At 45.4% G+C, this 47632-nt stretch carries 38 protein-coding genes and 1 pseudogene; 32 read left to right on the top strand and 7 right to left on the bottom strand.

Annotated features, from left to right (window positions below; translation table 11 throughout):
- The first annotated feature begins 318 nt into the window (after positions 1 to 318).
- The 23 genes from AB6E85_RS21065 to ureG all read left to right on the top strand — a co-directional run bounded on the left by AB6E85_RS21065 (position 319) and on the right by ureG (position 23814).
- Positions 319 to 1461: a bifunctional tRNA (adenosine(37)-C2)-methyltransferase TrmG/ribosomal RNA large subunit methyltransferase RlmN gene (locus AB6E85_RS21065; RefSeq protein ID WP_248369796.1), complete on the top strand. Its 1143-nt coding sequence runs from the start codon at positions 319 to 321 to the stop codon at positions 1459 to 1461.
- Between the two features lie 440 nt (positions 1462 to 1901).
- Positions 1902 to 2858 (top strand): cytoskeleton protein RodZ, encoded by a 957-nt coding sequence (gene rodZ, locus AB6E85_RS21060; protein WP_248369794.1) that lies wholly within the window; start codon positions 1902 to 1904, stop codon positions 2856 to 2858.
- 7 nt (positions 2859 to 2865) lie between these two features.
- A complete protein-coding gene (gene ispG / locus AB6E85_RS21055) occupies positions 2866 to 3987 on the top strand; it encodes a flavodoxin-dependent (E)-4-hydroxy-3-methylbut-2-enyl-diphosphate synthase (RefSeq protein ID WP_050619863.1) in 1122 nt (373 codons plus the stop codon).
- 70 nt (positions 3988 to 4057) lie between these two features.
- A complete protein-coding gene (hisS, locus tag AB6E85_RS21050) occupies positions 4058 to 5326 on the top strand; it encodes a histidine--tRNA ligase (RefSeq protein ID WP_017062514.1) in 1269 nt (422 codons plus the stop codon).
- 79 nt (positions 5327 to 5405) lie between these two features.
- Positions 5406 to 6020: a YfgM family protein gene (locus AB6E85_RS21045; protein WP_019822120.1), complete on the top strand. Its 615-nt coding sequence runs from the start codon at positions 5406 to 5408 to the stop codon at positions 6018 to 6020.
- 10 nt (positions 6021 to 6030) lie between these two features.
- A complete protein-coding gene (gene bamB, locus AB6E85_RS21040; RefSeq protein WP_048608131.1) occupies positions 6031 to 7191 on the top strand; it encodes an outer membrane protein assembly factor BamB in 1161 nt (386 codons plus the stop codon).
- A gap of 158 nt (positions 7192 to 7349) precedes the next feature.
- The gene (der, locus tag AB6E85_RS21035) at positions 7350 to 8831 is read left to right on the top strand and encodes a ribosome biogenesis GTPase Der (RefSeq protein ID WP_017062511.1); all 1482 of its coding nucleotides are present in this window, start codon (positions 7350 to 7352) and stop codon (positions 8829 to 8831) included.
- Positions 8832 to 8962: 131 nt separating this feature from the next.
- Positions 8963 to 9865 (top strand): alanyl-tRNA editing protein, encoded by a 903-nt coding sequence (locus tag AB6E85_RS21030; RefSeq protein ID WP_372144095.1) that lies wholly within the window; start codon positions 8963 to 8965, stop codon positions 9863 to 9865.
- A gap of 289 nt (positions 9866 to 10154) precedes the next feature.
- Positions 10155 to 11156: a diguanylate cyclase gene (locus AB6E85_RS21025; RefSeq protein WP_372144093.1), complete on the top strand. Its 1002-nt coding sequence runs from the start codon at positions 10155 to 10157 to the stop codon at positions 11154 to 11156.
- A 36-nt stretch (positions 11157 to 11192) separates the two neighbouring features.
- Entirely contained in the window at positions 11193 to 11420 is a 228-nt protein-coding gene (locus AB6E85_RS21020; RefSeq protein WP_017056199.1) for a zinc ribbon domain-containing protein, read from the top strand.
- Between the two features lie 560 nt (positions 11421 to 11980).
- A complete protein-coding gene (gene urtA / locus AB6E85_RS21015) occupies positions 11981 to 13267 on the top strand; it encodes an urea ABC transporter substrate-binding protein (RefSeq protein ID WP_004735113.1) in 1287 nt (428 codons plus the stop codon).
- 133 nt (positions 13268 to 13400) lie between these two features.
- On the top strand, positions 13401 to 15029 hold the full coding sequence (gene urtB / locus AB6E85_RS21010; RefSeq protein ID WP_372144091.1) for an urea ABC transporter permease subunit UrtB: 1629 nt from the start codon (positions 13401 to 13403) through the stop codon (positions 15027 to 15029).
- 10 nt (positions 15030 to 15039) lie between these two features.
- Positions 15040 to 16212 (top strand): urea ABC transporter permease subunit UrtC, encoded by a 1173-nt coding sequence (gene urtC / locus AB6E85_RS21005; protein ID WP_052879462.1) that lies wholly within the window; start codon positions 15040 to 15042, stop codon positions 16210 to 16212.
- Positions 16209 to 17051 carry an urea ABC transporter ATP-binding protein UrtD gene (urtD, locus tag AB6E85_RS21000; RefSeq protein ID WP_052879463.1) on the top strand — a complete coding sequence of 281 codons (843 nt, stop codon included), beginning with the start codon at positions 16209 to 16211 and terminating at the stop codon, positions 17049 to 17051. The genes urtC and urtD overlap by 4 nt, the downstream gene beginning before the upstream one ends.
- A gap of 1 nt (position 17052) precedes the next feature.
- Positions 17053 to 17748: an urea ABC transporter ATP-binding subunit UrtE gene (gene urtE, locus AB6E85_RS20995; protein WP_372144088.1), complete on the top strand. Its 696-nt coding sequence runs from the start codon at positions 17053 to 17055 to the stop codon at positions 17746 to 17748.
- A complete protein-coding gene (locus AB6E85_RS20990; RefSeq protein WP_372144086.1) occupies positions 17745 to 18692 on the top strand; it encodes an urease accessory protein UreD in 948 nt (315 codons plus the stop codon). Before urtE ends, AB6E85_RS20990 begins: the two co-directional genes overlap by 4 nt.
- Positions 18693 to 18824: 132 nt before the next feature.
- Positions 18825 to 19127 (top strand): urease subunit gamma, encoded by a 303-nt coding sequence (gene ureA, locus AB6E85_RS20985; RefSeq protein ID WP_004735119.1) that lies wholly within the window; start codon positions 18825 to 18827, stop codon positions 19125 to 19127.
- Positions 19128 to 19138: 11 nt separating this feature from the next.
- Positions 19139 to 19474, top strand: coding sequence for an urease subunit beta (locus AB6E85_RS20980; protein ID WP_017087875.1), 336 nt, complete (start codon positions 19139 to 19141; stop codon positions 19472 to 19474).
- Between the two features lie 39 nt (positions 19475 to 19513).
- Entirely contained in the window at positions 19514 to 21217 is a 1704-nt protein-coding gene (gene ureC, locus AB6E85_RS20975) for an urease subunit alpha (protein WP_372144084.1), read from the top strand.
- Positions 21218 to 21294: 77 nt separating this feature from the next.
- A complete protein-coding gene (gene ureE, locus AB6E85_RS20970) occupies positions 21295 to 21747 on the top strand; it encodes an urease accessory protein UreE (RefSeq protein WP_048614367.1) in 453 nt (150 codons plus the stop codon).
- 62 nt (positions 21748 to 21809) lie between these two features.
- Positions 21810 to 22406 carry a HupE/UreJ family protein gene (locus AB6E85_RS20965; protein ID WP_372144082.1) on the top strand — a complete coding sequence of 199 codons (597 nt, stop codon included), beginning with the start codon at positions 21810 to 21812 and terminating at the stop codon, positions 22404 to 22406.
- A gap of 42 nt (positions 22407 to 22448) precedes the next feature.
- Entirely contained in the window at positions 22449 to 23129 is a 681-nt protein-coding gene (locus AB6E85_RS20960; protein WP_372144080.1) for an urease accessory protein UreF, read from the top strand.
- A 46-nt stretch (positions 23130 to 23175) separates the two neighbouring features.
- On the top strand, positions 23176 to 23814 hold the full coding sequence (ureG, locus tag AB6E85_RS20955; RefSeq protein WP_048614361.1) for an urease accessory protein UreG: 639 nt from the start codon (positions 23176 to 23178) through the stop codon (positions 23812 to 23814).
- Positions 23815 to 23908: 94 nt separating this feature from the next.
- Here ureG and xseA read toward each other — a convergent pair whose 3' ends face one another.
- Positions 23909 to 25255: an exodeoxyribonuclease VII large subunit gene (gene xseA, locus AB6E85_RS20950; RefSeq protein ID WP_372144078.1), complete on the bottom strand. Its 1347-nt coding sequence runs from the start codon at positions 25253 to 25255 to the stop codon at positions 23909 to 23911.
- Between the two features lie 269 nt (positions 25256 to 25524).
- On the opposite strand from xseA, the gene guaB reads away from it, so the two are divergent.
- The 5 genes from guaB (at position 25525) to AB6E85_RS20925 (ending at position 34197) form a co-directional block, all read left to right on the top strand.
- The gene (gene guaB / locus AB6E85_RS20945; protein WP_017062496.1) at positions 25525 to 26988 is read left to right on the top strand and encodes an IMP dehydrogenase; all 1464 of its coding nucleotides are present in this window, start codon (positions 25525 to 25527) and stop codon (positions 26986 to 26988) included.
- A gap of 365 nt (positions 26989 to 27353) precedes the next feature.
- Positions 27354 to 28907 carry a glutamine-hydrolyzing GMP synthase gene (gene guaA, locus AB6E85_RS20940; RefSeq protein WP_048608103.1) on the top strand — a complete coding sequence of 518 codons (1554 nt, stop codon included), beginning with the start codon at positions 27354 to 27356 and terminating at the stop codon, positions 28905 to 28907.
- Between the two features lie 325 nt (positions 28908 to 29232).
- Entirely contained in the window at positions 29233 to 30942 is a 1710-nt protein-coding gene (locus AB6E85_RS20935) for a chitinase (RefSeq protein ID WP_372144076.1), read from the top strand.
- A 274-nt stretch (positions 30943 to 31216) separates the two neighbouring features.
- A complete protein-coding gene (locus AB6E85_RS20930; RefSeq protein WP_372144074.1) occupies positions 31217 to 32767 on the top strand; it encodes a Na+/H+ antiporter NhaC family protein in 1551 nt (516 codons plus the stop codon).
- A gap of 836 nt (positions 32768 to 33603) precedes the next feature.
- Positions 33604 to 34197, top strand: coding sequence for an acetate uptake transporter (locus AB6E85_RS20925; RefSeq protein WP_010440610.1), 594 nt, complete (start codon positions 33604 to 33606; stop codon positions 34195 to 34197).
- Positions 34198 to 34342: 145 nt separating this feature from the next.
- On the opposite strand, the gene AB6E85_RS20920 is transcribed toward AB6E85_RS20925, so the two are convergent.
- The 4 genes from AB6E85_RS20920 to AB6E85_RS20905 form a co-directional block, all read right to left on the bottom strand.
- On the bottom strand, positions 34343 to 35890 hold the full coding sequence (locus tag AB6E85_RS20920; protein ID WP_248641121.1) for a sodium:alanine symporter family protein: 1548 nt from the start codon (positions 35888 to 35890) through the stop codon (positions 34343 to 34345).
- Between the two features lie 455 nt (positions 35891 to 36345).
- Positions 36346 to 37701, bottom strand: coding sequence for an MBL fold metallo-hydrolase (locus AB6E85_RS20915; protein WP_372144072.1), 1356 nt, complete (start codon positions 37699 to 37701; stop codon positions 36346 to 36348).
- Positions 37702 to 37848: 147 nt separating this feature from the next.
- The gene (locus AB6E85_RS20910) at positions 37849 to 38616 is read right to left on the bottom strand and encodes a 1-acylglycerol-3-phosphate O-acyltransferase (RefSeq protein ID WP_372144070.1); all 768 of its coding nucleotides are present in this window, start codon (positions 38614 to 38616) and stop codon (positions 37849 to 37851) included.
- A gap of 196 nt (positions 38617 to 38812) precedes the next feature.
- On the bottom strand, positions 38813 to 39751 hold the full coding sequence (locus AB6E85_RS20905) for a hypothetical protein (RefSeq protein ID WP_372144068.1): 939 nt from the start codon (positions 39749 to 39751) through the stop codon (positions 38813 to 38815).
- Positions 39752 to 40017: 266 nt separating this feature from the next.
- On the opposite strand from AB6E85_RS20905, the gene AB6E85_RS20900 reads away from it, so the two are divergent.
- The 4 genes and pseudogenes from AB6E85_RS20900 (at position 40018) to AB6E85_RS20885 (ending at position 45610) form a co-directional block, all read left to right on the top strand.
- Positions 40018 to 41730 (top strand): class I SAM-dependent methyltransferase, encoded by a 1713-nt coding sequence (locus tag AB6E85_RS20900; protein WP_372144066.1) that lies wholly within the window; start codon positions 40018 to 40020, stop codon positions 41728 to 41730.
- A gap of 58 nt (positions 41731 to 41788) precedes the next feature.
- Positions 41789 to 42516 (top strand): annotated as a pseudogene (locus AB6E85_RS20895) (DUF429 domain-containing protein).
- A 98-nt stretch (positions 42517 to 42614) separates the two neighbouring features.
- Entirely contained in the window at positions 42615 to 43424 is an 810-nt protein-coding gene (locus AB6E85_RS20890; RefSeq protein ID WP_372144064.1) for a M15 family metallopeptidase, read from the top strand.
- A gap of 305 nt (positions 43425 to 43729) precedes the next feature.
- Positions 43730 to 45610 carry an ATP-dependent zinc protease gene (locus AB6E85_RS20885; protein WP_372144062.1) on the top strand — a complete coding sequence of 627 codons (1881 nt, stop codon included), beginning with the start codon at positions 43730 to 43732 and terminating at the stop codon, positions 45608 to 45610.
- Positions 45611 to 45740: 130 nt separating this feature from the next.
- On the opposite strand, the gene AB6E85_RS20880 is transcribed toward AB6E85_RS20885, so the two are convergent.
- Both AB6E85_RS20880 and hipB read right to left on the bottom strand, forming a co-directional pair.
- Positions 45741 to 47057 (bottom strand): type II toxin-antitoxin system HipA family toxin, encoded by a 1317-nt coding sequence (locus AB6E85_RS20880; RefSeq protein WP_372144060.1) that lies wholly within the window; start codon positions 47055 to 47057, stop codon positions 45741 to 45743.
- Positions 47057 to 47305, bottom strand: a complete 249-nt coding sequence (hipB, locus tag AB6E85_RS20875) for a type II toxin-antitoxin system antitoxin HipB (protein WP_017110259.1) — start codon at positions 47303 to 47305, stop codon at positions 47057 to 47059. The genes AB6E85_RS20880 and hipB overlap by 1 nt, the downstream gene beginning before the upstream one ends.
- Between the last annotated feature and the right edge of the window lie 327 nt (positions 47306 to 47632).

Below are 47632 nucleotides of genomic sequence, written 5' to 3'. Positions count from 1 at the left end.
TTCGTTCCTCAGTTCTGGAATGACGGGCTTTGAGGAGTTGATGACCTGACGGCGATGAATAGCGGGGCTACAATTTCGAGCTAAGTATTACTGATCTGTTGGAGATTATTTACGTCATTCCCGAAAGCGACGGAGGAGTGGAATCGGGAATCTTTTGTTTAAATTGGGTAATCTTAGGCCGACAAATACAGTTGCTCAAATTTTAATCGCTTAAGTTTGAATGTCTTAATAAACGCAGGGTTTTACAATGCTTGTTGAAGTTGCGTAAAGCCTGTACAATTCGCGCCCTTAATTATTGTTCCGTCATTGAGAGGCATCATGACCACAGCTAAAGTCAATCTACTCGATTTTGATCGTAAAGGTCTTCGTAAATTTTTCACAGAAGAACTGAATGAGAAAGCGTTTCGAGCAGAGCAAGTGATGAAGTGGATTTATCACTTCGGTGTCGATGACTTCGAACAAATGAACAACATCAACAAAAAGTTACGTGAGAAACTTCAACGTCGCTGTGAGATTATTGCACCTGTTGTTTCTGAAGCTCAACACTCTTCAGATGGCACAATTAAATGGGCGATGAGCGTTGGCGACCAAGACGTTGAAACGGTATACATCCCAGATGGTGACCGTGCGACGCTATGTGTCTCTTCACAGGTTGGTTGTGCTCTTGAATGTAAGTTCTGCTCTACAGCTCAACAAGGCTTTAACCGTAACCTAAAAGTTTCAGAGATTGTTGGCCAAATCTGGCGTGCATCTCGCGAAATCGGCCTAGAAAAAGAAACCGGTCGTCGTCCAATTACTAACGTTGTAATGATGGGTATGGGCGAGCCTCTATTGAACATGAAGAACCTAATGCCATCATTAGAAATCATGCTTGATGATCTAGGTTTCGCACTGTCTAAGCGTCGTGTAACTGTATCAACTTCTGGTGTTGTTTCTGGCCTTGACCAAATGACAGACAACATCGATGTCGCATTGGCTATTTCTCTACATGCGCCAAACGATGCACTACGTAGCCAAATCATGCCGATCAACGACCGTTGGGATATCCAAGACTTCCTAGCATCTGTTCGTCGTTACATTGCATCTTCAAATGCTAACCGCGGTAAAGTAACGGTTGAGTACGTGCTATTGGATCATGTGAATGATGATATGGACCACGCCCGTGAACTTGCAGAGCTAATGAAAGAGACGCCTTGTAAGATCAACTTAATTCCATTCAACCCTTACCCGGGTTCGCCTTATAAGAAGCCAAGCAACTCTCGTATTGATCGCTTCCAAAAAACGCTGATGGAATACAACTACACAGTAACCGTTCGTAAGACTCGTGGTGATGATATTGATGCCGCGTGTGGTCAGTTAGTCGGTGATGTGATTGATAGAACCAAACGTACCAAAATGATCAAAGCAGCCTCTGAAGCGAACTTGATTGCCGGTGGTGTGATTGAAGTAAAAGCGGTATAAAACGCGATTAGAACCTAAACAAGCCAGAAGTCTTACTTCTGGCTTGTTGCTTTTCTGGGGTACAGTTTTTGATTTTTTGGACTTCTTGCCCACGCTTTCTTACATTTTTCGTCAAATTTTGGACAAAACCATGAGCTGACGGTAAATTTTGTTTAAAGTGTTTTTGCCTTGTAATGGCATTAGCTTATGATTAACTAATCTTAAATTAATTTAAGTGCTCGCTTGCTACCGATCATCAATATGTCTATTTAGGTTGGCTACTTGATAAACTAGCTTCCTGAGAAGGTCATCCATAACAAATGAATGATGTTCGCCTTTAAGGGTTGATGATTTAGATAGCAGGAAAAATTCCACATAACGTGGGTTGTTAGATTGAGCTTAAACGACAATAAGAAAACGCTCTCCTCAACCTGCGATAATACTTTAGAAGTTCACTCTCTATGAACACAGAACAAGATACACAAGCGCAAGAAAACGTAGCTCCAGCTTTGGAAGCGGGAACGCTGCTTAAGAACAAACGAGAATCTCTTGGTTTAACGCAAAAGCAGATTTCTGATCGCTTGAAACTTCGCGTTACTCTGATCCAACAAATTGAAGAAAACCAATTCGAGTCAGATCAAGTGGCGACGTTTATGCGTGGCTATATTCGTTCATACGCGAAATACGTCAATCTTGACGAAAAAGTCGTATTGAGTGCGCTGCATCATGCCGGTGATGCTCAGCATCAAGAGCAAGAAATGCTGAGTTTTTCTCGTAAGACCAAAACCGAGAAGCACAACAGCCGTATTATGATCCTGACTTGGAGCATTTTTGCGGTCATTGCGGGTATCTCCTCACTTTGGTGGTGGCAGAACCAACAGCAAGACACCCTATCTCAATCTTTAGCGAATACTGAAAGCTCAGAAGAACTAGCGGTAGAAGAATCACTTGCCCCTGAATTCACCTCTTTAGAAGTGATTGAAGCTGAACAAAACGAAGCGGGTGCTTCTGTTGTTGAAGGTACTGAAGGCCTTGCTGCGATAAGCGATGCGGAAGATACTTCAGATGCTGTTACTCCAGCTGACGAAACTCCTGCACAACAAGCAACAGAGACAGAACCAACAGCTGAAGTTGCTGCTAATGCAGAAGCGGTTGAAGCAAGTACTGCTCCTGAAGCTGTGGCTAACGAGCTAGTGATGCAGTTCACTGCTGATTGCTGGATCCAAGTAAAAGATGCAACGGGTAAAACCTTGTCAACTGGCATAAAAAAAGCAGGTCAGTCGTTAAATCTTTCAGGAACTGCGCCATATAAAGTGATTCTAGGTGCGCCAGAAGGCGTATCAATGACATTTGCAAGTGAACCTGTCGACCTTTCTGGGTATACTTCAGGCAAAGTAGCTAGAATAACCTTACCTTAGAGTTAATATGCAACACGAATCTCCTATTATTCGTCGCAAATCAACCCGTATTTATGTGGGTGATGTGCCGATCGGTGATGGTGCACCAATTGCTGTGCAATCCATGACCAACACAAGAACAACAGATGTAGCCGCGACCGTTGCTCAAATTAGAGCTTTGGAAAAAGTTGGCGCTGATATCGTTCGCGTATCTGTACCGACTATGGATGCCGCTGAAGCCTTTAAGCTAATCAAGCAGCAGGTCTCTGTTCCTTTGGTTGCTGATATTCACTTCGACTACCGTATCGCACTTAAAGTGGCTGAATACGGCGTTGACTGTCTGCGTATCAACCCAGGTAACATCGGTAACGAAAGCCGTATCCGCTCAGTTGTTGATTGTGCACGTGATATGAATATTCCGATTCGTATTGGTGTTAACGGCGGTTCTCTTGAGAAAGAGATCCAAGAGAAATACACAGAACCTACAGCAGAAGCGCTTGTTGAATCAGCAATGCGTCACGTAGATATCCTAGACCGTCTGAACTTTGATCAATTCAAAGTCAGCGTTAAGGCGTCTGATGTGTTCCTTGCTGTCGGTTCTTACCGTTTGCTTGCTCAGCAGATTGATCAACCTCTTCACCTTGGCATTACCGAAGCGGGTGGTGCGCGTGCAGGCTCTGTGAAGTCCGCGGTAGGTTTAGGTATGCTTCTTTCTGAAGGTATCGGCGATACGCTGCGTATCTCGCTAGCGGCTGATCCTGTTGAAGAGATCAAAGTGGGCTTTGATATTCTTAAATCTTTGCGCATTCGTTCGCGTGGCATCAACTTCATTGCGTGCCCGAGCTGTTCTCGTCAAGAGTTCGATGTTATTAACACCGTTAATGCCCTTGAAGAACGCTTAGAAGACGTGATCACTCCAATGGATGTATCTATCATCGGTTGTGTGGTTAACGGCCCTGGTGAAGCTGAAGTGTCTCACTTAGGTTTAGCTGGTAGTGCACGTAAGAGTGCCTTCTACGAAGATGGTAAGCGTCAGAAAGAGCGCTTCGACAACGATGACCTTGTCGACAAACTTGAAGCTAAGATTCGTGCAAAAGCGTCAGTGCTTGATAAAGCAAATCGCATTGATGTAGAAAACTTAGAAGATTAATACAACGCGATGGGGTGTGATTGTCTATTCGCACTAACACCTGGTCGTGAGAAATTACGGAATAAATACTGTGGCTAAAAATATCCAAGCAATTCGAGGCATGAACGACTGCCTTCCAACTCAATCACCACTGTGGCAGAAAGTAGAAAGCGCAGTTAAAAACGTGGTGAGTGCATATGGTTACAACGAAGTACGTATGCCTATCGTTGAAGAAACAAACCTATTTAGCCGTGCAGTTGGTGAAGAGACAGACGTTGTTTCTAAAGAGATGTACACCTTTGACGACCGCAATGGCGATAGCCTAACGCTGCGTCCAGAAGGCACAGCAGGTTGTGTTCGTTCATGTATTCAAAATAGCCTTATCAACCGTGATGAACAGCGCCTATGGTACATGGGTCCTATGTTCCGTCACGAGCGCCCTCAAAAAGGTCGTTACCGTCAATTCCACCAATGTGGTGTTGAAGTGTTTGGCCTAGACGGTCCAGACGTTGATGCAGAACTTATCATGATGACAGCACGTCTATGGCGTGAGCTAGGCATCGATAAGCACGTTCGCCTAGAGCTGAACTCAATCGGTTCTCAAGAAGATCGCGTAAGCTACCGCACTGCGTTAGTGGCTTTCCTTGAGCAACACATTGATGTGCTTGACGAAGACTGCAAACGTCGCATGCACACTAACCCTCTACGTGTACTTGATACTAAGAACCCTGATGTTCAAGCTATCTTAGGTGACGCACCTCGACTATCTGAATATCTAGGTGAAGAATCGAAGCAACATTTTGCTGGTTTGTGTGAACTTCTTGACGCTGTTGGTATCGAATACCAAGTTAATGAGCGTCTAGTACGTGGCCTAGATTACTACAACCGTACCGTATTTGAATGGATCACAGACAGCCTTGGTGCTCAAGGTACAGTATGTGGCGGCGGTCGTTACGATGGTCTTGTTGAGCAACTAGGCGGCAAAGCAACCAATGCAGTTGGCTTCGCAATGGGTCTAGAGCGTCTGGTTCTGATGATGGAAACGCTAGAGCTAACAGAAGTTCGTCGTAGCGTTGATGTATACGTAGTTGCTGCTGGCGAAGGTACTATGATCGCGGGCATGCAGTTAGCGAATCAATTACGCGACACCGTTGAAGGCGTGCGTGTAATGAACCACTTCGGTGGTGGTAACTTCAAGAAGCAATTCAAACGTGCTGACAAAGTAGGTGCTGTTGTGGCGCTGGTACTTGGTGAGAACGAAGTTGCTGACAATACAGTTGTGCTAAAAGATCTGGTTGGCGGCGAGCAAGAAACCGTGTCTCAAACGGAAGTTGCAGAGAAAGTTGCTGCGCTAATCTAATTAGCCATTGAGCAAACGCTCATAATGAATACTAACGTCAGCACTATGCTGGCGTTTAAAGAATTAAAGAGGACAGGAAGTGGAACTTTACGATAGCGAAGAGCAACAAGTTGAAGCCATTAAAGATTGGTGGAAAGAGAACGGTAAAGCCGTAATCTTTGGTGCGGTTATTGGTTTAGGTGGTCTATTTGGCTGGCGCTATTACCAAGATTCAGTGGTTGAAGCGCGTGAAGCAGCTTCAGAAGGCTACACCTCTGTAATTTCAGCTCTTGATACTAAGGGCGTTGATGCTCAATCTGATATTCAAGCTTTCATCGACGCAAACAAAGACGCTGAGTACTCAGTACTTGCTGCTATGCAATTAGCAAAAGTACAAGTACAAGCGGGTGAGCTAGCAGCAGCACTTGAACAGCTAGAGTGGGCAAAATCGGCAACTAAGGACGCGGCACTTGCGCCACTACTTACTTACCGTGTTGCACGTATTAAAGCTGAGCAAGGTGAATTTGACGCAGCACTGACTGATCTTGCTGCTATGACAGATGAATCTTGGAAAGGCCGTGTTGCTGAACTGCGTGGTGATATCTCACTTCGTAAAGGCGACACTGACGCAGCATACAGTGCTTACACAGAAGCACAGCAAGCTGTTGACGCTAGCCAAACGCTTCAAATCAAACTTGACGACCTAGCTAAATAAGGCGCTTTGAATGAAGAAGATGTTTCCAAAAGCGGCGTTGTGTGCGATTGCTCTTGGCCTACTAGCTGGCTGTGCGGGTGAAGAAGACACCGTAATCATGGCTCCAGTACCAACGGTAAACAGCGAGTTCACTCCTAGTCAGGAGTGGTCTACGTCGGTTGGTGATGGTGTTGGTCACTACTTTTCAAAACTAACGCCAGAATTGGCTTACGACAAAGTGTTTGTTGCAAGCCGTGAAGGTATGGTTAAAGCGCTTGATCCTGATACAGGTAAAGCGCTGTGGAAAGTCGATCTTGAGAAAGACGTACTGGCTCGTTTATCAGGCGGCCTAACGGCGGCTTACGGTAAAGTATTTGTTGGTTCTGAAAATGGCGAAGTGATCGCACTGGAAGAATCGACCGGTGAAGAGCTGTGGCGTGTATCAGTGAATGGCGAGGTGCTTGCATCCCCAGCAACTGATAGCAACATGGTCATTGTTCATACCAGTCGCGGTATGTTGATCGCGTTAGATCAAGCAAGCGGCGAACAAAAATGGACCATCAGTACGGAAGTACCAAGCCTAACACTTCGTGGCGATAGCTCGCCTGTTGCGGTTTCTGGTGGTGTATTCTGGGGTACAGCAAATGGTCGTCTAGCTGCGGCTATCGTTGATCGTGGTCAGCTTATTTGGCAACAGCCAGTAGGCACGCCAAAAGGCGCAACGGAAATTGATCGTTTGGTTGATGTTGATGCATCTCCAATTGTTCTTGGTGGCACCCTATATACCGTAGGTATCAATGGTCAGCTGATTGCTATCGATCTTCGTTCTGGTAAGCCAGTTTGGAAACGTAACTACTCATCAGCGATTGATTTAGCAAGTGATGGTAGCCGTTTGTTCGTTGTTACCGACAAAGACCATGTGGTTGCGGTTGATGCGCGTAGTGGTACTGAACTTTGGAGCACTCCATTGTTAGAAAACCGCTTACTGACAGCACCTGCTATTATTAATGGTTATGTAGTCGTGGGTGACACTGAAGGTTATCTGCACTGGTTAGATCGTTCATCGGGTGAGTTTGTTGCTCAACAGCTTGTCGATGATAGCGGCTTTGCGGTTGCACCAATTGAACTGCCTGAAGGCTACTTAGTGACGACTCGCAATGGCGATGTAAAGAAACTAACGATTAGCCAATAAAAGCGTGATATAATTCACAGTCGGCTCCTGGTTGGTAACAGCCAGGAGCCGTTTTGTTGTTAAAAATTAATAAACCGTGTGGTTATAGGTAAGAGTTTAAACTTGCGAACAAGTGCTTACCTATAACTACATTTAGAGAAGAAATTGTAGAGGTTGTTATGGTACCTGTTGTTGCTCTAGTAGGGCGTCCGAACGTAGGTAAATCTACGTTATTTAACCGATTGACTCGAACTCGTGATGCATTGGTTGCGGATTTCCCTGGCTTAACGCGTGACCGTAAATACGGTCATGCTCATTTTAGCGAGCATGACTTTATTGTTATTGACACTGGCGGTATCGACGGTACTGAAGAAGGTGTTGAAACTAAAATGGCTGAACAGTCGCTAGCGGCGATTGATGAAGCTGATGTCGTTCTATTTATGGTAGATGGCCGTGCGGGTCTAACACCTTCAGACGTGGCGATTGCTAAGCACCTACGTCAACTAGAAAAGCCTTCAATGCTAGTAGTAAACAAGGTTGATGGTATCGACCCTGATGCTGCAAGTGCTGACTTCTGGCAACTAGGCGTAGAAGACATGTACCAAATCGCTGCGGCGCATGGTCGTGGTGTTACTGCACTTATTGACCTTGCTCTTAACCCATTCGCAGAAGCGCTAAAAGCTGAGAATGGCGAAGTAAGCGATTTAACTGAGTTTGAAGACGAAGAAGAAGAGCAGGTTGAATTTACAGAAGAAGAAGCTGAAGCAGAATTCAAGCGTCTTCAAGATCAACCGATCAAACTAGCGATCATTGGCCGTCCTAACGTAGGTAAATCAACGCTAACGAACCGTATTCTTGGTGAAGAGCGTGTGGTTGTTTACGATATGCCAGGTACGACTCGTGACTCTATCTACATCCCAATGCAGCGTGATGAGCGTGAATACGTTCTCATCGATACTGCGGGTGTTCGTCGTCGTAAAAACATCAACGAAACAGTAGAGAAGTTCTCAGTGGTTAAAACACTGAAAGCGATTGAAGATGCTAACGTTGTACTGCTGCTTATCGATGCTCGCGAAAACATCTCTGATCAAGATCTAAGCTTGCTAGGCTTTGCGTTGAACGCTGGTCGTTCAATTGTTATTGCCGTAAACAAGTGGGATGGCCTAGATAACGACGTTAAAGAACGCGTTAAGAAAGAGCTAGACCGTCGCTTAGGCTTCGTTGATTTCGCACGTATTCACTTTATCTCTGCACTTCACGGTACAGGTGTTGGTCACTTGTTTGAGTCTGTACAAGAAGCTTACAAGTCAGCGACGACTCGTGTTGGTACTTCTGTTCTAACTCGTATTATGAAGATGGCGACTGATGATCACCAACCGCCTATGGTTCGTGGCCGTCGTGTGAAACTGAAATACGCGCACGCTGGTGGCTACAACCCACCGATTATCGTTATCCACGGTAACCAAGTTCGTAACTTGCCAGATTCATACAAACGATTCTTGATGAACTACTACCGTCGTTCACTAGAAATTATGGGTACACCTATTCGCATTCAATTCCAGAACAGCGAGAACCCATTTGAAGCTAAGACTAACAAGCTGACAATTTCTCAAGAACGTAAACGTAAACGTATGATGAGTATGGTTAAAGGTCGTAAGTAAACCTTTCCAATAGATTTGATACCCGAGCCTGTCTCGGGTATTTTTTTAAGCAAAATTCACGTTAAACCATAACAATACGTTTTTATCATCATGGCTCAACGAATCAGACTAGATTCCAAAAGAAGAACGATATGACTACTAGCGATTTGATTACACCTGCGTCAGCAATCACACCAACCATCACTCAATTTTGTCATCAGGCTTGGCTGCTCAACGCAAAGGCGCTGCATGTTGAAAGTGACGGCAGCAAAACTTACCTGATCACCGACGTAACACCTTTCCACCCTGTGAGTCATATTTGGCCAGATCACCCTGCAGACCAAGGCTTTGTGAATGTTGGTGACGTGCAATATCCCGTTGAAGACTGTCTTGTTGGTGCAATAGAACAATCTACTGGCAAGCTTCATATCGCAGCAGATATCCCTGTTAAGCGTGATACAGAAGGGTGGGCGTTTGTGGTTGCCCACCAGCTACCTGCATCTGCTTCTATGATTAACGTTAACGACGAAGTCGTGTTGTCGGTTGATAAAGAGTACCAAGCCAGTTTGAGCCGTGGTCACAGTGCTGGCCACATCGCTTTCCTAGCTTTGAATAAAGTATTGGCTGAGAGCTACTGGCGTAAAGATGCGGATAGAAAAGATCCGCTTGGCAGTTACGACTTCAATAGCTACGCACAAGTGACGAGCTTTGTGACTCCAGAGCTGTGTACCGATAAGTATCGTTTAGGCAAAACCCTGAAGAAGCGCGGTTTGAACGTTGCAGACATGCTAGCAAATCTTGATGGCATTGAAGCTGATATCAACCAGATGATTTCGGACTGGCTTGCAGAGCCGACGCCAGTTGCGATGCGACTGGAAGGCGAGGCATTAACAGACTCTCGCTATTGGGAATGGCAGTTGGATGCAGACACTTTAGTGTCTATTCCGTGTGGTGGTACTCATATTGAGAACACCTCAGAGCTTAAGGCATTGTCCGTTAAGTTAACCCAGTTAGATGACCAGCATATTGAAATGCTGACGCATGTAATTCGATGATTTAGACTACAGATCGAAATGGCTTATGCTGTTTATTTTGTTTTTACATGTCACTTTTAATGTAAATGACTATTTAAAATTGAAATGCAGCACATGTAACTTATGCTTTCGGTATGTGGTGATATAAATATTCTTTTTGGGGTAGATCGCTGATCAAAATAGATAAAGCGAAAGATCAACCTATGATCTTCGATTGTGTGTCGTACTAATTTAGTGTGTTATTATTAACCAATAACAAGCTTGCATAAGAACAAGCTGTACCCGATTACACAATTGAAAGCCTTAGTGAATGGAACAACAATTTTTATTAGAAGGCCATCGAGCCGTCAATAGTTTGCTGCGCAAGCTTGCGCTTGGGATGGATCGCAAAGATTTAAATCACAAGATTATTCAGCTTACCGAGCAGCTTTTTGGGCAGCGCATGGCTTCAATTCTACTGCTCAACTCAGAGTCTAAAACGTTACACCTTGAATATGCCCCAAACCTGCCTGATTTTTACAATCAACAGATAGAAGGGGTAGGAATTGGTGCGGGGATAGGCTCTTGTGGCGAGGCAGCTGCGCTTAAGAAAGCAGTGATGGTCTCCAACATAAATGCACACCCAAACTGGGCACCTTTTCTGGCCCTCACCAATCAAGCGAATCTGCATGCCTGTTGGTCGGTCCCCATTATCTCGTCGCGCGGTAATGTGTTGGGTACCTTCGCTATTTATAGCCAGTACATCTCTGAACCACATGAATTTGAGCTCGAGACCTTAGAGCTACTGGCTTCCCTGTATTCGGTAGCACTAGAGAAGTTTGAGCTGGAGAACCAGCTAAACTTTTTCGCTAATCGAGATTCTTTAACCCATTGCTTGAATCGTCGTGCACTGTTCAATGAAGCCGAAAAAGTCTTGGCTAAGCGATGTTTTTCAGAAAAGGTGATGGCGTGTCTGTTTGTGGATGTCGATAAGTTCAAATCAATAAATGATACCTATGGCCACAGTTTCGGTGACGATGTGCTGTTGGCGGTTGCCGAAGTTCTTGATGAGGCAACCACAGCATGTGCCAAGATAGGGCGTTATGGTGGCGATGAGTTTGTGGTGTTCTCATGTTTTGATGATCAAGAAAGCGTTGTTAGCTTCTACCACAGCTTAGAGAAAGCACTGCAACAAGCGCTTTATATCAATGATGTGCAGTTCTCAGTGAGTGTTGGGTTGTCTTGTGAGAAAGATCCTCAAGGATTAGACCAGTTGATCGCACAAGCTGATAAGAACATGTATCAAATCAAGCAAGCCAAGTCTCAGCAGTAGTAGATTGTAAAAATAGTCGTAAATTAGGAAGTGCTAATGAGTGAAAATATCTGCCCTAAGTGCCAGTCTGAGCTAGCTTGGGATGGCAAGTATCACTGTGAAAGTTGTCAGGCTCACTTTACTAAAGTTGGGTTTTGCCCTGAGTGCAGCAGCCAACTTGAGAAGCTTCAAGCTTGTGGTGCGGCGAGCTATTTTTGCAACGGTGATTGCAACGAGTTGAAATCTAAATCGAGAGTAAAATTCGAATTTCAACCAGCGGAATAGCCTTAAACTGCATGGTTTGAACGACCATCGGTGACGTTATACCAGAGACTCAATACTAGGGCGTGTTGACCTTTCGCGGTTAAATTTTGTTCGAGATAAAAGCGTTTTAATCGCGGCGAGGGAGAAGTAGCCTAGTCATTCTAAGCAAATCTCCCTCAACAAAGAGTAAAACGCTTTTAGCCGAACCCTTCGGGCAGCGTTTGCTGGTCATTTCTACTACGTTATCGGCTTCTCATGTAGGCTAGCTACACATCAAAGCCTCTGCCTTGTATAAATACCCAGCAACTCGCTGCAAAAATCAGCTCGAAAGATCAACATGCCCTAAAGTGTTGGGTCTTTTTTATATCTGAAGAACAGGAATGTGTCATCTTGGTTCATTCCCACTGTCACTGCACCAGTATGAAACATAGTTACATGATTGCTATGCACTCTATTGGTGTGAATTTCTTTTAAATTCTATTAATACAATTACTTATAAATAATTTCGTTGGTTCATAAGTTTGGCACTCTTCTTGTAACTCTGTAATTGAATAACAAAAATACAATTATGGAGTAATATCATGAACAAGGTGTTCAATTTATCGCTAGCTGCACTGTGTACAACACTTTCATTTTCTTCTGCAACGGTGTTTGCTGCTGATGAGACCATCAAGGTCGGTGTTCTACACTCACTCTCTGGCACCATGGCGATCAGTGAGACAACGCTAAAAGATACCGTGCTAATGCTCATCGAAGAGCAGAACAAAAAGGGCGGTTTGCTTGGTAAGAAGCTAGAGCCTGTCGTGGTTGACCCTGCGTCAAACTGGCCGCTATTTGCTGAGAAAGCGCGTGAGCTTATCGAAAAAGAGAAAGTGGATGTGGTGTTCGGTGGTTGGACGTCGGTATCACGTAAATCCATGCTACCTGTCTTTGAAGAACTCAACAGCATCCTTTTCTACCCAGTACAGTATGAAGGTGAAGAGTCTTCTAAAAACGTTTTCTACACCGGTGCCGCGCCAAACCAACAAGCGATCCCAGCAGTGGATTACTTGATGGAAGAGCTTGAAGTTGAGCGTTGGGTACTTGCAGGTACCGATTACGTTTACCCACGTACTACCAATAAGATCTTAGAAGCCTACTTAAAAGATAAAGGTGTCGCAGAAGAAGACATCATGATCAACTACACGCCATTTGGTCACTCTGATTGGCAATCTATCGTTTCAGACATCAAAAAGTTCGGCGAAGCAGGCAAGAAAACCGCTGTGGTTTCTACTGTAAACGGCGATGCGAACGTACCTTTCTATAAAGAGCTAGGCGCTCAAGGCATTTCATCTGAAGACATCCCAGTTATTGCATTCTCTGTTGGTGAAGAAGAACTGTCAGGCATGGACACAGAACCATTGGTTGGTCATCTAGCGGCATGGAACTACTTCATGAGTGTTGATACTGAAGCTAATGAAGAGTTCGTTGAAACGTGGCAGTCGTTCATCAAGAGTGAAAAGCGTGTCACCAATGACCCAATGGAAGCGCACTATGTTGGCTTCAATATGTGGGCTCAAGCGGTCACTAATGCGGGCACAACCGATCCTGAATCTGTGCAAGATGCCTTGATTGGCGTGTCTGTACCTAACCTTTCTGGCGGCTACTCTACCATGCTGCCAAACCACCACATTACTAAACCAGTCCTGATCGGTGAAATCCAAGACGATGGTCAATTCGATATCGTTTGGGAAACCACAGGTCTCGTTGCGGGTGATGCTTGGTCGAGTTACTTACCTGAATCGGCAAAACTGTTCTCTAGCTGGTCGAAGCCATTCTCATGTGGTGCGTTTAACGTCGAAACCAAGAAGTGTTCTGGCGGTAACTAGATCCATGAATATGAGCCTTTTCTTTAGCGAACCTAGCTAAGGAAAGGCTCATTACTTTCAGGTAACAATAATTATCCACGTATCCATCAAGCAAAAATAACAATATCTAGCTCGATGGATTAAGGAAGCAGGGATGAAAAACGTATTGAACGTATTTAAGGCGCTGTTGCTCATGGCAGTCAGTGCTCAGTTGGCTTTTGCGGGAATAACGGATGAAGCTAGCTTTACCAAGGCGCTAGTTGGTAAGAAAACATCGGATAAAGAATTAGCTATTGATTGGGTGATTGAGACGCAAACGGATGATGTGTCGAAACCTATTCTGGATGGTTGGTTAAACGGAAACCTTTACTATTTTGGTGATAAACAGAGCGAGCAGTATAAACAACTCTACCTCATTCAAAGCATCAAAACAGCGACGTCAGCTCAGTCAGTATGGGATGATTCAACGCTGAATATCGAGAATGCGAGACAGTTTAAAAAGGTTCGCGTGAATAACAAACTTCGCGGGATCTTGCGCGGGGAAATTGCTTCTATTGGACTGAACAGCAGTAACCCTGATGTGCGTTATAAAGCTGTTTTGGATCTGTTAGGGACCAAAGACGCTGACATCATTGAACGCATAGCTGAACTCAGAGCCAACGAATCAGAGGGCAAAGTGGCAGAGCTGATGGACCTCTCATTGTCTATTTATAGCTCCCTTGATAGAAGCGCAACCATTGAAGATCGAGTCACTTCGATTGAGCGAGTTGGTGACTTCAAACACTCGGTCGTTCTGAAAACACTTAATCAACTACTGAACAGTGAGCAAGATCCAAGCATTACCGCTGCAGCAGAACGTGCGATGGATAGCTATCAACAAAGCCAAGCACTCTATTCGGGTGTAGAAACAGTATTCTTCGGTTTGAGCTTAGGCTCGGTATTGGTACTGGCAGGCATTGGCTTAGCGATTACCTTTGGTGTGATGGGCGTTATCAACATGGCTCATGGCGAGCTGATCATGATTGGCGCTTATACCACCTACGTATTGCAGTTGTTGATGCCGAATCATATTGGCCTAGCGCTGATACTTTCCATTCCAGCGGCATTCATTGTTTCTGGCTTAGTGGGCATTGCGATTGAGCGAAGTGTGATTCGTCATCTTTATGGTCGCCCATTGGAAACCTTACTCGCGACCTTTGGTATTAGCTTAATTTTGCAGCAGGCTGTTCGTTCTATTTTCTCTCCTTTGAACCGCTCAGTGAGCACGCCTGAATGGATGTCTGGAGCACTTCAATTGAACCCAATGTTGTCCCTGACCTACAACCGCCTTTACATCATTCTCTTCTGTGGTTTGGTGTTTATGGGCTTATTAATGGTTCTGAAAAAGACACCACTAGGTTTGCAGGTTCGTGCGGTTTCTCAAAACCGTGGCATGGCTCGTGCGATGGGTATTCGTTCAGAGCGAGTTGATGCGATGACCTTCGGTTTAGGCTCTGGCGTTGCGGGTGTTGCAGGCGTGGCACTGTCTCAACTGACCAACGTTGGCCCTAATATGGGACAGGCGTACATCATCGACTCATTCATGGTGGTGGTATTCGGCGGTGTTGGCAACCTATGGGGCACGCTAGTGGCAGGCTTAAGCCTTGGTCTGTTCAACAAGATTTTAGAACCATGGGCTGGTGCGGTTCTCGCCAAGATTCTGGTACTGGTTTTCATCATTCTATTTATTCAAAAACGCCCACGCGGACTCTTCCCGCAACGTGGTCGTGCGGCTGAAGGTTAAGGACAACATCATGCAGTCAAAATCATTTGTACTTTCGGCAATGCGTGGTGACAAAGGTGGCCAACTGACCATCCTTGCCATTCTTGCGGCCGTCATTCTTATCCCACTGGCTAACACCATGTTACCAAGTGGACACCCGCTCCATGTAGAGACTTTTACTATCTCACTAATGGGCAAATATCTGAGCTACGCAATGTTGGCGTTGGCACTCGATCTTGTGTGGGGCTACCTTGGAATACTGAGCCTCGGCCACGGCGCTTTCTTTGCGCTTGGCGGTTATGCTATGGGCATGTACTTAATGCGTCAGATTGGTGACCGTGGGGTTTATGGTGATCCAATCTTGCCTGACTTTATGGTGTTCCTTGATTGGTCGGCGTTGCCGTGGTTTTGGCAAGGTTTTGATCAGTTCTGGTTTGCTTGTCTGATGGTGGTGTTGGTGCCGGGCGCATTGGCTTACTTGTTCGGTTATTTAGCTTTCCGCTCTCGTGTGTCCGGGGTGTATCTTTCTATCATGACTCAGGCGTTAACTTACGCATTGATGCTGGCATTTTTCCGCAACGAAATGGGCTTTGGTGGCAACAACGGACTGACGGATTTCAAAGACATCATCGGTCTGAGTTTACAGAGTGATGCGGTCAAGATTGGTCTGTTTGTTGCGACTGGTATTGCGCTAATCCTCAGCTACATCGCGTGTCGCATGGTGGTGACCAGTCGATTAGGTCGTGTGGCATTAGCGATTCGTGATACGGAATCACGCACTCGCTTTATGGGCTATGACGTCGATGGCATCAAGCTGTGGGTCTTCGTGCTTTCAGCGGTTATCGCGGGTATTGCTGGGGCTTTATATGTTCCTCAAGTTGGCATCATTAATCCGGGAGAATTTGCTCCTCTTAACTCGATTGAGATTGTGGTTTGGGTTGCCTTAGGCGGTCGTGCCACTCTGTTTGGCGCCATTGTCGGGGCATTGATCATCAACTACGCCAAGAGCTGGTTTACGGTTGAATTCCCGGAGGTGTGGCTGTTTGCTCTGGGTGGACTATTCGTACTCTCAACCATGTACTTCCCACAAGGTGTGATTGGCTTTGTTAGTGAAAGGTGGCAGCAGCTGCGCAAGGCATCAAATGGGAAAAACCAAGATAAAGATAAGGATGATCAGCATAAGGCCAAGGAGGTGATCGCATGACCACATTTAATAGCGTAAAGGAATCGGTTCAGGCGTTCACTCGTCGAGACGAAGTCTTTGATTACCTCAAACCCGATATTCATCCTGCCATCGATACTCGACATAACGTGCTGTTGTATGTCGAAGGCGTCAACAAAAGCTTTGATGGTTTCCAAGCGATAAACGACCTCAACCTCTACATCAAAGAGGGAGAGCTACGCTGCATTATCGGTCCTAATGGCGCAGGTAAAACCACCATGATGGACATCATCACAGGGAAAACTAAGCCGGACACTGGCGAGGTGTGGTTGGGTTCGAACATCAACTTATTGAAGAAGAATGAAGCTGAAATTGCCAATGCAGGCGTTGGGCGTAAATTCCAAAAACCGACCGTGATTGAGTGTTTAACTGTGTGGCAGAACCTTGAATTAGCCATGGCCGGTGACCGTTCAGTGTGGGCAACTTTCACTGCTGTGATGTCTGGTGAACAGAAAGACAAACTGACCTCTGTGCTTGAGTTGATTCATTTAAAAGACGAAGCGGCGAATTTGGCAGGTAACCTGTCTCACGGTCAGAAACAGTGGTTAGAGATAGGCATGTTATTGATGCAAAACCCTAGGCTATTGCTGGTGGATGAACCCGTTGCAGGCATGACTCACCAAGAGATGGACCGTACCTCTGAGTTACTCAATTCTCTGGCAGGCAAGCACTCAGTGGTCGTGGTTGAACACGATATGGATTTCGTTCGTTCTATCGCAAGCCATGTCACCGTGCTTCATCAAGGTCATGTGTTGGCTGAAGGCACTATGGATCAAGTGCAGGCTCACCCTGAAGTTAAACAAGTTTATCTCGGAGAATAGGATGTTAGAGGTTAAATCAGTTAATCAATATTACGGTGAGAGCCACACGCTGTGGGATTTGGATATGCAGATCCCTGAAGGCAAGTGCACAGTGTTAATGGGACGAAACGGTGTCGGTAAAACGACGTTGCTGCAATGCATCATGGGGCTAGTTAAGGTCGAGAGCGGTGACATTTCGTTATCGGGCGAGTCGCTTTTGAAAACCGATGCTGAAGATCGTGCTCGCCAAGGCATCGGTTATGTGCCGCAAGGTCGTCAGATCTTTCCTATGCTCACGGTTCAAGAAAACCTAGAAGTAGGTTTGCCAGTTCGAGAAAAGGGCGACCGTAAGATCCCAGAGTTCATCTTCGATATATTCCCAGTGTTAAAAGAGATGCTGCATCGTCGCGGTGGTGATTTATCTGGTGGTCAGCAGCAGCAACTCGCGATTGGGCGTGCGCTGGTGGTTAATCCAAAACTGTTGATCTTGGATGAACCGACAGAAGGTATTCAGCCCAATATCGTGCAAGAGATTGGTGACATCATTCGTATGCTCAACGAGAAGATGGGACTCACAGTCCTGCTTGTTGAACAGAAGCTGCCATTTGCGAGAAAGGTCGGTGACCGATTTTGCATTCTCGACCGTGGTCGTCAGGTAGCAGAAGGTGAAATGAAAGGGCTCAATGAGTCTTTGATTAAGGAGTACCTAACCGTATGAGCTCTCTATATTCTTCGAGTGAAGCTATAAATACTTCTTTAGCGGGAGTGTTGTCTCTGAATGAGACCATCGAACAAGATATCCGAGACGGTTGGCAAGCGAGCTTAAACCTCACTTTTGTCGACCGCGGTGATAAAACCGTATTAAAGAATCGTCAGCAGTCTGGTCCGCTTGCGGTGCAGCGTCCCTTGTATCCTGATGGGGAAACGTGTCACACCTACTTACTTCATCCCCCCGGCGGAGTGGTAGGTGGTGACACACTTAATATTGAAGCGACCATCGAAAGCGGTGCGCATGCGTTGATCACTACACCCGGTGCGACCAAGTTTTATCGCTCAAACAACAAGTACGCCAAGCAGAAGCAGACCTTACGAGTGAAGAAAGATGCTCGCTTGGAATGGATGCCGCAAGAGAACATCTTTTTCCCGAATGCACACGTTCGTTTAGACACTGAAATTCGCCTAGAAAAGGGTGCACAATTTTGGGGTTGGGAGATGCACTGTTTTGGACGCCCTGCACAGAATGAGGGATTCGAGCATGGTCACCTCGTTGGGAAAACAGAAATCTATCTTGATAATCAAAGGCTTCTGACTGAAGGTTTTAATTTTCATGGTGGCGATAAGTTAATGATAAATATGGGGTTACTTGATTATTCAATGATGGGAACCTTTTATATCACCTCAAATGAGAAGCAAGATTTAGAGTTGGTACAGAGCTTGCTCTTATCTATTACACAGCAAGCTTCACAGCAATCAGTTACATCAAAACCGTCGAGTGAACCCACATTAATATTGGGTGCGACTCAGATAGAAGGATTGATTGTGGTGCGAGCCTTGGGTAATTGGAGTGAAGACATCCTCCAGGCCTTTGGTCAGATATGGCAAGCAACTCGCTCTCATTTATGTGGTACGACTCCTGATTTACCAAGGATTTGGGCGACTTAGCGATTAGCCCTATTTGTACCGGGGGCGCCTTCCGGCCCTCGGTACATTTTTTCAAGCTTGCTGTGATTGAATCCCACTTACTGCTCATGCGTTTTGAGCAATAAGAAAACAACACTAACAGCGGGCGGCTAAATGGAATTAACACCAAGAGAAAAAGATAAGCTACTTATCTTCTGCGCAGGAATGCTGGCACAGCAGCGCAAACAAAAAGGCTTAAAACTCAACTACCCAGAATCTATTGCGCTGATCAGCAGTGCCATTCTTGAAGGTGCCCGTGAGGGTAAAACCGTTTCAGAATTAATGGATTTTGGACGCACACTTCTTACTGTCGATGACGTTATGGAGGGGATCCCTTCCATGATCCCTGATGTACAAGTCGAAGCCACTTTTCCTGATGGCACCAAGCTGGTGACCGTTCATGAACCTATCGTGTAGGGAGAAGTAATATGGCTGGTTCCACAAAACAATACTCAGGATTCGTTCCCGGAAAAGTAGAAACCGCACCGGGTGACATCACTCTCAATGAAGGCCGTGACACAACGTCCGTTAAGGTTCAAAACATTGGCGATCGTCCTGTTCAAATTGGCTCTCATTACCACTTCTATGAAGCAAACCCATCACTGATCTTTAACCGAGAAGCTACTAAAGGCTTTCGACTCAATATTCCTGCTGGTACTGCAACCCGCTTTGAGCCGGGTCAGTCGCGCAGCGTCGAATTAGTGCGTTACGCCGGTAAGTTAGAGATCTATGGCTTCCAAGGAAAGGTGATGGGCAAGCTCTAAGCGCTCCCACGGAATAATGAAAATAACAAAGGATTGAACATGGCGACGATATCCAGACAGGCTTATGCCGAAATGTTTGGGCCAACAGTCGGTGACCGAGTGCGTCTTGCTGACACTGATTTATGGCTAGAAGTTGAAAAGGATTACACCGTATACGGCGACGAAGTGAAGTTTGGCGGCGGTAAAGTGATTCGTGATGGACAAGGGCAAAGCCAACGTCCAAGTGCCGAAACTCCAGATTTGGTGATCACTAATGCGATTGTGTTGGATTACTGGGGCATCGTAAAAGCCGATGTCGCCATCAAAGATGGTCGAGTTCAGGCATTGGGTAAAGCGGGCAACCCAGATGTTCAACCGGGCGTTGATATTGTGATTGGCCCGGGCACGGAGATTTTAGCCGGTGAAGGTTCAATTCTGACTGCTGGTGGCATTGATTCACACATCCACTTTATTTGCCCACAACAGATTGAAGAAGCACTGGCATCAGGTGTGACAACCATGATCGGTGGTGGCACGGGGCCAAATACGGGCACCAACGCGACCACATGTACGCCGGGGCCTTGGAACATGCACCGCATGCTGGAGTCACTCGATCAATTCCCGATGAACTTTGGTTTGTTAGGCAAAGGCAATGCAAGTCAGCCTGAAGCATTGCGTGAGCAAGTCGCTGCAGGCGCAGTGGGTTTGAAGTTGCACGAAGATTGGGGAACAACCCCCGCTTCCATCGATGCTTGTTTAAGTGTTGCTGACGAAATGGACGTACAAGTCGCGATTCATACCGATACCTTGAATGAGTCTGGCTTCGTTGAATCGACACTTGGCGCAATTGGCGACCGCGTGATTCATACCTACCACACTGAAGGTGCGGGCGGTGGTCATGCTCCCGACATTATCCGTGCGGCAGGCGAACCTAACGTTCTGCCTTCATCGACTAACCCAACACGACCTTACACGGTCAATACGGTCGATGAGCATTTAGACATGTTGATGGTGTGTCATCACCTTTCACCATCGATTGCCGAAGATGTCGCGTTTGCTGAATCTCGTATCCGCCGTGAAACCATTGCCGCAGAAGACATTCTTCATGACTTGGGCGCGTTCTCGATGATCGCCTCGGATTCTCAAGCTATGGGGCGTGTAGGCGAGGTAGTAACACGTACTTGGCAAACCGCGCATAAGATGAAAGTGCAGCGTGGTAGCCTAAAAGAAGATTCAGACTACAGCGATAACTTCCGTTTAAGACGTTATGTCGCTAAGTACACCATCAACCCTGCGATCACTCATGGTATATCTCATGAAATCGGTTCGATCGAAGCCGGGAAATTAGCTGACCTAGTTCTATGGAAGCCAGCCTTCTTTGGCGTGAAACCAAGCGTGATTTTGAAAGGCGGCATGATCGCCATGGCACCGATGGGTGACCCAAATGCTTCAATCCCAACACCTCAGCCAGTTCACTATCGCTCTATGTTTGGTAGCTACGGCAAGGCGTGTCAGAACACATCAATGTTGTTTGTTTCCAAGGAAGCTAAGGCGCAGAACATCGACAAACAGTTGGGTCTGCAGAGCTTGATTGGTGTTGTCAGCAACTGCCGAAATATCAGCAAAGCCGACATGAAACTCAATGATTGGATGCCGAAGATTGAGGTCGACTCTCAGACGTACCAAGTGCGCGCCGATGGTGAATTACTGACGTGTGAGCCTGCTGAAGAGCTGCCAATGGCACAGCGGTACTTTCTATTCTAAGCCTTTGACTAAAGAATCTTATTTTAGTGACCCTATTTTGAACGTTATAAATCTCACAAGGAGATTGAGGTAATAGCATGATTGAACTGACTCAACTGAATACTCAAATACAAAATGCACCGGACGGCTACTTAAGCCTGCCGATCGATAGCCGCATCAAAAGCCGCCTTAAGGTGATGCTAGATGACGGGCGCAATGCCGGCCTCTTTCTACCACGAGGTCATATCTTGCGTGGTGGCGAACAACTCTCAAGTGAATGCGGTTTAGTCGTAGAAGTGAAAGCGGCACCGGAAACCGTTTCGACTGTTTATTGTGAAGACCCACACTTGCTAACGCGAGTGGCGTATCACCTTGGCAACCGTCATGTTCCGCTGCAAGTGGAAGCGGGTTGGGTTCGTTACCAACACGACCATGTTTTGGATGAAATGGTTGAAGGCTTAGGCGCGAAAGTGACCACCGAGAAACAACCGTTTGAACCAGAAGGTGGCGCTTATGGCGGTCGCTCTGGTGGGCATCATCACCATCATTAATGACTCACTAAACGATTTATATAACAACAAATATTAATAACGATAAACGCAAGGAACTCGCGATGAACTTTAAAACAGCTGCTGGCTTATGCACTTTCACAATAGCTTCTCTAACAACATCAACATTGGCTTTCGCTCACCCAGGACATGGAGCGCACTCAGTTCATGAGTCTCACTCATTTATGTCTGGCTTAACTCACCCTGTGACAGGTATGGATCACTTGATCATGCTGATCGCTTTTGGCCTATTAATTGGCGCACTTTCATTTTCCACCAAGACAAAAGCCGCTCTGATTGGCGGTGGGTTGGCGTCTTTGGTGGTAGGACTCATCGCAGGCCAAGCCTTGGGCTTCTCTGTGATTGTTGAACCTGCAATCATCGCTTCTCTATTCGTTGTTAGCTTATGTTTATGGCACGTGTTTTCACCATCGACTAAGCGTGTGAACAGTGTATTAGCAGCTTCGATTGGCATGTTGTTTTTCCATGGTTATGCGCATGGCGTTGAAGCGGCAAGTAACCTAACTCAGTTTGCAGCAGGCATGAGCATCACTGCTTTGGCTCTGATGGTTATCGGTACATTGGTTGGCCGCGCGGTTTACTCTAAATGGATGTCGGTTGGTGTGGCTTCAGCAAGCGCATTATTACTGTTAGGCGCGTAAGCTCTCGAACTTATTTGATTCTAGAAGACTGAGGGCACGGTTATGACCACAACAGAAAATGTCGCCATCTATCGTCTGTTTCAATTGATCAGTCCGTCATTGCCAATTGGTGGGTTCACTTACTCGCAAGGCTTAGAGTTAGCGGTTGAAGCGGGGTGGGTGACCGATCGCAACAGTATGGAACAGTGGCTCAATACCATCGTCAGTTCCAGTGTCGCGACTTTGGAATTGCCCATCTTAGAGCGTCTTTACCACGCTCTAGAAAAGGGTGAACTCGATGAGATTGAGCACTGGTGTAACTACCTGTACTCAAGCCGTGAAACCAGTGAATTGCGGGCGGAAGAGAAGCAACGTGGGCAGGCATTGAATACTTTGTTGAAGCGCTTAGATATCGATATTTCACTGGTGGACTCTGTTGATAGTCACCCAAACCAATTGTTGGGTATGTGTATGGCAGCCCAGTATTGGGGCATTGATTTAGAAAGCCTCAAGCAAGGTTACTTATGGAGTTGGCTTGAAAATATCGTTACTGCAGGCGTGAAACTGGTGCCTTTAGGGCAAACCGACGGGCAGTTGGCATTGATTAATATCACCAACACCTTTCCTGAGGTGATCGAAAAGGCCCACGCGATAGAAGATTGGATGGTAGGCAGCTTTTCGCCATCAATGGCATTAGCAAGTTCACTGCACGAAACACAATACACACGACTATTTCGTTCGTAGCGGTCAGCTCGAACGGTGTAGTAAAAAGAATATAAGGAAGTAGACAATGGAAAGTTATAAGCAACCCCTTCGAATTGGTATTGGCGGCCCGGTAGGGTCTGGTAAAACAGCGTTGTTAGAGGTGCTATGTAAGGCGATTCGCGACAAGCTCAACATTGCCGTGGTAACCAACGACATCTACACCCAAGAAGACGCAAAGATACTCACGCGAGCAGAAGCGCTAGAACCGGATCGTATCATTGGTGTTGAAACGGGTGGCTGTCCGCACACGGCGATCCGTGAAGATGCGTCGATGAACTTAGCTGCGGTAGAAGAGCTCGCTAAGCTGCACAAAAACCTCGATGTGGTATTCGTCGAAAGCGGTGGCGACAACCTCAGTGCCACGTTCAGCCCTGAGTTAGCCGACCTGACCATCTACGTGATTGATGTAGCGGAGGGGGAGAAGATCCCACGTAAAGGCGGGCCGGGTATTACGCGTTCTGATCTGCTAGTCATCAACAAGATCGATTTAGCACCATATGTGGGCGCGTCACTTGAAGTGATGGAGCAAGACACTCAACGCATGCGACCAACCAAGCCATACGTGTTCACTAACCTAAAAGAGAGCCAAGGTTTAGATTTCATCATCAACTTTATTGTGACGGAAGGGATGCTCACCATGAAGGAGCCTTCTGCTACTGAGTAGAGTTTGAATTTCAAAACCATTAGATAGAACAAAGCCCTGTCGATTATCGATAGGGCTTTCTGGTTTTAAATGATTTTCAACGTTCTAGTCGAACCTAAAGCTCACTCTTAACGACTTTTGTTGTCACTTGCGATTCAATCACACCGTCTTCAACTTGGGTGGTGATCACTTCGCCCACCTCAACATCGTTAATCGATGACACAGTCTTGCTCGATGCGGAATGGGTAATGCTGTAACCACGCTTTAGCGTTGCCAGCGGGCTCACTGTTTCTAACTTCTCGGCAGCCATGGCTAGCTGGTGGCGAGTGGTCAGTAATGTTTTATCCATCGCATCCAATAGTTTTTGCTCTGAACGTTGTAGATGCAGTTTTTGTTCACCAAGGCGTTTCACTGGCGAGTTCAGCTGAAGCTGGTGCTGTTTGCGCTCAACACGCTGTGCATGCTGCTTTAGGTATTGAGTCATACCGCGACGCAAACGCATGTCTAGGTCATCAAGCTGCTGACTCTGCTTTTGCAGTTGGTAGCTCGGGTGTTGTTTCTCTAAGCGGTATTTCAACGTTTGAGTGGATTGTGCTTGTTTGATTAACACATGACGAATCGCACTGACTAAGCGAGCACGTTTAGAGGCATAAGCTTGCTCTTTATGACTGTTGTCACGGCTAACCAATTCTGCAGCTGCTGACGGCGTTGGAGCACGCATATCTGCGACGAAATCAGCGATAGTGACGTCAACTTCGTGGCCAACTGCGCTGATAATCGGGATCTGGCTTGCTGCAATTGTGCGAGCAACGATCTCGTTATTAAAGCACCATAAGTCTTCTAATGAACCGCCGCCACGACCCACGATCAACACATCACACTCATTGCGTTCGTTAGCTCGTCCTATCGCTTGAGCAATCTGAATTGCCGCCTCTTCGCCTTGAACCATGGTCGGGTAAACCACAACAGGCAATGAAGGATCGCGTCTTTTCAGTACATCAAGAATATCAAACAGCGCAGCGCCGGTTTTCGAGGTGATAACGCCAACGCGCTTTGGGTGTTCAGGAAGCGGTTGCTTACTCGATTGAGCAAAAAGGCCTTCAGCGGCAAGGTTCATCTTCAGCTTTTCAAACTCTTGCTGAAGCTTACCGTCACCTTCTGGCTGCATGCTTTCAATGATCAGTTGATAGTCACCGCGTGGCTCATAAAGAGACAGACGGGCTTTGACTAAAACTTGATTACCATTCTGGGGCTTAAAGGTGACACGGCGGTTATTGCCACGAAACATGGCGCACTTAACTTGAGCGCGAGAGTCTTTAAGCGTGAGGTACCAGTGACCAGATACAGGTGCAGAGAAGTTTGAGATTTCACCAACGAGCCAGACTATTCCCATTTCGTTTTCTAATAGGAGACGAACCTCTGAGTTGAGGCGAGAAACAGTAAAGATGTTTGGATTAGTCATAGAAGCACTATCTTTCCTTGAAGGAAGGTCTTTCTTGGAATCTCACAGGGCGTGAGTATGGAAGATAGCGGCAATATAATACATAGCAAGGGGGTAAATGCAAATTAAAAATACAAAAATGTGTAGCCAAGCGATTTCGTTGGCCGTATAATCCGTCCGCAATATCTAATCCAAATGCAGTTTGATTTTCCTTAATTGGCTGCCCTCATTAGGCGAAACGATGAGATTGGATTGTTTCTTTTTACTCCTATTATTGTGAGATATTGCAAATGCTAAGAATTGCCAAAGAAGCGCTGACATTCGACGACGTACTGCTAGTGCCAGCACACTCCACCGTTCTCCCTAATACAGCTGATCTTCGCACTCAGCTGACGAAGAATATTTCCCTAAACATCCCAATGATATCTGCATCGATGGATACTGTGACAGAAGCTCGCCTAGCGATTGCACTGGCACAAGAAGGCGGAATAGGCTTCATTCACAAGAACATGTCTATTGAACAGCAAGCTGAAATGGTTCGCCAGGTTAAAATTTACGAAGCAGGTGTGGTTTCTCACCCAGTAACTGTAAGCCCTGACGCGACAATCGCTGATGTTGTAGCCCTTACCCAAAAACACGGCTTTGCCGGTTTCCCTGTTGTTACTGAAACAAACGAACTTGTTGGTATTATTACCGGCCGTGACGTTCGCTTTGTTACTGACCTTTCTAAGAAAGTTGATGTAGTAATGACACCTAAAGCTCGCCTTGCTTCTGTTAAAGAAGGTGCAACTCGTGAAGAAGTTCAAGAGAAAATGCACGAAGCGCGTGTTGAAAAAGTTCTTGTTGTAAATGATGACTTCCAACTTACTGGAATGATCACTGCAAAAGATTTCCACAAAGCAGAACGTAAACCAAACGCTTGTAAAGATGAGCGCGGCAGCCTACGTGTAGGTGCAGCTGTTGGTGCTGGTGCTGGTAACGAAGAGCGCGTTGCTGCTCTGGTTGAAGCTGGCGTAGACGTTCTACTTATCGACTCTTCACACGGTCACTCTGAAGGCGTACTTAACCGTATCCGCGAAACTCGCGCTGCATACCCTGATCTACAAATCATCGGTGGTAACGTAGCAACTGGCGCTGGCGCTCGTGCTCTTATCGAAGCGGGTGTTAGTGCGGTTAAAGTAGGTATCGGCCCGGGTTCAATCTGTACAACTCGTATCGTTACTGGTGTTGGTGTTCCTCAAGTAACAGCAATCGCAGACGCAGCTGAAGTAGCTAACGAATACGGTATTCCAGTAATCGCAGATGGCGGTATCCGCTTCTCTGGCGATATCTGTAAAGCTATCGTTGCTGGCGCATCTTGTGTGATGGTTGGTTCAATGTTCGCGGGTACTGAAGAAGCTCCGGGTGAAGTTATTCTTTACAACGGTCGTTCTTACAAGTCTTACCGTGGTATGGGTTCTCTTGGCGCTATGTCTCAAGGTTCTTCTGACCGTTACTTCCAATCTGACAATGCTGCAGACAAGCTTGTTCCAGAAGGTATTGAAGGTCGTATCGCATACAAAGGTCGTCTAAAAGAGATCGTTCACCAACAGATGGGCGGTCTACGCTCAAGCATGGGCCTAACGGGTTCTGCAACTGTTGAAGACATGCGTACTAAAGCTGAGTTTGTTCGTATCTCTGGTGCGGGCATGAAAGAATCTCACGTACACGATGTTCAAATCACGAAAGAAGCACCTAACTACCGTTTAGGTTAATAATACGTCCAAACGTTTGAATAATGTGCTGATTTAGTCGGCACATTAATATACCAATCGTAGTAAATAACTGGTCATCCTAGCTTGTTAAAAACCTCGATAACTTCGTTAGAATTTTTGATTGTAGAATAACTACTTATCAGAAAATCCTGCCTCGTTCTCAAGCTTTTTTCCTGCGCTATTCCTGAACACTTACTTACTGTGATTGGTATTATATCTACCGCCTGTTTTGTTAAAAGTCCGATTTTCTCAAAACACGGGATTTAAGATATCTAACGAAAACGTTTGCTTTATTTCTTGAAGAGTTAATCAGAGGTGAGTAAACTCGCCTCCGTTTTATCACATAGCCAATAAGACTGCTTACAATGACTAAAAATATTCATGACCAACGTATTCTAATTCTGGACTTCGGTTCTCAATACACACAGCTAGTAGCTCGTCGTATTCGTGAGATCGGTGTTTACTGTGAACTTTGGAGCTGGGACGTAGAAGAAGCGGATATTCGTGAATTCAATCCAGACGGCATCATCCTATCTGGTGGCCCTGAAAGTGTAACGGAGGAGAACTCTCCACGTGCACCTCAGTACGTATTTGATTCAGGTGTTCCTGTCTTCGGTATCTGCTACGGCATGCAAACTATGGCTGAGCAACTTGGCGGTAAAGTAGCAACGTCTACTGAGCGTGAGTTCGGCTACGCAGCTGTACAAGTGACTGGCGAATCTGCACTTTTTGCAGACCTTGAGTCTACTCAAGATGTTTGGATGAGCCACGGTGACAAAGTGGTTGAGATCCCAGCTGATTTCACAAAGATCGCTGAAACAGACACTTGCCCATACGCTGCAATGGCAAACGAAGAGAAGAAGTACTACGGCGTACAATTCCACCCAGAAGTAACACACACTAAGAACGGCCTAAAAATGCTTGAGAACTTCGTTCTTAACGCATGTGGTTGTGAAGGTCTGTGGACTTCAGCTTCAATCATTGAAGATGCAGTTGCACGTATTAAAGAGCAAGTAGGTGACGATGAAGTTATCCTTGGTCTTTCTGGTGGTGTTGATTCATCTGTAGTTGCGATGCTTGCTCACCGCGCTATTGGCGACAAACTAACATGTGTATTTGTAGATAACGGCCTTCTTCGTTTAAACGAAGGTGAGCAGGTTATGGAGATGTTCGGCAACAAATTTGGCCTAAACATCATCAAAGTAGATGCTGAGCAACGTTTCCTTGACGCACTTGAAGGCGAAGCTGAACCAGAAGCTAAGCGTAAGATCATCGGTCACGTATTCGTAGATATCTTCGATGAAGAGTCTAAGAAACTGAAGAATGCTAAATGGCTTGCTCAGGGTACTATCTACCCAGATGTAATCGAGTCTGCAGCATCTAAGACAGGTAAAGCACACGTAATCAAATCTCACCACAACGTTGGTGGTCTTCCTGATGATATGGAAATGGGCCTTGTTGAGCCTCTACGTGAGTTATTCAAAGATGAAGTACGTAAGATCGGTCTAGAGCTTGGTCTTCCATACAACATGCTTTACCGCCACCCGTTCCCGGGTCCAGGTCTAGGTGTTCGTGTACTTGGCGAAGTGAAGAAAGAGTACTGTGATCTACTGCGTCGCGCAGATGCTATCTTCATTGAAGAGCTTCACGCTGCTGACCTTTACCACAAAGTATCTCAAGCATTCACGGTATTCCTACCAGTACGTTCAGTTGGCGTAATGGGCGATGGCCGTAAGTACGATTGGGTTGTATCTCTACGTGCAGTAGAAACTATCGACTTCATGACTGCTCACTGGGCACACCTACCATACGACTTCCTAGGTAAGGTTTCTAACCGTATTATCAACGAAGTTAACGGCATTTCACGTGTTGTTTACGATATTTCTGGTAAGCCACCAGCAACTATCGAGTGGGAATAATCTCGTAGAGATTTAACCAGCTTTGATTAAGATCTTAAGCCTCGAACTCAGTTCGGGGCTTTTTTCTTTGTCGATTCATTATATTGATTCATTGCATTAAAGGCTTATGAGCAATACCTCGAAATCAAATGAACAATACCTAGAAACCAAATGAGTTGGAAACTAGATATCAGCTCAAGAAACCATGAGACGCTTTGTTGTGTTGAGCCATATATCAAAAAGATCACTCGCACTTTTTATAAATTCACACAGCTACAGCTAGGCCATTTAACATGTGAAGCATACTCTTTGATGGACTTATTAAGGACAGATAAGAGAATCCATCATGTTAAAAATCAAATATTTGGCGACAGTACTGGGCTGCACATTAGCAGCGCAAAGTCATGCGTCTTTGAACATTCAACCTGATCCGCAAAACCCGGATGGCTACCTTGTTGAAAAGTCGGCATTACAAGCTGCTGAACAAGCGAAAACATCCGATCCTATGTATGCGATCTGGTCACAAGCATTACAAACTCGTCCCAATAGTATTGTTGAAGCGATTGAGCCGGGTTTAGCCTCGAATCCTGAAAACGTGAAACGAGTCGAGCGTGTATTCCCTCAATCTGAATGGGACTTCCTCACTCAAATGGCTGCGCCAGAATACACCTACACTCGTTTCTTACGTGCGATTGGTAAATTCCCAGCCTTCTGTGGAGAGTACACCGATGGCCGTGACTCCGACGCCATCTGTAAAAAATCCATCATCACCGCTTTTGCTCACTTCTCACAAGAGACGGGCGGTCACATCGCGATAGACAACACCTCTGATAACCCATTAGCTCTAGAAGAGTGGCAGCAAGCGCTGGTGCATGTTCGTGAAATGGGTTGGTCTGAAGGTCAAGAAGGTTACACCACCGGTTGTGGTCAGAACGATTGGCAGAATGCACGTTGGCCATGTGCCGCGGGGCAGGGTTACTTCGGACGTGGTGCTAAACAGCTTTCTTACCATTTTAATTACGGCGCGTTCTCGGAAGTGATGTTCGATGGCGATGCGACGGTTCTATTGAATAACCCAGGTTTGGTTGCTGATTCATGGTTGAACTTGGCTTCTGCTATCTGGTTCTTCCTTACCCCTCAAGCACCTAAACCAGCCATGCTGCATGTTATTGACCGTACTTGGACGCCCTCTCAACGCGAATTGGATGCGGGTATTGGTTATGGCTTTGGTACCACGATCAACGTGATCAATGGTGGTATTGAATGTGGCGAGCAGAACAAAGACAAAGGCCAACCCGTTAACCGTATTCGTTACTGGGAAGGGTTAGCAGCGCACTATGAAATTCCAGTAGAAGCCGATGAAGCCAATACATGTTGGCAGCAAACGCCTTACGGAAGCTTGAATCTCAACGGAGCAACGGATGTGTTGTACACCAACTGGGATGGTAACTGGAAATACTACGCTGACCGCCCAGAAGGTTACTCATTTGAGTGTGAGCTTGTTGGTTTCCAAACGGCTTATTCAGCGCTGGTGGCTGGAGATTACGAGAAGTGTGTGACTAACTTTTATGGTTCTCATGCGAGCTGGCCTGAAGTGAAAGTGGTCGATAAGCTTGATCCGGTAGACCCTGGTACTGATCCCGGTGGTAACGGTTGGAGTGCGACCAAGGTATACAACGCTGGAGACCAAGTTACTCACAATGGTGCAACCTACGAAGCGAAATGGTGGACACAAGGGGATGACCCTGCCAATGGCGGCCCTTGGAAATTGGTTGCTGGAGAGCCAACTCCACCCGTGACAGATCCATCGCCAGTTGACCCTGCACCTGTCGATCCTGATCCGGTAGACCCAACGCCAGTGGAACCACCTGTTACCGAGCCGCCTGTCGTCATTGACCCATCGGTGTTTATCACATGGCAAGCGGGCGTTAGCCAAGTGAGTAACGGTGATAAAGTGACGCATAACGGCAAGTGTTTCGTGGCTAAAAACGGCCCGGGTGTATGGGAAAGCCCTGTTCAGTCGAATTGGTTCTGGGATGAAATTAGCTGCAATTGATCGTTTAAATACTGAAAAGCGGTCTAACCGACGAGTTCAGTAATACGACCAGAATGATATAAATAATCAAAAGCCGAAAGTTTCTACTTTCGGCTTTTTTTCGTTTCGAACTTGGCTATCTAAGGAGGGCTATTAGTCTATTTGGCTATGTTGAAGCGCATTTAAAGACTAATTATCCAGTTAGAGGATAAAGTTCTGTACAAATGGTGATCGTGAATTTATATTCAACTTTAATTTATATTTATTCTTTTTATTTTAGGGTTAAGGTGTACCTATGGAACAGACAGATATCACGTCACTCATCCCCATTGTGATTACTTTGGTGTTGTCGTTGGCGACAAGGAATGTGGTGATTGGCCTTTTTGCTGGCGTGCTGAGTGGTGTTGCGATGCTGACTGGCATGTTTAGCGAACTTAACCCGCTTGATACGTTTGGTACCATGGTGAAAGGTTACTTAGTCCCTCAACTTACCGACAGCTATAACGCAGGTGTGATCATGCTGTTGGTGTTCATCGGTGGCTTTGTTGCTTTGATGGAGAAGTCGGGTGGTGGTGTTGCGTTTGCAAAACGTGTTACTCAATGGGTAAGCAACAAATGCCAAGCTCAAATCTCAGCATGGTTGGGTGGAATCGTGATATTTTTCTCAGACTTAGGCACTCCGTTAATTGTTGGCCCTGTTTTTCGTCCTCTTTTCGATAAACTGAAACTCTCAAGACAGAAGCTAGCATTCATCATTGATTCAACCTCGTCGCCTGTCGCTATTCTTATCCCTTTCATTGGGTGGGGAGTTTACATCATGAGCCTGATCCAAAAAGAGTTTACGGCGTTGAATGTCAACATGTCTGACTGGGATGCGTTCATTGGTGCAATTCCTTTTCAGTTCTACGCATTCCTCGCGATTTTCATCGTTCCGTTAGTGTCCGTTAAAGGTTTAGACTTTGGACCAATGGCAAAAGCCGAGCGTGATTGCCAAGCGGGAATTAACTCTGGCGTGAATAACGAATCACTAAATCCGTTCTCGCATAAAAATGCAAAGGCATCTTTTGTCTGGGCACCGCTTCTAGTGATGTTGGTGGTGTTGTGTGCCATGTTGGTTCCACAAGGCTTCCCATTCCAAAAGGTCGCAGGTTCATCATTCAGAGCGGCATTATCATCGGCTTATTTCTTTGCCGCGATTACCTTGATCTCGCTAATGGCTTACTACGGTGTAAGAAAGCTGTCTGATGGTGTTTCAGTGTATTTAAAAGGCATGGGAAACATGATGCCAGTCGCGATCATCTTAGTATTGGCTTGGGCGTTAAGCACCGTTGGTAAAGAGTTGGGTGCAGCAGCTTATATTGCCGAGCAAGCACAGAGCGGCTTTCCATATTGGTTAGTACCTGCGGTCGCTTTCTTGCTGTCTGCCATTATTTCATTCGCAACGGGCTCATCGTGGGGAACCTTCGCGATAATGATGCCATTGGTTATTCCAACTGCGATTGCGATAGATGCTCCGCTTCTCGTCGCAATTGGCGCCGTGTTATCTGGTGGCTTGTTTGGTGATCACTGCTCACCGATTTCTGAAACCACGATTCTTTCTTCAACAGGGGCTGGGTGTGATCAGTTTGAACACTTTAAGACACAGCTTCCTTATGCATTGATGAACGGCTCTATCGCTTTGGTTAGTTTTGTAGTGGCAGGCTTTACAGGAAGTGCATTGGTTGTATTGGGTGCTCTTGTTGCTCAGTTGATTATCGTGACGTTGTTAGTCAAGCGCGACGCGAGTAAAAACGCTTCTTCAGAAGTTCAATCTCAAGTGTCTAAATCTAAACCACAACAAGCGTAATTTGAGATTACAAATGAGAGACTAGATACGGGATGCGAGTAAACGAGTAACGAAAAGCTCGCCCTCTGTTACCTACGTTTGCTATTAAGGGGGCGCTTACTCAAATCTAAAGACTCTTTTCGTATCCCGTATCCCGAATCTCGTTTACTTGTACCCAAACAAACCTCGTCATTCCCTACAGTGAGGGAAGAACGTGATAGGGAATCTCTGGCGTTTACGGTTGGTATTTATGTCTAAGGGCAGATTCCAGATATCTCGTCCCTAGATTCTGGAATGACGATTCAATGAGTTGATATGGATACGAGTAAACGAGTAACGAAGAGCTCGTCCTCTGTTGCCCACGTTTGCTATTAAGGGGGCGCTTACTCAAATCCAAAGACTCTTTTCGCATCCCGAATCTCGTTACCCGTACCTTTTTCATATGCATATCACTTACTTCAATCTAAACATGTTCTTCGTATCCCGTATCCCGTATCCCGTATCTCGTTTACTCGCATCTAAGCAAACCACCGTCATTCCCTACAGTGAGGAACGAACGTGATAGGGAATCTTTAGCGTTTATCGTCGGCGCATATGTCTAAGGGCGAGATTCCAGATATCTCGTCCCTCGATTCTGGAATGACGATCTAATGAGTAGATATGCGATAGGGAATTCGTTTACTTATAGTTTCTGTGAATTGATTTGTGTCGTTATGAAACTAATTTTCCATAAGATCATTTACACAATCTTAGTTTTCGATAACTGGATTACCTAGTTGTACGGTTTATAGATTAAAATTTTCTGATAACTTTTATCGTTTTTTTTTAATCAACCACTTTAATAAGGTAAATTCGCAATGTCGACCAAACTAGCTAACCCAGCGCCACTAGGCTTAATGGGTTTCGGTATGACCACTATTCTTCTTAATATCCACAACGCAGGTTTCTTTCCAATTGATTCAATGATTCTTGCTATGGGTATTTTTTACGGTGGTTTGAGCCAAGTTATCGTGGGCACAATGTGTTTCAAACGTGGTGACACGTTCGGTACAACTGCGTTTACTTCTTACGGCCTATTTTGGTTGTCTTTGGTTGGTTTAATCGTAATGCCTTACATGGGCCTACCTGCAAGCCCTGCAGCATTCATGGGTTGGTACCTACTACTATGGGGCATCTTCACAGGCTTCATGTTCATCGGTTCTCTATGCTACCCAGTGGCGAAACAAGTAGTATTCGGTTCATTAACTATCTTGTTCTTCCTACTTGCAGCTCGTGATTTCACTGGCAGCGAACTAATCGGCACTATCGCTGGTTTTGAAGGTATCTTCTGTGGTGCTTCAGCTATTTACTTTGCAATGGCACAAGTAATCAACAACGAATACGGCCGCACAGTACTGCCTATCGGTGAGAAGAAAGCACCTCAAATGGCAACACAAGAAATCGCTGCTTAATACTCTAACTCGGGAACAGTTAGTTTGTTATAAGCCGTTTATTGGTTATGAATAAAACAAAAGGGGTTAGCCGAAATGGCTAACCCCTTTTTTATGCGTTATTAATAGCGCTATTTGTTAAAGCGATCTATTTGCTAAGGAAAGCTTAAGCTGAAGGTTGCTCTACAGGTTTAGTGTCTGCAGATTCTGCTTCAGGAGACTTGCCTGTTTTACGCTTGTACTTCTCTTCCCAGTAAGTTGCACCTTTAATGCCTAGTTTTACAGGGTTGAACGTGTACTCAGTTACGCCTTGTTTCTGCTGTTCTTCGTAGTCAGCTAGAGCTTTAAGCGCAGGCTTAGACATGAAGAAGATGATCAGAATACCAACGATGTTTAACCATGCCATCAAGCCAACACCAACATCACCCATTGCCCATGCAAGGTTCGCTGTTTTAACTGTGCCATAGAAAACTGCAGTGATAAGAACAAGCTTAAGTACGAACATCATGCCAGGGATCTTGATGGTACGACGTAGGTAAGCAATATTCGTTTCTGCGATGTAGTAGTAAGCAAGAATCGTTGTAAATGCGAAGAAGAACAGAGCAAATGCGATGAATGGCTTACCAATGCCTGGTAGTGCACTTTCAATAGCAAGCTGTGTAAATACAGGACCATTCGCACCGATGTTTGCTGCTAGGTTCTGAACAAGGAATACACCTTCAGCGCCGCCGTGAACGTTGTAAGCACCAGTGATGATGATCATGAACGCTGTAGCAGAACATACTAGAAGAGTATCGATGTAGATAGAGAACGCTTGCACCAAACCTTGCTGAGCTGGGTGATCAACACTTGCAGCTGCTGCCGCGTGAGGACCAGTACCTTGACCCGCTTCGTTTGAGTAAACACCACGCTTAACACCCCAACCAATTGCAGCACCGAAGCCTGCCATAGGTGTGAATGCATCACCAACAATCATTGCGAAAACAGTTGGCACTTGGCTGATGTTTAGCAGAATGATAACGAACGCGATGATGATGTAAGCCAATGCCATGAAAGGAACAACGATTTGTGTGAAGTTCGCAATACGTTTAACACCACCAAAGATGATGAAAGCAAGGATGATAGCAACAACAGTACCGGTGAAAATTTTAGCGAAACTGAATGTACCGACAGCTGTTTCAATCATGTCACCTGAGCCAAATGCAGCTTCTACAGCATTACCAATACTGTTTGACTGAACACCTGGAAGCAAAATACCACATGCAAAAATAGTCGCGATAGCAAAGATCCATGCGTACCACTTCTGACCCATTGCTTTTTCAATGTAGTAAGCCGGACCACCACGGAACTGGCCTTCGTCTTCTTCTTTGTAGATTTGCGCTAGCGTAGATTCTGCGTAAGCAGTTGCGGCGCCAAAGAAGGCTACAACCCACATCCAGAATACGGCACCTGGGCCACCGAAACCGATAGCGGCAGCAACACCAGCAATGTTACCTGTACCTACACGGCCAGATAGCGAAACGGCTAGAGCTTGGAAAGACGAGATGCCTTTTGATGAGCTTTTACCCGATAGTAGCAAGCGCCACATTTCAAAGAAGTGACGGATTTGAACAAATCGAGTCATGATGGAGTAGAACAAACCTGCACCTAAACATAGGTAGATAAGTACTGGGCTCCAGATTATTCCATTCAAAAAATCAACGAATGACTGCATGAGTATTTTCCCTGTTAGTTTTGCTTATGATTGTTTTTCGAACAACACAATACTTCACTTGTAACCCGAGTGTTAAATTATTTAACTGCGCATTAGGATTACTGTGACATAAAGCAAGTTATAGAGGGTGTTTGTTAATGCTTAGTGCTAATTCGATAATCGTTCTATTTAACCTGATATGCAACTAGTTGTGATTTATTGTGTTTTGAAAAATGAATAAATAGTGATTAATACAGAAAGGGGATCTTGAGGTGCGCATAAGAAATGAAATCGCGAAAAACAGCGGTTAAAGCCGCTTAGCATAAACGGCTGATATAGGAATGGTGGGATAAGTAGGTTGGAATATATCACCTGCATCGGGTGAGCTAGCAGGTCTAAGAGACTGTGGATTTTGAAGGTTTGATAATTGAGGCTTTAATATCTACCTAGTAAAAGTTGTTAATTTGATGCCTGTTTCAAACAACCACGAACCCTCGCGCCTGTAATTCTTGAGCGAACTCAGACTGAGTATTTGGCTCGCCGTGAATCAAATGCACCTCTTTCGGTGGAGTCGCGATGCCCTCTATAAATCGGTAGAGATCTTCTTTATCAGCATGGGCAGAATAGCCAGACATGCCATGAATTTGAGCATTAACCTCAACGTCTTTGTTATCAATAGAAACCTGCATTTCGCCTTGTTGCAGCTCTCGTCCGAGTGTCCCGTGCGCTTGATAGCCCGCTAAAATCACATCGGTTCGTTTATCGGGAAGCAAGGCGGATAAGTAGTTCATGATCCTGCCACCCTGACACATTCCAGAAGCTGCGACCACAATCGCGGGTTCGCCTGTCGACTTGAGGCGATTAACGATCTTCTTGTGCATTCTATGTCCATCAACCGTAATGCACTGCTCAAAAGCGAGTGGGTGGCGTTTCAGTTCAAGACGTTGCTTTGCTTCTTGTCCCCACAACTCTTTAAAGCGTCGGTATGAACGCGTCACTTTTTGAGCCATCGGAGAATCGAGAATAATAGGAATATCGCTGCTGAGTTGATGCTCAAAGATCAGGTGTTCGATATCAAACAACAATTCCTGAGTTCTGCCGATACTAAAAGCCGGGATTAGAATAACGCCACCATCAAGTAGTGAACGATCAATAATGGCCTTGAGACGCTCAGATCGCGTAGCAATATCATCATGTGTACTGGTGCCATAAGTGGATTCGATAAACAGATAATCGGCTTGCTGTGGTGACTTGGGATCCGGCAGCAGTGGTGTGTTACTTGGGCCCAAGTCGCCAGAAAACACAACGACTTCTTGGCTGGGTAACTTAATCTCGATATAAGCGGAACCTAAGATGTGCCCAGCTGGTTGAAAGCGAGCATACAGAGTATTTGGCCTATGATGAACCTTTCCGTTATTTTGCTGTTTAGACGTGATTGGAAACCATTCCCCGTAAGGCTTGGGAGCAATTAACGAATGAATCTTTTTGAGTATCAGCTTCGACTGTTTATTACTGAGTCCTTGCAGTTTTAATCCATCTTCAATCATTAAAGGGGCAAGTTCAGCGGTGGCTTGCGTGCAATAAATAGGTTGGTTAAACCCACTGGCGAGTAACCAAGGTAATCGGCCAATATGATCAATGTGAGTATGGGTCAGCAGCAGAGCATTAAGGTGGGAGGTTTCAAATTCAATATCAAGAGGGCGTGTATCCGCACCTTGGGACTCTTTACCTTGAAACAAGCCACAATCGATGAGCACCGCTTGGCCTGAATCTCTTAGCTCGTGACAAGATCCTGTGACAGTATGTTTGCCACCATGGTGAATCACTTCCATCGTTTACTCCCATTGCTCTATAAAGCCGATAACGCCTGTTTTTATTTTGCGGATAAGCGCCAGCAAGTAAAACAAGAACAATGAGAGTTGCGATCGTTGAGTGTCTTTTTAAGTAACTGAGCGATGACTCAGTGGTTTCGTTGCGAGTTAGTTCGTAGAAGAACGATCTGAATCCAACTCTGGGTTTTGCTGCGCCTCTATACGAGCCACTTCGGCATCAAGCTCTGCTATTTTCTCTGCCATGAGTGCGTGACAGCGATTGGCCAGCTCTCTTGCGTCGCTAAGCTTGTATCCGGATACATCGATAGGTTCCAGCATCTCGGTGATCACAATGCCATTATTGGCACGACTAAAGTCGATCTTATTGTGTGTGGTGCTGGTACACATCGGGGTGATAGGCACGCCAGCTTCAATCGCCATTCGGAAAGCGCCCGTTTTGAATGGCAGTAATCCACGTCCTTTACTACGGGTTCCTTCCGGGTAAACCCAAACAGACAGATCTCTCTGATGAATCGCTTCCGCCACTTGCTTGATGGTATCGCGTGCTTTGGACTTGTCTTCGCGGTTAATCATGATGTTACCGGTGATCCAATACAGCAGGCCAAAGAAAGGCACGTACAACAAATCGCGTTTGCCCAATGAAACGGTGCGCGGTCTTAGCATTCCTGGGTCAGTTACAAAGTCTAAGATACTTTGGTGGTTAGAGATGTAGACGCTGTTTTCTGGTGTAGGCGCATTATCTAGGCCGCGCTGCACCAGTTTTACACCGATGATCTTTTGGAGTTGGTTGAACCAACGACAGAAAACGTACACATGCTTGGGGTTCTTGGGGCTAAACAAGCAGTAAACAAAAGCACATAGAGTGGTGAAAATAATAAACACCGTAGCCAAAATAATACGAAGAACAGCAAGCACAACTCACTCCTTACTCACCGCAGATGGCAGTGATTAAATAGTTTTAGATGCTTGAAGTTTTCACTCTATTTAACCGAATTGCAACAATTAACTGTGATAGGGGGCAATTTTTAGATCTTTATATAAAACAAGGACTAACAATGGGTGTTTGACACAGTTATCGAGCTTACACGTGTTCACCAGTAATGGCTCATTATCACCAATACTGTTTATTTGGATCCGATTTTTCTACCCATTCCGGGTCTTGACGCGATTCCAAGTAGAGTTGTAGGCCGTTATAAGACATGAAAGCTGCAGGGCCGCCGAGGTGCTCGAAATAGTCAAAATACTCATCTTCGAGAGCACAAAGGTGGGCTAAATTTTTAACCTTGTTAGCCAGTGCCCACTGAATGGCAAATACAGGCGCTATTGAGCCTGAAATATTCACCTCTTCGACGTTTGGGTTAAACATTGAATTAGCTTGCTCAAGCAGTATCTCTTCTTGTTCAGACTCCTGTTGCAGCACCTCTTCGACGATCTCCGAGCGCTTAGTATTCGAGACATTCTTGTTCAGCTTGGCGATTCGCAGTGCGTAGCTAAATCGGTCTGATGAAACGATGTCGACAAGTTGCGAGAGTAGTTCTTTGTCTACGCCTGCTGCCTTGGTGAAATAGTCGATACACGAATTGATTGAGGCATAACGAGTACCGTCGAATTCAAAGCCACTGGTTTCGTCGTATACCTCAAGTGGGATGTCATCAACCAACAAAGGCCAGCCTTTATAATCGACGCGTTGCTTGGCGATTTGATACATCTTCCAAGCGCTGCGCCCAAACCCACCGAGCGTCGAACCCGAGAAATCAGAATCAATAAGCTCTTGCTCTGTCCAGTTCTCACCGATGCCAAGGTGCTTAGCGTACTTGTCTATCAGAGAGTGTTTTATCTGATCGCGTACAGACCAAATTGAGGTCAGATTCTTTGAATAGTTAATTCTCGCACACTCATTACAAGCCGGCAGTGCTATCGGTGAATGGCCAATCTTGGCAACAGCTTGTGCTGTCTTAGGAAATTCAACAAGGTTACTGGAAGGTTCACCACAAAACCAACAGGTGTGGCGCAGGTTGAATGGGGTATCTATGTGTGAGTATGTGTTCATTAGTCTTTATCAGCTAGGTGCTTGAGGCGAGTTAATCATCTTCAAACAATTATCTCTGTTCGCACGTCAGCTTGCACCTTGTTTTTATTTTGCTGACGAAACTGATTCGTGATGTGACTCGCCTGATGAACTCATTAGGAGGATATTGATATAAAACAGTCACTAACGATAAATGTTGATTGGTGTGGCTGAACTTAAATGAGCTGCTAGCAATCGCCTAAGTTCCCCATTACTATTGAGATAGACTCCTTACTCCAATAGCGCATATGTCTTCATCGATTCCTTTTTACGATAAAAATGCTCACACACTTTGCCAGCAGTACAACTCAGTGACGTTCGAGACGGTGCATAAAAGCTGGCAAGCTTATTGGCCTTTAGAGGGCGATAAAGTATTAGATGTCGGTGCTGGGAGCGGTCGTGATGCGCTATGGATGCACAAAGCCGGAGCTGATGTTATTGCGATAGAACCAAGTGCTTCATTACGCGAACAAGGCTCGAAATATACAGGCCCAAGTGTTACCTGGATTGATGATTCACTTCCCTCGCTTAGCCGCACTGAAAACCTCGGAATGCGTTTTGACTTGATATTGGTGAGTGCTGTTTGGATGCACTTAGCCCCGTCTCATCGAGAACGAGCATTTAGAAAGTTGTCTAACTTGCTAGCTCCAAATGGCAAGCTGGTGATCACTCTGCGTCATGGGGAGTTTCAAGACAGTCGACAAGGCTATGAAGTCTCGATTGAAGAGCTCGAGCGTTTATCAAAAAACAGCGCCTTGTTGGTTCGTCATGTCGATGATAGCCAAGACACATTGAACCGCAGTGAAGTGTGGTGGCAAACCGTGGTGATGACATTGCCAGACGATGGCTCCGGTGATTTGAACAAGGTGCGCCATATTATTGTGAATGACAACAAGTCGGCCACATATAAATTGGCCTTGTTAAGAACCTTGCTGCGAATCGCGGATGCGCATTCGGGCGCTGTGCTTGATCGAACTGATGGAAAAATTTCTCTACCAGTGGGCTTGGTTGCTCTGTATTGGGTTAGGCAGTTTAAGCGTCTGATTGATATCGACATAGAAGGCGTTGGGATTCAGCAAAATAGCAACACAACGAAGGGACTTGGGTTTGTAAAAGAGGACGGGTGGAATAAACTCACACACCTAAGTGCTGATGACCTAGCGATAGGCGCTATGTTTCTCGGCGATGAAGCTAAGGCTCTACAAAAGCTATTTTCACAGACGATCAGCACCATTAAATCAGGGCCTATGACTTTTATTTATCAAGGCTCGAAAGACAACCGACTGTTCGATATACACCCACCTCAAAAACGACGGAAGAGCCGAGAATCGCTGGTCATTGATAGTGAGTTCTTAGAGAGCTTTGGCTATTTTACCCTCGATGCAAGCTTGTGGGAGTGCTTTAGAATCTACCACTCTTGGATTGAACCGCTGGTGGTGAATCAATGGGTCATGGAGATGCAGCGTTTCGAGTTGAACCGACAGCGAAGTATCTCACTACAGACTTACCACGACTGCTTGGTATGGATCGATCAAAACCACGATACTCGCGATGTGCGTAAACGTGTTGAGCAACTTAGAGCTGATCGTGCCGACATTGTCAGCGTCTGGAGTGGAAAAACATTAAAACATGAGTATCACGTTGATCACTGTTTGCCTTTCGCTTACTGGCCAAACAACGATAAGTGGAATCTCTTTCCTACTACAAGCAAAGAGAACTTAAGTAAAAGTGACAAAGTCCCTACCGCTGAAAAACTTCGCACGTCTAAGTCTCGTATTCTCGAATGGTGGCAGCTAGCATGGAGTGATTCGGCTCATTTTGAACAGCAGTTCTTTTCTGAAGCAGCGCTTTCTTTACCCAATATTCCACCACAATGTCGAGACTTCGAAGAGGTGTTCGATGCAATGGGCTTGCAGGTACGGGGTGTGAAAAGCAGACTGTTGATTAGTGAGTGGTACTGATCATTAAGTGGGTTAGTTATCTCAAATAACCTTCAACAAACTAATCATCGAGAACATAATGAAATACATCGGAATTGATGGCTGTAAGGCGGGGTGGATCGCTTGGATTGTCTCTAGCAATGAGCTACCTACGTTCAAAGTGGTAAACACGCTCGATGAACTGGCGAGTGATCTTGTCGGCTCTACCGTGCTTATCGATATGCCGATTGGTTTTAGTGACGCACAGACTCCAGATAGATTATGCGATAAAGCAGCAAGACGTTTCCTCACCAGCAAGCGTGGATCTTCCGTGTTTCCAGTGCCGTGCCGAGAGGCGGTTTATCAAACCGATTACATTGCGGCGTGTAGTGCTAATGTTGAGCAGCTTGATAAGAAGTTTTCTAAACAGACTTGGGGCATAGTTCCCAAGATCCGCGAGCTTGATGAGCTCATTGAATCTCGCTCAAGCCTTTCTATAAGGGAATCACATCCTGAGGTGGTGTTTGCAGCTTTGAAAGGCGAACCGCTGACGTTTTCAAAACGAACGCAAGAGGGCAAAGAGGAACGGCTTACTATTATTCACAACTTGCTCCCAAATGGTGTAAAGGCTTGTCGTTGGCCATTTCAAATACTAAGCGTAAAGATGTCGCGATAGACGATATCTATGATGCTTTTGTACTTATGTTGGTTGCCTATAACGCTCCGCAATTATCGACCTTACCAGAGCCTTCTGATGTTGGTGGAGAAGCGGATGTCGACCAGAATGGACGAGTTCGAGAGATTGTCTATTGGGACAAAACGCGCTAACAAAGCGTGCGCTCAACTTGGCTTAATATGTTACTTTCTAACTTATGTTATTTTCCAACTCTGCTACTTTTCACTCTTACTATTTTTGAGTCTTTGATATGAAACGTTTTATTGTCGGCTGTCTGGCCACTGTGCTCAGTATTGCTAGTTATGCCCAAGTCGCCCCTATATCTCAATGGCAATGCGACATGATGAAAAAGAACAATGTCTTGAGTAGTGGTGCACCTGTTGGTTGTGAGCGACTATCTAAAGTGGATTTCGATTTCATTAATTTCAAAGGGGAAACGCAACAGGGCAATATTATCGTGCTTGATGTTATTGCGCCTGCTGTTGAACAAATCTTTTCAGAGCTTAAACAGCGCAATTTCCCTCTTCATTCTGCTCGCCTTATGCGTGAATTCAGAGGTGACGATAACGCCTCAATGGACGCGAACAACAGCAGCGCGTTTAATGCTCGTCCTATTACCGGCGGAGGTGGTTGGTCGAAACATGCTTATGGCGTGGCGATAGACATCAACCCAGTTCAAAACCCTTTCTTAGAGTTCGATAGCAACGGAAAAATCACGGTAAAACCTTCACAATCTGCGACAAGTTATGTGAACCGTACTCGCTTTCGTGCGCGTGATGAAATAGAACGCCGCGGCATGGCAGAAGATGTGGTCGAGCTGTTTGCCCATCACGGATTTATGATTTGGGGAGGGGACTGGAACTCCCCAATTGATACTCAGCATTTTGAGGTCGGCTCAAGAAAGTTTGTTAACCAACTGCTCTCTAAACCACAACCTGAAGCCAAGGTGTTATTTGAGCGCTACGTCGAATCTTATCGACAGTGCTATCTCAAAAATAAAGGTGAGGACGCAGAAAAAGCTCGAGCTATCTGCGCAAAGAAAACAGTCGGGACTTTTTAGTGCTATGTTTATCTAGAACCGTTTGTGTTTTAGCAAGTTAAACTCGCTTCAGGTGTGTTTTGAATCGCTAAGGTCAGCGCTCGTCGTTGGCCTTTTTTGTATTCATTTCTTCAATAGAACACCGAGCATTGAAAAGGTTATTGGGTATCCATTAGTCAATAATCGATAAGCGAATGCAGCGCAAAGTCATCGGTTTGTCATTTAAAAACTCATAGCGTTAACGTTATGTGAGAACCATTGCTGGTGGGGGAACTCTTCGCTGAAACGCCAGTATTATTAGTGAACTGATCACAACGGACCAACTAATGAAAAAGATACCTTTGGCTCTAACTCTTTTAAGCACTCTACTTTTTTCACAATACACTTTGGCTACTGACACTTCACCTACCACTCAAAATCCCACTTACGAACTCGATGGTAAGTCGGTATTAGGTCGCACTGAGAACGTGTACCTATCAAGCGTTAAAGGGCTAAAAGACGTTCCTTTCATTGGTAAAATTGATACCGGTGCGGAAACCACTTCTATGCATGCTGAAGACATTCATGTGAAGAGCTCTAATCCCGACTACCAAAACCTCAAAGACAAAGAGTTGATGGCGGCGTTAACCGAAGACCTGTTGAACAATTCCGATGTTGATTACGATGATTGGGATGGCAGCACCTTTGCGAAATATGAAGCTGTGGTCTCTTTTAAGGTTCAAAATCCACGCACGGGAGACATGGTATTAATCGAAGCGCCTTTAGAGCGTGTCAGCATGATACGCAGCCGCACTAGCAGCACGCCTTTACTTCGTCCTACCGTAAAAATGTCGCTTACCATTGCAGACCAAGAGCTAAAAACAGACGTTAACCTGACCGATAGAAGTCACTTCTCTGCGCCAGTATTGATCGGCAAAACCTTCCTTGCGGACAACGCGCTGGTGTTTGCGGGCTACGACTACTTACAAGAGCAAGAGAACGCAACGGTGGTTGGCCGTAAAGAAGTGGTTTCTATCTCGGGAATGGCGATGAATGCGACCTTCTCTTTAAAGAACCGCTACAGCATTTTGCATGCAAAAGACATCGACATAGACAAAAAGAACAAAGAAGTGACGTTTGATATGTTCGACAACGACGGCAAGCCAAAAGAGATGACGTTGCCGTTGGTTCGTATGTTAAGCGTGAGCGGTAAGAAGAGACCTTTGGTGTATGTGCCTGTTCAACTCGATGAAAACACCACAAAAGACGTTCTGGTGTACCTACGTGAGCGCTCGAGTAGTGAGTCGCAGTTGAGATTTGGAACCAACACCGCCAGCGAACTCTTCATGATTGACACCAGTGCTGAGAATATTTTATCAGAAGGTTCAGAGAACTTTAGTGATGTGGCTGAGTCTGGTGAGCCTATGATTATCTCGCCGGAAGAGGACATCACACTAGATGACTTCCCTCTTAAGGCGGTGGCTTCTTTCACTGTCAATACGCCTTTGCTGAAGGTCGACAGTTTTGAAATGACAGGTAAAGGCAAAGATGCTTCCGTCGAATTTTATCTTACGGATGTAAATGGTGAGAAGCAGAAGGTGACCAAGCCAATTATTAAGAAGCTTAAAGTCGGGGATGATACTCGTCCGGTTGTAAGTGGTGAATTTGCGGTATCTGGAAATGTGCGTACGCAAGAGTTTGCCATCGATGTGCTTAATACAAATGAGAAAGAAGCGTACTTTATTTTAGGTAAGAAGATGGCAAAAGAAGGCGTTTACGTTAATACGCGTTCTGATTACCTTCTGAAAGCCGAACCACTGTTTAAAGTAGGGCACATTGAAGTAGTAGAAGTGAACGGCATGAAGTTCCCGGCTAAGCTCGACACTGGCGCGGATGTGAGCTCAATGAACGCAGTCAACATCAAACGATTTAAGAAAGATGGCCAAGACATGGTGAGCTTTACCTATCAAAACAACCAAGGCGATAAGCAAGATTTCACCAAGCCAGTGATTGATGTAATGCGCATCAAAGCCAAGAAAGGCGAGAAGGTGAACATTCGCCCTGTAGTAGAAATGAAGGTTAAGCTCGGGGACCTAGAGAAAGAGGTGAGGGTAAACCTTCAAGACCGCTCTCGCTTTGAATACAGCATGATCCTAGGTAAGAACTTCTTGAAGCACGGCGCAGTAGTCAGCAGCGATGAAGATTACCTGCTGGGTGATATGGAGTAACACCTAAACTTATCTAAGTTCGTATCAGAATAGTTCTAAACAGCCACACATTTCAGTATTGGGATGTGTGGCTTTTTATTGAGTGCTCTATTAAGCACATCAAGCTCTATCTTCTCTATGGGGAAAGGATCTAGTTCTTGCTCAAATTTAACTTGTTAAGCATAGAAATAGAGTTATCAAAGATAGCTTCGGTTATGTGTTTTGGGAAACCTTCAGGCAAGCGTGCGGAGAGGCGCTCAATTGCTTTGGGTAATTCAGTTTGCATGTCATCCAATATGCTTTGCATGCTATCAGAATTAAAGCCAACTGAATGGGCTGTATCAAGAAAGTGGCGAGAGTAGATCTTGCTTATTTGGTACTTCTTACCACGACTTGCTTTTAATCCCATTGCTAACTTTAATTTTCTGATGTTTAGCCCTTTTTTTCCTGTGATAGGGTAAGCCGACAAAATGTCATAAAATGGTGTTAAGCGATAACTACCTTGCTTTTCAATAAATATTGAATAGTTCTTTGCATGCCCATCAATAGCGCCTATAGCCCATTGGAAAACTTGAAACTTCATGAAGTTATATCTGTCTTCCAGTGCATTTGATGAGCCTTCAAGTAGCTTCATAATATCGGCGATTCCGGGGCCTCCATCACTTTCGTATTTTATTGATGAAGGGATTCCTTTGGCTTGACAGATATCTTCCTGAGGAAGGCGCAGTAGGTGTGTACGATCCTTAATCCAACGTCTATCAAAACGTTCAACAGCAATGGCTTTATAATTATGGGTTGTGATGATCTCGACTGTCGGAACATCAAATCCCAACTCTCTAGCTAACTCAATACAGATGAACTCATTCTCGACACTTTCAGTCAGATCTAGAATAGAGGTGGGCTGCTTAATCTCACCAATAGGTAGCTTAATGATATGGCTTGTAGGTGTATTCCCTTTAGGCAAGCACCAATCTCCATTCAACCTTAGTAATGCTGTTTTTTCTTGAGCGCCAGCAACCGATATTCGGAAATCATCTTCTTCCTTAATCATACCTAATGGAATATCGGAATGATGGGCTGCTAAGATTTTTTCAAGCCGAGATTCATCAAGAAGTTCGTATGACAGTTTGTTCTCGATATAGGGTTGACTTGGAGGGAGCAGAGCAATGGCACCAACGCTGTCTTTGCCAATTTCTTTCAGAAGATCAAAAGGTTGATTTGAAGCCGTTTGATAGCGTGCCACAATCCTATTACGTATAGCAATATTGTCTGGTAGCAGGTTGTCAAAGTAGTTGATAACGGCATCAGAAGTTATCGTAGGTATTTGTAGTTTAAGGGATAAAGATAATGGGCGAGATTTGTCGCTACTTAGCCAAGACTCGTTATATTTAAATTCATGAGAGCCATTGTTTTGCTTTGTTAGAGTACCGACCAACTCACCATTCATATAGGCATTAAGTTGTTGCATTACCAATCTTCCTCATCAACAGTGCTTTGACTATTTTTTGCATCTTTGGGTTCGATTTTAAGGGTGAGATCTAATGCTTGGATAAGCTTGAACATTGTTGAAATAGTGGCCTTTTCTGGTCTATTTTCAAAGTTCGAAATGGTTGCTTGTTTTATCCCTACTTTTTTTGCCAGCTCAGACTGAGTCCATCTATTCTTTTGGCGTATTAGCAGTAAAGTATTAGCTAATTGTTGTGGGCTATAAATCACAAGTTATCACTCCTTACTATGAGGTTTCATCCCCATGAGAGGATATTGGTCATGCTATCCCAACAAAGGGATATATGTGATTTTATACCTTACAGGGGATATTGCAAGTTATATACCTTGTAGAGGATAAAGTAGGATTATTAAAGCCTTTAGCTTAAAGAGGTATTGCAAGAAGGTGGATACCAGCCTTTGTTAGACTTGTCGCTAAGTTCTTCTGTCGACTAGCGATTATCCGTGCGGGTAAGGTGAGATGATGGTTACACGTAAGTAGAGGCTTTGTTTCCTAAATCAGGGAACTAATGCTTAAAGCTACGATCAGATCATCTA

Source organism: Vibrio sp. 10N.247.311.51 (assembly GCF_041467855.1).
Classification (GTDB): Bacteria; Pseudomonadota; Gammaproteobacteria; order Enterobacterales; family Vibrionaceae; genus Vibrio; species Vibrio coralliirubri.
This window is presented reverse-complemented; position numbering and strand designations above follow the sequence as displayed.

What these genes read in the sequence shown, in the direction of transcription:
- AB6E85_RS21065 (WP_248369796.1), top strand. Translation starts at nt 319, where the DNA reads ATGACCACAGCTAAAGTCAATCTACTCGATTTTGATCGTAAAGGTCTT.
- rodZ (WP_248369794.1), top strand. Translation starts at nt 1,902, where the DNA reads ATGAACACAGAACAAGATACACAAGCGCAAGAAAACGTAGCTCCAGCT.
- ispG (WP_050619863.1), top strand. Translation starts at nt 2,866, where the DNA reads ATGCAACACGAATCTCCTATTATTCGTCGCAAATCAACCCGTATTTAT.
- bamB (WP_048608131.1), top strand. Translation starts at nt 6,031, where the DNA reads ATGAAGAAGATGTTTCCAAAAGCGGCGTTGTGTGCGATTGCTCTTGGC.
- der (WP_017062511.1), top strand. Translation starts at nt 7,350, where the DNA reads ATGGTACCTGTTGTTGCTCTAGTAGGGCGTCCGAACGTAGGTAAATCT.
- AB6E85_RS21030 (WP_372144095.1), top strand. Translation starts at nt 8,963, where the DNA reads ATGACTACTAGCGATTTGATTACACCTGCGTCAGCAATCACACCAACC.
- AB6E85_RS21025 (WP_372144093.1), top strand. Translation starts at nt 10,155, where the DNA reads ATGGAACAACAATTTTTATTAGAAGGCCATCGAGCCGTCAATAGTTTG.
- AB6E85_RS21020 (WP_017056199.1), top strand. Translation starts at nt 11,193, where the DNA reads ATGAGTGAAAATATCTGCCCTAAGTGCCAGTCTGAGCTAGCTTGGGAT.
- urtA (WP_004735113.1), top strand. Translation starts at nt 11,981, where the DNA reads ATGAACAAGGTGTTCAATTTATCGCTAGCTGCACTGTGTACAACACTT.
- urtB (WP_372144091.1), top strand. Translation starts at nt 13,401, where the DNA reads ATGAAAAACGTATTGAACGTATTTAAGGCGCTGTTGCTCATGGCAGTC.
- urtC (WP_052879462.1), top strand. Translation starts at nt 15,040, where the DNA reads ATGCAGTCAAAATCATTTGTACTTTCGGCAATGCGTGGTGACAAAGGT.
- urtD (WP_052879463.1), top strand. Translation starts at nt 16,209, where the DNA reads ATGACCACATTTAATAGCGTAAAGGAATCGGTTCAGGCGTTCACTCGT.
- urtE (WP_372144088.1), top strand. Translation starts at nt 17,053, where the DNA reads ATGTTAGAGGTTAAATCAGTTAATCAATATTACGGTGAGAGCCACACG.
- AB6E85_RS20990 (WP_372144086.1), top strand. Translation starts at nt 17,745, where the DNA reads ATGAGCTCTCTATATTCTTCGAGTGAAGCTATAAATACTTCTTTAGCG.
- ureA (WP_004735119.1), top strand. Translation starts at nt 18,825, where the DNA reads ATGGAATTAACACCAAGAGAAAAAGATAAGCTACTTATCTTCTGCGCA.
- AB6E85_RS20980 (WP_017087875.1), top strand. Translation starts at nt 19,139, where the DNA reads ATGGCTGGTTCCACAAAACAATACTCAGGATTCGTTCCCGGAAAAGTA.
- ureC (WP_372144084.1), top strand. Translation starts at nt 19,514, where the DNA reads ATGGCGACGATATCCAGACAGGCTTATGCCGAAATGTTTGGGCCAACA.
- ureE (WP_048614367.1), top strand. Translation starts at nt 21,295, where the DNA reads ATGATTGAACTGACTCAACTGAATACTCAAATACAAAATGCACCGGAC.
- AB6E85_RS20965 (WP_372144082.1), top strand. Translation starts at nt 21,810, where the DNA reads ATGAACTTTAAAACAGCTGCTGGCTTATGCACTTTCACAATAGCTTCT.
- AB6E85_RS20960 (WP_372144080.1), top strand. Translation starts at nt 22,449, where the DNA reads ATGACCACAACAGAAAATGTCGCCATCTATCGTCTGTTTCAATTGATC.
- ureG (WP_048614361.1), top strand. Translation starts at nt 23,176, where the DNA reads ATGGAAAGTTATAAGCAACCCCTTCGAATTGGTATTGGCGGCCCGGTA.
- xseA (WP_372144078.1), bottom strand. Translation starts at nt 25,255, where the DNA reads ATGACTAATCCAAACATCTTTACTGTTTCTCGCCTCAACTCAGAGGTT.
- guaB (WP_017062496.1), top strand. Translation starts at nt 25,525, where the DNA reads ATGCTAAGAATTGCCAAAGAAGCGCTGACATTCGACGACGTACTGCTA.
- guaA (WP_048608103.1), top strand. Translation starts at nt 27,354, where the DNA reads ATGACTAAAAATATTCATGACCAACGTATTCTAATTCTGGACTTCGGT.
- AB6E85_RS20935 (WP_372144076.1), top strand. Translation starts at nt 29,233, where the DNA reads ATGTTAAAAATCAAATATTTGGCGACAGTACTGGGCTGCACATTAGCA.
- AB6E85_RS20930 (WP_372144074.1), top strand. Translation starts at nt 31,217, where the DNA reads ATGGAACAGACAGATATCACGTCACTCATCCCCATTGTGATTACTTTG.
- AB6E85_RS20925 (WP_010440610.1), top strand. Translation starts at nt 33,604, where the DNA reads ATGTCGACCAAACTAGCTAACCCAGCGCCACTAGGCTTAATGGGTTTC.
- AB6E85_RS20920 (WP_248641121.1), bottom strand. Translation starts at nt 35,890, where the DNA reads ATGCAGTCATTCGTTGATTTTTTGAATGGAATAATCTGGAGCCCAGTA.
- AB6E85_RS20915 (WP_372144072.1), bottom strand. Translation starts at nt 37,701, where the DNA reads ATGGAAGTGATTCACCATGGTGGCAAACATACTGTCACAGGATCTTGT.
- AB6E85_RS20905 (WP_372144068.1), bottom strand. Translation starts at nt 39,751, where the DNA reads ATGAACACATACTCACACATAGATACCCCATTCAACCTGCGCCACACC.
- AB6E85_RS20900 (WP_372144066.1), top strand. Translation starts at nt 40,018, where the DNA reads ATGTCTTCATCGATTCCTTTTTACGATAAAAATGCTCACACACTTTGC.
- AB6E85_RS20890 (WP_372144064.1), top strand. Translation starts at nt 42,615, where the DNA reads ATGAAACGTTTTATTGTCGGCTGTCTGGCCACTGTGCTCAGTATTGCT.
- AB6E85_RS20885 (WP_372144062.1), top strand. Translation starts at nt 43,730, where the DNA reads ATGAAAAAGATACCTTTGGCTCTAACTCTTTTAAGCACTCTACTTTTT.
- AB6E85_RS20880 (WP_372144060.1), bottom strand. Translation starts at nt 47,057, where the DNA reads ATGCAACAACTTAATGCCTATATGAATGGTGAGTTGGTCGGTACTCTA.